The 57,671-nt window shown below is 47.0% G+C and carries 51 protein-coding genes and 2 pseudogenes (1 of these 53 running past the window's edge); 41 read left to right on the forward strand and 12 right to left on the reverse strand.

What is annotated here, in order from left to right:
- Nucleotides 1-122 precede the first annotated feature (122 nt).
- The 7 genes from B5G33_RS13975 to B5G33_RS14005 all read left to right on the forward strand — a co-directional run bounded on the left by B5G33_RS13975 (nt 123) and on the right by B5G33_RS14005 (nt 5,714).
- A complete protein-coding gene (locus tag B5G33_RS13975) occupies nt 123-362 on the forward strand; it encodes a hypothetical protein (RefSeq protein ID WP_087268689.1) in 240 nt (79 codons plus the stop codon).
- Between the two features lie 144 nt (nt 363-506).
- The gene (locus B5G33_RS13980) at nt 507-827 is read left to right on the forward strand and encodes a metal-sensing transcriptional repressor (RefSeq protein ID WP_087269136.1); all 321 of its coding nucleotides are present in this window, start codon (nt 507-509) and stop codon (nt 825-827) included.
- A gap of 29 nt (nt 828-856) precedes the next feature.
- Nucleotides 857-1,699, forward strand: a complete 843-nt coding sequence (locus B5G33_RS13985) for an Mrp/NBP35 family ATP-binding protein (protein WP_087268686.1) — start codon at nt 857-859, stop codon at nt 1,697-1,699.
- Between the two features lie 336 nt (nt 1,700-2,035).
- Entirely contained in the window at nt 2,036-2,266 is a 231-nt protein-coding gene (locus tag B5G33_RS13990; protein WP_087418090.1) for an HPr family phosphocarrier protein, read from the forward strand.
- A gap of 157 nt (nt 2,267-2,423) precedes the next feature.
- Nucleotides 2,424-4,790: an ATP-dependent DNA helicase gene (locus tag B5G33_RS13995; RefSeq protein ID WP_087418091.1), complete on the forward strand. Its 2,367-nt coding sequence runs from the start codon at nt 2,424-2,426 to the stop codon at nt 4,788-4,790.
- A gap of 98 nt (nt 4,791-4,888) precedes the next feature.
- Nucleotides 4,889-5,263 (forward strand): RidA family protein, encoded by a 375-nt coding sequence (locus B5G33_RS14000; RefSeq protein WP_087269134.1) that lies wholly within the window; start codon nt 4,889-4,891, stop codon nt 5,261-5,263.
- An 88-nt stretch (nt 5,264-5,351) separates the two neighbouring features.
- A complete protein-coding gene (locus B5G33_RS14005) occupies nt 5,352-5,714 on the forward strand; it encodes a VOC family protein (RefSeq protein ID WP_087418092.1) in 363 nt (120 codons plus the stop codon).
- 29 nt (nt 5,715-5,743) lie between these two features.
- On the opposite strand, the gene tenpIN is transcribed toward B5G33_RS14005, so the two are convergent.
- The 3 genes from tenpIN to B5G33_RS14025 all read right to left on the reverse strand — a co-directional run bounded on the left by tenpIN (nt 5,744) and on the right by B5G33_RS14025 (nt 8,787).
- Complete coding sequence (tenpIN, locus tag B5G33_RS14010; RefSeq protein WP_087418093.1) at nt 5,744-6,343, reverse strand: type III toxin-antitoxin system TenpIN family toxin; 600 nt, start codon at nt 6,341-6,343, stop codon at nt 5,744-5,746.
- A gap of 281 nt (nt 6,344-6,624) precedes the next feature.
- Entirely contained in the window at nt 6,625-7,800 is a 1,176-nt protein-coding gene (locus B5G33_RS14020; protein WP_087418094.1) for an MFS transporter, read from the reverse strand.
- Nucleotides 7,801-7,890: 90 nt separating this feature from the next.
- Nucleotides 7,891-8,787 carry a LysR family transcriptional regulator gene (locus B5G33_RS14025; RefSeq protein WP_087418147.1) on the reverse strand — a complete coding sequence of 299 codons (897 nt, stop codon included), beginning with the start codon at nt 8,785-8,787 and terminating at the stop codon, nt 7,891-7,893.
- A 287-nt stretch (nt 8,788-9,074) separates the two neighbouring features.
- Here B5G33_RS14025 and B5G33_RS14030 point away from each other — a divergent pair, with 287 nt between their 5' ends.
- The 3 genes from B5G33_RS14030 to B5G33_RS14040 all read left to right on the forward strand — a co-directional run bounded on the left by B5G33_RS14030 (nt 9,075) and on the right by B5G33_RS14040 (nt 14,141).
- Nucleotides 9,075-12,842, forward strand: coding sequence for a phosphoribosylformylglycinamidine synthase (locus B5G33_RS14030; protein ID WP_087418095.1), 3,768 nt, complete (start codon nt 9,075-9,077; stop codon nt 12,840-12,842).
- Between the two features lie 165 nt (nt 12,843-13,007).
- Nucleotides 13,008-13,463 (forward strand): hypothetical protein, encoded by a 456-nt coding sequence (locus B5G33_RS14035; protein WP_087418096.1) that lies wholly within the window; start codon nt 13,008-13,010, stop codon nt 13,461-13,463.
- Between the two features lie 174 nt (nt 13,464-13,637).
- Entirely contained in the window at nt 13,638-14,141 is a 504-nt protein-coding gene (locus tag B5G33_RS14040; RefSeq protein ID WP_087418097.1) for a hypothetical protein, read from the forward strand.
- Between the two features lie 83 nt (nt 14,142-14,224).
- Here B5G33_RS14040 and B5G33_RS14045 read toward each other — a convergent pair whose 3' ends face one another.
- Nucleotides 14,225-16,081 (reverse strand): ATP-dependent nuclease, encoded by a 1,857-nt coding sequence (locus B5G33_RS14045; RefSeq protein ID WP_087418098.1) that lies wholly within the window; start codon nt 16,079-16,081, stop codon nt 14,225-14,227.
- Between the two features lie 187 nt (nt 16,082-16,268).
- Between B5G33_RS14045 and B5G33_RS14050 the strand changes: the two genes are divergently transcribed.
- Together B5G33_RS14050 and B5G33_RS14055 are read left to right on the forward strand one after the other, a co-directional pair.
- Nucleotides 16,269-16,565 carry a hypothetical protein gene (locus B5G33_RS14050; protein ID WP_087268657.1) on the forward strand — a complete coding sequence of 99 codons (297 nt, stop codon included), beginning with the start codon at nt 16,269-16,271 and terminating at the stop codon, nt 16,563-16,565.
- Between the two features lies 1 nt (nt 16,566).
- Entirely contained in the window at nt 16,567-16,764 is a 198-nt protein-coding gene (locus B5G33_RS14055) for a helix-turn-helix transcriptional regulator (RefSeq protein WP_087418099.1), read from the forward strand.
- A gap of 75 nt (nt 16,765-16,839) precedes the next feature.
- Here B5G33_RS14055 and B5G33_RS14060 read toward each other — a convergent pair whose 3' ends face one another.
- Nucleotides 16,840-18,906 carry a TIM-barrel domain-containing protein gene (locus B5G33_RS14060; protein WP_087418100.1) on the reverse strand — a complete coding sequence of 689 codons (2,067 nt, stop codon included), beginning with the start codon at nt 18,904-18,906 and terminating at the stop codon, nt 16,840-16,842.
- A gap of 129 nt (nt 18,907-19,035) precedes the next feature.
- Here B5G33_RS14060 and B5G33_RS14065 point away from each other — a divergent pair, with 129 nt between their 5' ends.
- Nucleotides 19,036-19,914: an AraC family transcriptional regulator gene (locus B5G33_RS14065; protein ID WP_087268651.1), complete on the forward strand. Its 879-nt coding sequence runs from the start codon at nt 19,036-19,038 to the stop codon at nt 19,912-19,914.
- A gap of 281 nt (nt 19,915-20,195) precedes the next feature.
- On the forward strand, nt 20,196-20,966 hold the full coding sequence (locus B5G33_RS14070; protein WP_087418101.1) for a helix-turn-helix domain-containing protein: 771 nt from the start codon (nt 20,196-20,198) through the stop codon (nt 20,964-20,966).
- A 57-nt stretch (nt 20,967-21,023) separates the two neighbouring features.
- On the opposite strand, the gene B5G33_RS14075 is transcribed toward B5G33_RS14070, so the two are convergent.
- Together B5G33_RS14075 and B5G33_RS14080 are read right to left on the reverse strand one after the other, a co-directional pair.
- Nucleotides 21,024-23,435, reverse strand: coding sequence for a GH36-type glycosyl hydrolase domain-containing protein (locus B5G33_RS14075; RefSeq protein WP_087418102.1), 2,412 nt, complete (start codon nt 23,433-23,435; stop codon nt 21,024-21,026).
- Nucleotides 23,436-23,462: 27 nt separating this feature from the next.
- Nucleotides 23,463-26,162 (reverse strand): GH36-type glycosyl hydrolase domain-containing protein, encoded by a 2,700-nt coding sequence (locus B5G33_RS14080; protein WP_087418103.1) that lies wholly within the window; start codon nt 26,160-26,162, stop codon nt 23,463-23,465.
- Between the two features lie 250 nt (nt 26,163-26,412).
- Between B5G33_RS14080 and B5G33_RS14085 the strand changes: the two genes are divergently transcribed.
- The 5 genes from B5G33_RS14085 to B5G33_RS14105 all read left to right on the forward strand — a co-directional run bounded on the left by B5G33_RS14085 (nt 26,413) and on the right by B5G33_RS14105 (nt 34,260).
- Nucleotides 26,413-27,798 (forward strand): ABC transporter substrate-binding protein, encoded by a 1,386-nt coding sequence (locus B5G33_RS14085; protein WP_087268640.1) that lies wholly within the window; start codon nt 26,413-26,415, stop codon nt 27,796-27,798.
- A 61-nt stretch (nt 27,799-27,859) separates the two neighbouring features.
- Nucleotides 27,860-28,816, forward strand: coding sequence for a carbohydrate ABC transporter permease (locus tag B5G33_RS14090; protein ID WP_087268637.1), 957 nt, complete (start codon nt 27,860-27,862; stop codon nt 28,814-28,816).
- Between the two features lie 3 nt (nt 28,817-28,819).
- A complete protein-coding gene (locus B5G33_RS14095; protein ID WP_087268634.1) occupies nt 28,820-29,665 on the forward strand; it encodes a carbohydrate ABC transporter permease in 846 nt (281 codons plus the stop codon).
- A gap of 110 nt (nt 29,666-29,775) precedes the next feature.
- On the forward strand, nt 29,776-32,223 hold the full coding sequence (locus tag B5G33_RS14100; RefSeq protein ID WP_087418148.1) for a glycoside hydrolase family 3 protein: 2,448 nt from the start codon (nt 29,776-29,778) through the stop codon (nt 32,221-32,223).
- Between the two features lie 129 nt (nt 32,224-32,352).
- Entirely contained in the window at nt 32,353-34,260 is a 1,908-nt protein-coding gene (locus B5G33_RS14105) for a DUF5696 domain-containing protein (protein WP_087418104.1), read from the forward strand.
- Between the two features lie 99 nt (nt 34,261-34,359).
- Here B5G33_RS14105 and B5G33_RS14110 read toward each other — a convergent pair whose 3' ends face one another.
- Nucleotides 34,360-36,102, reverse strand: coding sequence for a proline--tRNA ligase (locus tag B5G33_RS14110; protein ID WP_087268626.1), 1,743 nt, complete (start codon nt 36,100-36,102; stop codon nt 34,360-34,362).
- Between the two features lie 242 nt (nt 36,103-36,344).
- On the opposite strand from B5G33_RS14110, the gene B5G33_RS14115 reads away from it, so the two are divergent.
- The 3 genes from B5G33_RS14115 to B5G33_RS14125 are packed head-to-tail and all read left to right on the forward strand — an operon-like array spanning nt 36,345 to nt 38,333.
- Nucleotides 36,345-37,058: an AzlC family ABC transporter permease gene (locus B5G33_RS14115; protein ID WP_087418105.1), complete on the forward strand. Its 714-nt coding sequence runs from the start codon at nt 36,345-36,347 to the stop codon at nt 37,056-37,058.
- On the forward strand, nt 37,055-37,381 hold the full coding sequence (locus tag B5G33_RS14120) for a branched-chain amino acid transporter permease (RefSeq protein WP_087418106.1): 327 nt from the start codon (nt 37,055-37,057) through the stop codon (nt 37,379-37,381). The genes B5G33_RS14115 and B5G33_RS14120 overlap by 4 nt, the downstream gene beginning before the upstream one ends.
- Before the next feature lie 40 nt (nt 37,382-37,421).
- Entirely contained in the window at nt 37,422-38,333 is a 912-nt protein-coding gene (locus B5G33_RS14125) for an alpha/beta hydrolase (RefSeq protein WP_087418107.1), read from the forward strand.
- A 166-nt stretch (nt 38,334-38,499) separates the two neighbouring features.
- Here the strand turns inward: B5G33_RS14125 and B5G33_RS14130 are convergent, their stop codons facing one another.
- From B5G33_RS14130 to B5G33_RS14140, 3 genes are read right to left on the reverse strand one after another with little or no spacing between them, the layout of a single operon-like run.
- Nucleotides 38,500-39,150 (reverse strand): ABC-2 transporter permease, encoded by a 651-nt coding sequence (locus tag B5G33_RS14130; protein WP_087418108.1) that lies wholly within the window; start codon nt 39,148-39,150, stop codon nt 38,500-38,502.
- On the reverse strand, nt 39,138-40,007 hold the full coding sequence (locus tag B5G33_RS14135) for an ABC transporter ATP-binding protein (protein ID WP_087418109.1): 870 nt from the start codon (nt 40,005-40,007) through the stop codon (nt 39,138-39,140). The genes B5G33_RS14130 and B5G33_RS14135 overlap by 13 nt, the downstream gene beginning before the upstream one ends.
- Nucleotide 40,008: 1 nt before the next feature.
- Nucleotides 40,009-40,383 carry a GntR family transcriptional regulator gene (locus B5G33_RS14140; RefSeq protein WP_087268612.1) on the reverse strand — a complete coding sequence of 125 codons (375 nt, stop codon included), beginning with the start codon at nt 40,381-40,383 and terminating at the stop codon, nt 40,009-40,011.
- Nucleotides 40,384-40,560: 177 nt separating this feature from the next.
- Here B5G33_RS14140 and B5G33_RS14145 point away from each other — a divergent pair, with 177 nt between their 5' ends.
- Both B5G33_RS14145 and rlmD read left to right on the forward strand, forming a co-directional pair.
- On the forward strand, nt 40,561-41,505 hold the full coding sequence (locus B5G33_RS14145; protein ID WP_087418110.1) for a ketopantoate reductase family protein: 945 nt from the start codon (nt 40,561-40,563) through the stop codon (nt 41,503-41,505).
- Complete coding sequence (gene rlmD, locus B5G33_RS14150) at nt 41,495-42,694, forward strand: 23S rRNA (uracil(1939)-C(5))-methyltransferase RlmD (RefSeq protein WP_242974708.1); 1,200 nt, start codon at nt 41,495-41,497, stop codon at nt 42,692-42,694. The genes B5G33_RS14145 and rlmD overlap by 11 nt, the downstream gene beginning before the upstream one ends.
- A 128-nt stretch (nt 42,695-42,822) precedes the next feature.
- Here rlmD and B5G33_RS22620 read toward each other — a convergent pair.
- Nucleotides 42,823-42,978 (reverse strand): annotated as a pseudogene (locus B5G33_RS22620) (tyrosine-type recombinase/integrase); the annotation flags it as partial.
- Nucleotides 42,979-43,247: 269 nt separating this feature from the next.
- Here B5G33_RS22620 and B5G33_RS14160 point away from each other — a divergent pair.
- The 17 genes and pseudogenes from B5G33_RS14160 to B5G33_RS14240 all read left to right on the forward strand — a co-directional run.
- Nucleotides 43,248-43,772: a DUF5720 family protein gene (locus B5G33_RS14160; protein ID WP_087418112.1), complete on the forward strand. Its 525-nt coding sequence runs from the start codon at nt 43,248-43,250 to the stop codon at nt 43,770-43,772.
- Between the two features lie 29 nt (nt 43,773-43,801).
- Nucleotides 43,802-44,674, forward strand: coding sequence for a DUF6017 domain-containing protein (locus tag B5G33_RS14165; RefSeq protein ID WP_087418113.1), 873 nt, complete (start codon nt 43,802-43,804; stop codon nt 44,672-44,674).
- Between the two features lie 72 nt (nt 44,675-44,746).
- On the forward strand, nt 44,747-45,730 hold the full coding sequence (locus tag B5G33_RS14170) for a DUF3991 domain-containing protein (protein WP_087418114.1): 984 nt from the start codon (nt 44,747-44,749) through the stop codon (nt 45,728-45,730).
- A 144-nt stretch (nt 45,731-45,874) separates the two neighbouring features.
- Nucleotides 45,875-46,027, forward strand: coding sequence for a hypothetical protein (locus B5G33_RS22765; RefSeq protein ID WP_330396701.1), 153 nt, complete (start codon nt 45,875-45,877; stop codon nt 46,025-46,027).
- Nucleotides 46,028-46,837 (forward strand): DUF6674 family protein, encoded by an 810-nt coding sequence (locus B5G33_RS14180; protein WP_087418115.1) that lies wholly within the window; start codon nt 46,028-46,030, stop codon nt 46,835-46,837.
- A gap of 23 nt (nt 46,838-46,860) precedes the next feature.
- Nucleotides 46,861-47,763, forward strand: coding sequence for a hypothetical protein (locus B5G33_RS14185; RefSeq protein ID WP_242974709.1), 903 nt, complete (start codon nt 46,861-46,863; stop codon nt 47,761-47,763).
- 30 nt (nt 47,764-47,793) lie between these two features.
- Nucleotides 47,794-49,818 carry an LPD1 domain-containing protein gene (locus B5G33_RS14190; RefSeq protein WP_087418117.1) on the forward strand — a complete coding sequence of 675 codons (2,025 nt, stop codon included), beginning with the start codon at nt 47,794-47,796 and terminating at the stop codon, nt 49,816-49,818.
- Nucleotides 49,819-49,822: 4 nt separating this feature from the next.
- Nucleotides 49,823-50,656 (forward strand): hypothetical protein, encoded by an 834-nt coding sequence (locus tag B5G33_RS14195; RefSeq protein WP_330396705.1) that lies wholly within the window; start codon nt 49,823-49,825, stop codon nt 50,654-50,656.
- A gap of 2 nt (nt 50,657-50,658) precedes the next feature.
- Nucleotides 50,659-51,756: a DUF3846 domain-containing protein gene (locus tag B5G33_RS14200; protein WP_242974712.1), complete on the forward strand. Its 1,098-nt coding sequence runs from the start codon at nt 50,659-50,661 to the stop codon at nt 51,754-51,756.
- Between the two features lie 6 nt (nt 51,757-51,762).
- Complete coding sequence (locus B5G33_RS14205; RefSeq protein ID WP_016220424.1) at nt 51,763-52,563, forward strand: hypothetical protein; 801 nt, start codon at nt 51,763-51,765, stop codon at nt 52,561-52,563.
- 53 nt (nt 52,564-52,616) lie between these two features.
- Nucleotides 52,617-53,087 carry a PcfB family protein gene (locus tag B5G33_RS14210; RefSeq protein ID WP_087418120.1) on the forward strand — a complete coding sequence of 157 codons (471 nt, stop codon included), beginning with the start codon at nt 52,617-52,619 and terminating at the stop codon, nt 53,085-53,087.
- Entirely contained in the window at nt 53,084-54,931 is a 1,848-nt protein-coding gene (locus tag B5G33_RS14215; RefSeq protein ID WP_087418121.1) for a VirD4-like conjugal transfer protein, CD1115 family, read from the forward strand. The genes B5G33_RS14210 and B5G33_RS14215 overlap by 4 nt, the downstream gene beginning before the upstream one ends.
- A 245-nt stretch (nt 54,932-55,176) precedes the next feature.
- Nucleotides 55,177-55,329: pseudogene (locus tag B5G33_RS14220) on the forward strand (Maff2 family mobile element protein); the annotation flags it as partial.
- 142 nt (nt 55,330-55,471) lie between these two features.
- Nucleotides 55,472-55,684, forward strand: coding sequence for a helix-turn-helix domain-containing protein (locus tag B5G33_RS14225; protein WP_087418123.1), 213 nt, complete (start codon nt 55,472-55,474; stop codon nt 55,682-55,684).
- A gap of 133 nt (nt 55,685-55,817) precedes the next feature.
- The gene (locus tag B5G33_RS14230; RefSeq protein WP_087418124.1) at nt 55,818-56,189 is read left to right on the forward strand and encodes a GntR family transcriptional regulator; all 372 of its coding nucleotides are present in this window, start codon (nt 55,818-55,820) and stop codon (nt 56,187-56,189) included.
- Nucleotides 56,190-56,203: 14 nt separating this feature from the next.
- Nucleotides 56,204-57,064, forward strand: a complete 861-nt coding sequence (locus tag B5G33_RS14235) for an ABC transporter ATP-binding protein (RefSeq protein WP_087418125.1) — start codon at nt 56,204-56,206, stop codon at nt 57,062-57,064.
- Nucleotides 57,061-57,671: the 5' portion of an ABC-2 transporter permease gene (locus B5G33_RS14240; protein WP_087418126.1), read on the forward strand. It continues 22 nt past the right edge of the window; only the first 611 of its 633 coding nucleotides appear in the window; it begins with the start codon at nt 57,061-57,063; its stop codon lies off the right edge, out of view. The genes B5G33_RS14235 and B5G33_RS14240 overlap by 4 nt, the downstream gene beginning before the upstream one ends.

The raw sequence follows: 57,671 nt of genomic DNA on the forward strand, positions 1-57,671 counted from the left end.
ACCAGCTATTTTCGTATCAGATACAGAGAAATGCCCATCTCCATGGCTCATTCATCTGAGATAGTAACTTGAAAAACCTTTATTTTAAAGGAAAATCACTTGACAATATAGGGAGGAAAACTATGGCAGAATATGAAGTGATCCGGGAGATGTTTAATCTCTGTCCCGGAAATCAGATGCGGGATATTTTTATAGAAGAAGTAGAACTTCCTGAGGGGGCAGATCTGGAGGCTTTTGTGAGAAACAAGTTTAAAGCAGAGGAAGAGCTGAAGATCGAGAGGACGGATAAAGAAGACGGATCCGTGGTCTTTGACGTGATGACGGCATCTATCCACCAGAGATATACTATTTCCAGGTTTTAGATAACGATTCTAAGCTGTGTGGATGAATAGTTTACGATCCGTAAAACTTTTGCCCTTTGCTTTTTGGAATGGGTTTGCTATAATAAGAAAAGTGCCAGATTGGAGGAAAGACTATTGGAGAAACAGGAAAAAACACATACCCATATGCTGGATGATGGGAGAGTGCTAGAACACAGCCATGAGCCGGGGCATAGCCATTCTCATACCCATACGCACACAAAGGCTGTGCTGAACCGCCTTTCCCGTGCCATCGGGCATCTGGAATCCATACGCCGTATGGTGGAAGAGGGCAGGGACTGCAGCGAAGTTTTGATCCAGCTTTCCGCTGTGAAAGCTGCCATTAACAATACGGGGAAAGTAATCCTTCAGGACCATATCGAGCACTGCATCGTTGATGCGGTAGAGAGCGGAGATCATGAAGCTCTGGAGGAACTGAATAAAGCCATTGACCGTTTCATGAAATAAAATACCGGCCAGGGCGGAAAGGAAGAAACATGAGCGAAGAAAAGAAACAATGTGACAGTACAAGCTGCGACAAGGAGAGCTGCGCAGGATGCAGCCACGCAAAGGGAGGCGGGATTCCCAAGGAAAAATTAAATGAGCACTCCCACATAAAAAAGGTGATCGGAGTCATCAGCGGAAAGGGAGGCGTGGGAAAATCCTTTGTCACCGCTTCTCTTGCTAATGAGATGGCTTTTCAGGGCTATAAGGTAGGAATCATGGATGCAGATATCACCGGTCCTTCTATTCCCAGAATGTATGGGCTGAAGGGCTCTGCTGTGGCAGATGAAAGAGGAATTTATCCTATGATCACGGGAAATGATATTGAGGTTATGTCTGTAAATCTGTTATTGCCTCAGGAGGATGCCCCTGTGATCTGGAGAGGACCGATCCTGGCAAATATGGTAAAACAGTTCTGGACCGATGTGGTCTGGGGAGATCTGGACTATCTCTTTGTAGATATGCCTCCGGGAACCGGCGATGTGCCTCTTACCGTATTCCAGTCTCTTCCTATTGACGGAATTGTTATCGTATCTTCTCCTCAGGACCTGGTACAGATGATCGTTAAGAAAGCTTACAACATGGCGAAGATGATGAATGTACCCGTATTGGGCCTGGTGGAAAATTACAGCTATGTGAAATGTCCGGACTGCGGCAAAGAAATCTATGTATTTGGCGAGAGCAAGGTCGAAGAGGCTGCCAAAGAGGTGGAAGTACCGGTGATCGGCAAGATGCCTCTGGATCCGGAAATGGCTAAAGCTGTGGATGCAGGAGCCTTTGCGGCAGTATTGAACACATACCTGGGAGGCGCCGGAGAGTACCTTCCCCAGGTATAAAAATGGGGAAATAGTTACCAAAATTATAAAATATGGACCAGACTACACTTAGACAGGAGTGAGGTCTGGTCTTTTTATGCAAAAGAAAATTATGTGAATATTTCTAAAAAATTCTCTGAAGTTTCACACAATCTGTGGGTAATCACTAAAAATCCCGGCACAGTGGAAGGATTTTGGCAGAGCCGGGATCCTGTTGGAATTTGTTGACAAATGGTCGGACCAGTGTCATAATACCTGTAATCCAGAGAACACCTGCAGATCAATACCCTGAGGGGTACACAGGCTGTCTGGAGAAGTAAATGTGGTTTCTGACTGCTTTAAGAAAGGAATGGTAGTATGGTAGAGCGCCAGATTAAGCTGACTGCAAAGGAAGATGTGAAAGAGTTTGTTAATGAGGCCAGCAAATGCGACTTCGATATTGACATTTTTTACAACAGAGTAGTTATTGACGCAAAATCAATATTGGGTGTATTAAGCATGGATCTGACTCGAGTCCTGACTGTAAGATGCAACGGACAGGATGAGAGATTTAATAACTTTTTGAATAAATATGCAGTAGCGCAGTAAGTTAAAAAAGTATAGGATTTATAAGACGGGAGGCTCCGGAAAAGAGGGCTTTTGCGGCTGGGAATACAGGACGCAGAAGGCATCTTTTCCGGAGTCTTTCGCTGTATCCGGCAGTTTGGCTCTTTGTACATGAAGAGTATTGTGGTAAAATAAGCATATGGACAAGAAAGAAAAAGAAATCATTAAAATATCTGTTCGGAGCCTGGTGGAGTTTATACTCCGGAAAGGGGATCTGGACAACCGAAGAAGCGCAGCCTTTGACCGGGAAGCCATGTTAAAGGGCGGAAAAATCCACAGAAAGATACAAAAGCAGATGAAAGCTTCTTACAGACCGGAGGTTTCTCTGAAATGGGAGCAGGAATACGAAGACTTTATCATCCTGGTGGAGGGAAGAGCCGACGGGATCATTGAGGAGGAAGACAGAACAGCCATTGATGAGATCAAAGGGGTATATATGGATCTGAACTATTTGGAGGAACCAGTAGAGGTCCATAAGGCCCAGGCCATGTGCTATGCCTATATCTATGGAACACAGACCGGCAGGGAAAAAATCCAGGTACAGATGACCTACTGCCAGATGGAAAGTGAGGAGATCAAGCGCTTTACGGAGGATTTTACCATAGAAAAACTGAAAAAATGGTTTGGGGATCTGATGGGAGAATATTATAAGTGGGCCAGATTCCAGTATGACCGGCGGATCCTGAGAAAAAATTCCATGGAGGGCCTGGAGTTTCCCTATCCTTACCGGGAGGGACAGCGAGAATTGGTATCAGGGGTATATCATACTATTACTTCCGGCAGACAGCTTTTTATCCAGGCGCCTACCGGTATCGGAAAGACCATGGCCGCAGTCTTCCCTGCTGTCCGGGCAGTGGGACAGGGCTATGGAGATAAGATCTTTTACCTGACAGCAAAAACCATTACCCGGACTGTAGCCCAGGAGGCTTTTGCCCTTTTGCAGGAACGGGGACTGTCTTACAAAACACTGACCATTACCGCAAAGGAAAAGCTGTGCTTCTTGGAGGAGCCGGACTGCAATCCTGAGAAGTGTCCTTATGCCAAAGGACATTTTGACCGGGTGAACCAGGCGGTGTTTGAACTGCTGACAGAAAGAGACACGTATTTTCGAGAGGAACTGCTGGCCCAGGCTGAGAAATACCAGGTCTGTCCTTATGAAATGTGTCTGGATACCGCCACCTGGGTGGATGGGATAATCTGCGATTACAATTATGCATTTGACCCCAAGGTCCATCTGAAAAGATTCTTCGGAGACGGAGTGAAAGGAGATTATATTTTCCTCATTGACGAAGCCCACAATCTGGTGGACCGGGGAAGAAAGATGTACAGCGCTACTCTGTGCAAGGAAGAACTCCTGGAAACTGCAAGGACAGTAAAAGGACACAGTGTGAAGCTGTACCGGATCCTGAACCGGTGCAATAAGCTGATGCTGGAGTATAAAAGAGAGTGTGACACTTATCAGGTTCTGGAAAATATCGGAGGACTTTCTCTTCAGCTTTTGAATCTTCTGAGCGAAATGGAAAATTTCCTGGAACAGGACCATGAGGAAAAGGTACAGAAGGCTGTCCTGGATTTTTCTTTTGTGATCCGGCATTTTCTGAATATGTATGACCTCACCGATGAAAACTATGTGATCTATACCCATTATGGCGAGAGCGGCGAATTTCTCCTTACCCTTTTCTGCGTCAATCCCAGGAAAAATCTCCAGGAATGTCTGAATAAAGGAAGGAGTACAGTCTTTTTCTCCGGTACATTTCTGCCCCTGCCTTATTATCGCTCTCTTTTCAGCACCCGGGATGACGACTATGCCATCTATGCCGCTTCTCCTTTTCCGCGGGAGAATCTGAAACTGATGGTGGCCAGAGACGTAAGCAGCAAGTATACCAGGCGGGACCAGGAAGAATACAGAAGGATTGCAGAATATATTTTTCAGATGATCAAGGGAAAAAAAGGAAATTACCTTGTATTTCTCCCTTCTTATCGGATGCTGGAAGATATTTACGAAGTTTTTCAGGAGAGGATCCGTCAGGAGAATTTTCAGGTAAACTGTCTTTTGCAGAGCAGCGGCATGTCCGAAGCTGACCGTGAGGAATTCCTGGAGGCTTTCGAGGAAGAAGGGGAGATTTCTCTTGCCGGCTTCTGCGTTATGGGCGGAATCTTTTCCGAAGGCATTGACCTGACGGGAAAACGTCTGATCGGAGCTGCAGTGGTAGGTACCGGACTTCCCCAGGTGGGAAGTGAGCGGGAAATCCTGAAAGACTATTATGATAAAAAGGAGAAAATGGGATTTGACTATGCCTACCGCTATCCTGGGATGAATAAGGTCCTCCAGGCAGCGGGAAGGGTAATCCGTACAAAAGAGGACCGGGGCGTGGTGCTTCTTTTAGATGAGCGTTTTCTTCAGAGAGCCTACCGGGATCTGTTTCCCTGGGAGTGGAGAGGATATGAGGTGTGTACAGTGGCTCAGGCAGGAGAGAGGATCTGGAGATTCTGGGAAGAGGGATGAGGGATTCGAACCCTCATCGCTTATAAAAAAACTTGCCTCTCTTCCAGGCAGGGCTTATAATATTGGAGAAAAGTTTCAGAAGAAAGGATGGAGCGGATATGGAAATCGTAAGTACAAAGAATGCACCGGGCGCTATCGGCCCTTATTCACAGGCAATCATTTTAAACGGAGTGGTGTATACTTCCGGACAGGTGCCTTTAAGCCCTGAAACAGGAGAAGTAGTTGGAACTACTATTGAAGAGCAGGCAGAACAGGTAATGAAGAATCTGGGAGCTGTTCTGGAGGCAGCAGGCAGCAGCTATGAGAAAACCGTGAAGACAACCTGTTTCCTGGCTGATATGAATGACTTTGCAGCCTTTAACGAGGTTTACGGAAAATATTTTACAGGAAAACCGGCCAGATCCTGTGTGGCTGTAAAAACTCTGCCGAAAAATGTGCTTTGTGAGGTGGAGGCTGTTGCGGCAGTTGAATAAATAGGAAACCAAAACGCTCTTAGCTGTGGATAAAAAACCATATCTAAGGGCGTTTTTTTCGCAGAAATGCTATAGGAGATAAGAATTCATGAGATTAAAAAATGTATTGATCGTTGTAAAAAATATTGAAAGATCGAAAAAGTTTTATCATGACTTGTTTGGCCTTGAAGTGGTACTGGACAATGAGGGGAATATGATCTTGACAGAAGGTCTTGTGCTTCAGGAGGAAAAAATCTGGAGGGAGTTTCTGAAAAAGGATGTTATTCCAGAAAGTCATTCCTGTGAATTATATTTTGAGGAACGTGATATAGAAGGATTTGTAGAAAAACTTGAAAAGCTGTATCCTTCCATTAAATATGTCAACAGGCTTATGACACACAGTTGGGGACAGAAAGTAGTCCGCATTTATGATCTGGACGGAAATCTGATTGAAGTAGGGACGCCGATGTAAGATGATGAGAAAAGGGGCTGTCGCATTAGTCATATGTCAGGAATATTTATACATTTTATGCGAATTTGTCGAGCATAGCTTTGAGACCATAGGCTCAAAGCGGCACAGACTGAGCAATAAAATGTATAAATATTCTCGATTTTGATTAATGCGACAGCTCCTTCCATAATATCGTGAAAATAAGGCAGGGTAGAGTATTGATATTTTCGTGAAAATTCCCGTGGATGTAGAGGTGTGGTTCCGTTGATATGATTGATGTATGTATCCACATAATCGTTTGCTTCCTGAACAATAGTTGGAAGGTTTTTCATCATTTCAGTATATTCGTCCTGCTCGACAATGGCTGCTGTAATTGAATCAAAGTAATCAATATTTTTAATGATTGCTATTTTTGAATAGTCAAGACCAGATTTCGTTTTCTTTGAACGTGCAGTTCCGGTAAACATGAATGCATTTTTGTGTCCGATAGACGAGCGAAACGGAACACAAATAAAGTAATCATCATGGAAATCAATTAACAAGCAGGTATAAGGACGTCCATGTTTGTGCATCAGTTCAGGATATGTAGCAGGAGGATAGGCCTGGGTAAATTTGGATGATAGGAGTGATAGTTCTGAATCAAATTCCATTTTTCAATACCTTTCAACATAAAAAGCGAGGTCAACTAGTTGAAGTCAACCTCGCCGGAATTCCACTTCGCTCGGTCAATTTTTATTTTACCGATGTGTCAGAACCGTCACACATCATCTTCACTCGGTCAGTTTTTATTTTACCGACGAGTCAGAACCGTCACTCGTCATCATTTAGCGAAGGAAAGAAGGAAGTTCTTCTTTCACTTATATTATATGTGAAAGAGATCTTTTTATCAAGAGGAATAAAGCAGAATTAAAAAAATTTTTGTGACAAGTTTTCAGGCTGGTTTCTGATGTTTTAAAAGAGACATCAGAACCAGCAGGCACACTGGAAAGAGAATGGCAGTGAAGATTCCCAGGTTCATTTTTCCTGTGAACTGGGAGATGATCCCTACCACTCCGGGACCTGCAGAACATCCTACGTCTCCGGCCAGAGCGAACATGGCGTACATAAAGGTGCCGCCGCCTTTCAGATAAGTGGCGCCCAGAGAGAAGGTTCCGGGCCACATCAGTCCCACGGAAAAACCGCAGATGGCACAGCCAGCCAGGGCCAGAAGGGGAATGGGGGACAGAGAGGTGATCAGATAGCCAAGAATACACAGAAGGCTGGCAGACTTCAGGGATCTGATCAGATTCAGTCCTTCTCCTTTCATGCCATAAAGGAAACGGCTGAGGCCCATAAAGAAAGCAAAGGAGCAGGGACCTAACAGGTCTCCCAGGGTTTTGGATACTTTCAGTCCGTCTTCTGCAAACATAGAAGACCACTGGCTGACGCCCTGCTCCGAGGCTCCGGCGCAGATCATGGCAAAAAACAGGACCCAGAATACCTTTATTCGGAAAATGCTTTTAGAAAGTCTGGTCTTCTCATCGTCTCCGGGAACGGCATAAATAGGCACTTTCGTAAATGCGAAGAAAGTAAACAGAGGGACCAGCGCCCACAGAGGGGGAAGGAACCGCCAGTTTTCAATTCCAGCCAGGGTAAAGTATAAGGTGGATAAAAGCACCACGGCCATATGACCCCAACAGTAGAAGGAGTGGAGCATGCTCATCCGGGCAGCCTTATTGGTTCCCGGACAGGCCTCTACCATGGGGCTTACGATCACTTCCAGGATTCCTCCGCCTATGGCGTTGAAGATCATACAGATCAGGATTCCAGGGTAGGGATCCATAATAAAAGGAAGATAATAAAAACCGGTAAGACCGATGATGGTTACCAGAAAAGAACAGAGAGCTGCTTTTCGGTATCCGGTGCGTTTGATCACTTCCGGGGATATAAAGTCCACCAGGATCTGAATACAGAAATTCACAGTGATCAGAAGACTGATCTTGTCCAGTGAAATGCCGAATTCTCTGTTAAAAGTAAGAAATAACAAAGGCGGCAGATTATTGACAATGGCCTGGGTCACATATCCCAGGTAACAGCTGTAGACGGTATGTTTTGCCTGTAGTTTCATATGAGGTAATCTCCTGTGTATGTAGTTTATGCAGTGCAGATGGGGCCCAAAGGGAAGGCTTTTCTGCACCTGAGGACAGATGGCGGAAAGTTATTCCGGCATGCCTGCTTCCGGAAATAAATAGTGAAGGAATTTTTCTGCTCCCGGAGAGGAGGAAAGCTGGGAATTGTGAGCCAGCACCAACTGCCTTTTGGGAATAGTCTCCTGAACCTCCAGTTTGTAAAAATCTTCTCTCTGATGAGCCAGAACAAAATCCGGTACTACTGTGATCCCCAGGCCTATCCGGGCCAGGTCCAAAAGAAGGTCGTTGCTGGACAGCTCTGCCTCAGGGGAGAGAGAAAGGCCGTGACGGACAAAAAGCTGATGAAAGAATTCGCTGGTAGTGCTGGATTTTTCCAGCATAAGAATGGGATACTCTGTCAACTGAGACAGGGAAAGCTTTTTTCCTTCCAAGGCAAAATAATTCTTTCCTGCTACAAAGATATCCTGAAATTCTCGAATCTCATACCAGGTTTCCCGGCTGGTAAGATGGGTATTGGGGGCATTGACCACAATAAAATCTACCTTATTGTTCTGGAGAAGAGAGACACAGTCTCCAGAGGTAGCATTGGTGACTTTTATGCGGATATTGGGGTGTTCCCGGTGGAACCGCTGAAAGTAGGGGACCAGGAAATAGCGGCAGATGGTGTCGCTGGCGCCAATCCGCAGGGGAGCCTCCACAGATGGGGAGTTGAGAAGCTGATTTTCCCCTTCATATAGTAGATTTACTGCTGGCTCCACGTGACGGAGCAGGGCCTCCCCTTCAGGAGTCAGGGCCACCTTTTTGGTGTTCCGCAGAAACAGAGGATGTCCCAGCTTCTGCTCAAGAGACTTGATGGACTGGCTCACTGCTGACTGGGAAATATAGAGCTGCCTGGAGGCCTGAGAAAAGCTCAGAGTAGTGGCAACATAATAAAATACCTTGTATAGTTCAAAGCTAATATCCATAAAGGGCCCTTTCCTTTCTTTAATCATCAATTCTCCTGCTGTGCAGTAAATTTCCGGCCTATGTCTGGGCAGGTCCGTAAATGCTAAGAGATACTATATAGGGAATGATTTCAGGTGTCAACTTGTTTTTTAATATATAAATGCAAAATTTTGACAATCTTTATTGATGAGTATGACTTATAAAAAATATTAGTCATATTAATTTTACTTATAATGTGAATTGTGATAAACTGAGTTCATAGAGTGCTATACAAATGTTATTGCCCCAGGGGCAGAAAGGAGCTTACATGAGCGAAGTAAGGCGTGTCTATGTAGAGAAAAAACCGGATTTTGCGGTAAAGGCCAAAGAGCTGAGACATGAGATTAAAAGTTATCTGGGAATCGGAGACGTTACCGGCGTCCGTGTGCTGATCCGGTATGATGTGGAAAATATTTCTGATGAGGTATTTGAGAAGGCATGCACCTGTGTATTTTCTGAGCCGCCTGTAGATGATTTATATAAGGAAACTTTTGAAGCAGCAGAGGGCTCCAGGATTTTTTCTGTGGAGTATCTGCCGGGACAGTTCGATCAGAGAGCAGATTCTGCAGTACAGTGTATCCAGTTCCTGAAAGAAGATGAACAACCCATTATCCGTTCCGCTACTACCTATGTAATTGAGGGAAATGTTTCCGATGAAGAACTGGAGGCTATTAAGAATCACTGCATTAACCCGGTGGATTCCAGGGAAGCAGAGGCAGTAAAGCCGGAGACTCTGGTGACCAAGTTTGACGAGCCGGAAGATGTAAAGATTTTTGAAGGATTTACAGAAATGGAAGAGGAGGCCTTAAAAGAGCTTTATGCTTCTCTGAATCTGGCTATGACCTTCAAGGATTTCCTCCATATTCAGAACTATTTTAAGACAGAAGAAAAGAGAGATCCTTCCATGACGGAAATCCGGGTGCTGGATACCTACTGGTCCGATCACTGCCGTCATACCACCTTCTCCACAGAGCTGAAAAATGTAGAGTTCGGAGAAGGAGATTATAAAGAGCCTATTGTAAAAACCTATGAGAAATATCTGGCAGACCGCCAGGTGATCTATAAAGACAGAGATGACAAATTTGTCTGCCTGATGGATCTGGCTTTGATGGCCATGAAGAAATTAAAGGCAGAGGGAAAGCTTCAGGATCAGGAAGAATCTGAAGAGATCAACGCCTGCTCTATTGTAGTTCCTGTAGACGTAGATGGAAAGGAAGAGGAGTGGCTCATCAACTTTAAAAACGAGACACACAACCATCCTACAGAGATTGAGCCTTTCGGAGGCGCAGCTACCTGTCTTGGCGGAGCTATCCGTGACCCGCTGTCCGGACGTACCTATGTATATCAGGCTATGCGTGTGACCGGCGCAGCAGATCCTACCGTATCTGTGAAAGATACCATGAAGGGAAAACTTCCTCAGAAAAAGCTGGTCAGAGGAGCTGCAGAAGGATATTCTTCCTATGGAAACCAGATTGGTCTGGCTACCGGTTATGTAAAAGAAATCTATCATCCGAATTATGTAGCAAAACGTATGGAGATCGGGGCTGTTATGGGAGCTGCTCCAAGAAGAGCCGTTATCCGTGAAACCTCAGATCCGGGAGATATCATCATCCTTCTGGGAGGACGTACAGGCCGTGACGGCTGCGGCGGAGCTACCGGTTCTTCCAAAGTCCATACAGAGGAATCTATTGAGACCTGCGGCGCAGAAGTACAGAAAGGAAATGCTCCTACTGAGAGAAAAATCCAGAGACTGTTCCGCAGAGAAGAAGTGAGCAAGATTATTAAGAAGTGCAACGATTTCGGTGCAGGGGGCGTGTCCGTAGCCATCGGCGAACTGGCAGCAGGTCTGAAGATCGATCTGGACAAGGTGCCGAAGAAATATGCCGGCCTGGATGGTACAGAAATTGCTATTTCTGAGTCTCAGGAACGTATGGCAGTAGTGATAGATCCCAAAGATGTAGATACCTTCCTTGGCTATGCCCAGGAGGAAAACCTTGAGGCTGTACCTGTGGCTGTTGTTACAGAGAGCCCCAGACTGGTGATGAACTGGAGAGGAAACACTATTGTAGATCTGTCCAGAGCATTCCTGGATACTAATGGCGCTCATCAGGAGACCGATGTATATGTAGAGGTTCCTAACAAAGAAGGAAATGTTTTAGACAGGGCTTCTGATATCGGAGATGTGAAAAAGAAATGGCTGGATACACTTTCAGACCTGAACACCTGCTCCCAGAAGGGACTGGTGGAGATGTTTGACGGCTCTATCGGTGCAGGAAGCGTATTTATGCCTTATGGCGGAAAATATCAGCTTACAGAAACCCAGACCATGGTTGCAAAAGTTCCGGTCCAGAACGGCAAGACCGAGACTGTTACTATGATGAGCTATGGCTTTGATCCTTATCTGTCAAGCTGGAGTCCTTATCACGGAGCTGTTTACGCTGTGACAGAATCTGTGGCAAGAATCGTAGCTTCCGGCGGAGATTACAGCAAGATCCGCTTTACCTTCCAGGAATATTTCAGGAGAATGACCGAAGATCCTCACCGCTGGAGTCAGCCTTTCGCTGCTCTTCTGGGAGCTTATGCGGCACAGCTTGGCTTTGGACTTCCTTCTATCGGCGGCAAGGACTCTATGTCCGGAACCTTTAATGATATCGATGTACCGCCTACGCTGGTATCCTTTGCTGTGGACGTGGCAAAAGAAAAAGATATTATCACACCGGAGCTGAAGAAAACAGGAAGTAAGCTGGTATGGCTGAGAATGCCCAAAGCTGCCTATGATCTTCCGGATTTTGAGGCCCTGAAGGAACAGTATGGTAAATTCAGAGAAGACGTTCAGGCAGGAAGAATCCTCTCTGCATATGCTCTGGACCGTCATGGCATTGCCGCCGCTGTTTCCAAAATGGCTTTTGGCAATCAGAAAGGCGTGAAGATTGAACATAATGTAGATGAGAGAGACCTGTTCTCACCTGGATTTGGAGATATTATCTGTGAAGTGGCAGATGGAAAGGTAGGAGAACTGGCCATTACCTATACTGTGATCGGTGAAGTGACAGATACTGCCTGCCTGGAATATAAAGATATGAAGATTACTATGGCAGAAGCTCTGGAAACCTGGAAAGCTCCTTTGGAGAAAGTCTTCAAGACACGTTCCGGTTCTGAAACAGATGATGCTACCAAAAGTATGGATAAGGGTCTCTATGACACCAAGGACGTACACATCTGTTCCCACAAAATTGCCCAGCCTACAGTGTTCATTCCTGTATTCCCGGGAACCAACTGCGAGTACGACAGCACAAAGGCATTTGAAAGAGCGGGAGCAAAGGTTATTACCAAGGTATTCAAGAATCTGGATGCGGAGCACATCCGTGATTCCGTGGAAGTCTTTGAAAAAGCCATTGACCAGGCACAGATGATCATGTTCCCAGGCGGATTCTCCGCCGGTGACGAGCCTGATGGATCTGCCAAGTTCTTTGCGACAGCTTTCCAGAATGCAAAGATCAAAGAAGCAGTTATGCGTCTGTTAAATGAGAGAGATGGACTGGCTCTTGGTATCTGCAACGGCTTCCAGGCCCTGATCAAGCTGGGACTGGTTCCCTACGGTGAGATCATGGGACAGACAGAAGAATCTCCTACACTGACCTTTAATACCATTGGACGTCATATTTCCAAGATGGTTTACACTAAAGTGGTGACAAACAAATCCCCATGGCTGTTAAAGGCAGAGCTTGGAAAAGTTTACACCAATCCGGCTTCCCACGGTGAAGGACGGTTCGTAGCTAACGAAGAATGGCTGAAGAAACTCTTTGAGAACGGCCAGGTGGCTACTCAGTACTGCGACCTGAATGGAAACATTACTATGGACGAAGAATGGAATGTAAACGGTTCCTACTGTGCTATCGAAGGAATCACCAGCCCTGACGGACGTGTTCTGGGTAAGATGGCTCATTCCGAAAGAAGAGGCGACGGCGTAGCCATTAATATCTACGGAGAGCAGGACATGAAGATCTTCGAGTCCGGAGTGGAGTATTTCAAATAAGATATTGCTGAAGAGAAAGTAACTTAATGACAGTTAGATAAGCGAGCAGCAGAAAACGGGTAAGAGGCTAAAAGATTCTTGCCCGTTTTTCTATATATTAATGAAGAGTTTTGCTGTCCGTTGTCTATATAGAATGGAATAAGGTAAAATTAATAGAGGCTTACTATGGAACATTTTGGTGTAACTGTACGTTCTGGAAAATATGGCCTAGAACTAACAAGGGAAAAGTATGCATTTATCAATAATAAATCTTCTTTTAACAAAAGCCCATATTTAGTTATAAGAGATGCTTATACTGATGAAACTGGGAAATATTATACAGATGAATGGTGTCTTGAATATAAAGAAAAATGTCTTCAAAATTTTGATTTAAATATGAAATTTTTTTCGTGTTTAAATCATGATGAATTTGAACATGAAATCACTAACTTTCTTCAAGACAATAAAGAGTTTAAATGTGTACATGATTTAAAAGAATGGAAAGGAATTAGAGGATATTATCTGATGATACTTGATAAGTATTGTCAAATTTATGTTGGAACGACAGATGATATAAAATCACGCATTCAACAACATTGGTCTTTCAGATGTAAAAAGGTTGAATGCAATAATTTTTCATGATATGCTTAAATTAGCAATTCTATTATTTTCTTTAGTTCTATTTTGATTCATTTATGAATGTTCAGTATTAAAAAGTTATTTTTTAGTGATTAACAGTGCTATTCCCCAAACAAAATTATCTGCCAACTAATGCTAAAAGACTGCGCAGCAGGAAATAAATAAAGGAGGTGTACTTTGGAGAATATAGAGATAAGAAATATTCCAGTAGTTGAAAATATTATATTTTCAGGTAAACAGAATATCCCATGGAAATGTGTCGAAAAGTATCTGAAGTCTTATGTGGGATTGGTAGTTAAGGTAGAAGAATATCAAGATAAAATAGTGATAGCCGGCAACTTCCCAGATGAATATACAGGCTCAAAATACACAAAATCTTTAAGAGGAGCAGTGGCAAAAGCTAAAGCAAATGCGGTGCAAGTTATTGAACCAATGATTCAGTATGCAACAAACAGAAGATGGACTGAAAACAAAAGTAAAAAACATAAGAAAGATGCGTCTGAGGGCTGGTACCGGTATGATACTAAATTTTATATACAAGTCCAAAGCAGCAATGAATTCAACAGGCGGCTTAATCTATATAGTGCTTCAATTATTGTCAGGATGACTTTAGATGGATTATTTTTATATGATATAATAAATATAAAAAAAGAAGCGAGTAAGCCGCTTGAGTCACCATGACTGTACGGTAGAAAACCGCTTCTTTTCTTTAAACTATCATAAATATAGAAATAATGCAAGTAGAAATTTTTGTTCCTGAATATTCACGTCCGCTTTCTGTTTTCAAAAAAGGGTATCTTTTCAATAGCTTCCAGTATATCCTGAAAATCTTTCCTGGGAGCCAGGTCTATGTATTTTCTTAAGAGGTCAGTCTCCTGTTTTTTGTATGGGCCGTAGAAGATATTGTAAAGATCGTGGCCTCGGATATAGATTTTAATCTCTTCCATATTCTCCTTAATATCTTCTTCCGTTTCCAGATTCTGTCCCAGAACCTGAGTGAGGTGGCGTCCGCTCCGGGTGCGATGGAGATATTCTGTCCATTTTTCCAGAAGGATTTTATAGAAATCTTCCGGCTTAGGAAGGATATCAAGCCTGGCCATAACCTCTGGATTCAAAAAATAATTTTCAAAAGAATAATATTTCAGGACCAGCACGTTTTTCGACGTCACTCTGGGCAGGCGGTCTACATCTTCCAGATTCCGTTCCTCATAATATCTGCATAGAGAACGGACCAGCTCCTGGTGATCTTTGCCGTCTCCGTCCCGGATCATGAGAAACTGATCTTTCAGGTAGACCTGATTCATATATTTCAGGTTTGCATAGGTCTTGATGTTGGTACAGCTATTAGTAGTTATAATAGAAATCCGTGAGAGACTGCCGTCTTCGTTGTAGATTTCGGAATAGTATTTTTCCAGAAGAAGAGGAAGGCGGCTTTTGTCCTGCTTTCCCTCTACGATAAAAACAAAATCCACACCCAGGAGATCTCCCGCAGAGTAGCCCAGATCTTCCAGGACCCGTGAGAGGCTGGTCTTTTCCCGAAGGCTGGGAAGACCTTTTTCATCGAGAACAATCTGCCGTATCTGCCGGCTGTTAAATGGGGACAGCAGATTGGGAGAGTGGGTGGAAAAAATTACCTGGCACTTTTTGGAAAGCCGGTAAAGGATTTCGCTGGAAGTCTTTTGAAGCTGAGGATGAAGAAAGATTTCCGGATCTTCCATAAGGAGAAGGGCAGGAAGCCGGTCCTCTTCTTCCATGTAGGCTTCCAGAAGAGACAAAAGGTAAATGCTCCGCATGCCTTCTCCCAGCTGAGATACGGGAAAAGGATCTTCATGGTTTCTCTGTCGGATATATCCATGAACCTGGAAAAGCTCTCCAGTATGGCTGGTGAGGTCATAGGTAATCTCCCCATGGTAACCGCTGTTTTTTCCGAAATACTGGTTTACCTTGTCTGAAAAATCTTTCAGATTCATATGATACAATTTATATTCCAGAAGCTTTTCTGTTTCGAAGGCGTTCAGCTCTTCCGGGGTTTTCCTGTTCAGAAGGCCAATACAGGAAAAACAGTGGGTACATTTTTTCATTGGGTCGAAAAGGCAGCAGTCCATACGCATCTGATTCAGCAGATCATCTTCGGTAAAGGACAGGAGATTGTGCTGGACCTTTTCCAGATTCCTTTCACTGTCCAGAAAATAGACAGAGGGAAGAAGCTGGGGAATGTAGCGGTTGTTTTTATGAAAACCGTCATGGTACCGGATACTGCCATTCTGATTGGCAATATAGGAAAAGGTCAGCACATCCTTTTGGAAAGAGGGAAGCTTCTGACAGAAATCCCGATACCAGGAGTCCCACCGTTTATAGGAGCTGACTTTTTTTGCCTGAAATAGAAGTTCCAGATCCCGGGAGGTCAGGGAGAGGGAAATAGAAATTTCAATGTTCTGCTTCTGAAGGTTAAAATCAGAAGCAGAAGGGCGATATTCTCCCATAGCAGCGGCAACAGCCTGAAGGACAGAAGACTTCCCTACACTGTTTTGTCCCACTAAAATCAAGGCAGATCCGATATCCCGGATGATCATGTTTTCTATGGATTTAAAATTCTGTATCTGAAGAAAAGAAATTTCCATGGAAGGCCTCCTCGTGCAAGACTTATAAGATATACTCATCATAGCATAGGGCAGGGAAAAATGATAGAAGAAGACAGGAGAAGCTTTGAAAATCTTTAGTGTAAAAAGAGTTTGACATTTTGTATCATAAGCACTATACTGAAAATGTAAAAAGGATTTGACATATTAGAAGTTAAGGGGGATTTTTATGGACAAAGCAGTTGTTGCAACGATTATTTTTGTGGCTGTATTATTGATTTTTGCCGTGCTGGATATTCTTATGATCATATCTCTGGTCCGGCCTGGAGACGAAAGAGGGCAGGTTATTGTATGGAAAGCCAGTGCTTTTACCCTTCTTGGCATGACAGGTGCTTTGATAATCGAGGTCATTGAAAGTATTGCCAGCGGACAGGAAATGGCGATCAATCCTTTTGTCCATTTAACAGCTACAGGGATTGTTTATTTCGGCGCACTGTTATTTTTCAAGAAAAGGCACGGTGGATAATATGGAAAACAGAATCAGAGAAATCCGGAAAGGGCTGGGGATTTCCCAGGAAGAGCTGGCAAAAAAATGCGGTGTGTCCAGACAGACGGTAAATGCCATAGAGAATAATAAATATGATCCAACTCTTTCGCTGGCCTTTCGTCTGGCAATGGAGCTTCAGATACGGGTAGATGAACTTTTTGTATTTCGCAGGGAATAGAGAAGGATGGTAATAAGGAACTGTTGCATTAAAACATATTCTCGATTTTGATTAATGCGACAGTTCCTTAAAGATTTAGCGGATACCGTTAAACTTTCCAAATGCTTTTTTCAGTTTTCCATTTTGAGAAATATTTCCGTTGCTGCAGACGATTACCTCTGTAAAGTGTTTCGGATTTTCATAGTCTTTGCTGTTTCCGTCGTCATCGTACAGCTCATAAGCTGCTTTGTCTGTAACATATCCTAGCAGATCCAGATGTTCAAAATCCATATCCGCTACGCTTCTTGCGCTTTTTGCCACAGGAATTACATGATTTTTCCGGATAAAGAAAATCAGTTCTTCCATGGCTGCGGGCACGTAGTGATGGCCTTTTTCCATGACCCGGACATCATAGTCTTCTGGAGTCCGCATAGTCACAAGCATCATATCTTCCGGCAGATATACATAGCGGCCAGCAGCATTCTGCTCATGGACCGGAGCCACCATGATACTGTCACCTACCATCAACTGATCTTCTACCTGATCTGCAAAAGAATCTTCAGGATAATCAAAGGCCAGGGGGCGGAACATCATCTCATCTCTCAGGGCGGCTTTCATGTATTCACTGTATAAATAAGGTAGGAGACTGTAGCGGATTTTTATCATATTTCCGCAGGCTTTACTGTTTGAGAACTGATACAGTTCCTGTTCACGGGTTCCCAGGGCGGAATGGTTCCTCATCAGAGGAGTAAAGAGGCCGAACTGCATCCAGCGCAGCACCAGGTCCTCTGTTGTGTCAGCACCGAAGCCGCCCAGGTCTGCGCCAGTGTACAAAAATCCACACATATTCAGAGAAGGCATCATTTTGATGTTCAGCAGCAGATGAGACCACCAGGACAGGTTGTCACCCTGCCAGATTCCGCCGTATCGATGCATTCCAATATAGGAAGAGCGGGAGAACATGAGGATTCTCTTGTCAGGCTCCAGTTCCTCAAAGGCTTCTCCGGCTGCACGGGTCATATTGTATCCATACAGATTATGGACTTTATCGTGACGCACAGGAGTTCTCTCTCCATTGAAATTATGGTAAAAGCTGCGGTAATCTTCCGGATTATTAGCAAGTCCCAGGACCAGATCTTTAAAGTGAAAATGAGTCATCAGGTCCTGATTTTTTCCCCGGAAAGTTTCCAGTTCATCGAATACTTTTTCCAGCCGCTTTTCTGAGTAGAAAATAGCAGGCTCGTTCATATCATTCCAGAATCCATCAATGCCCTGTTCCAGAAGAAATTTATACTTTAGACCAAACCAGCGGCGGGCTTCCGGATTCAGCATATCCGGGAAGTGTACCCGGCCTGGCCATACGGCAGCAACAAAGTCTTTTCCCTCTTCATCTTTGCAGAAATAGCCTTTTTCTACCCCTTCTTCATAAACAGGATAGCCTTCTTCAATTTTAACTCCGGCATCAATGATAGGAACCAGATGAATATGCTTTTCCTGCATTTCTTTTACAAATTCCGGGAAATTTGGGAAAGTTTCATCGTTCAAAGTAAAATCTTTAAATCGCTCCATATAGTCGATATCCAGGTAGATGCTGTCCAGGGGAATATCCAGTTCCCGATACCGGCGTTCTACTTCTCGGATGTCTTCTTCAGATTTATAACCCCAGCGGCTCTGACCAAAGCCAAAAGCCCACTTGGGCGGGATATAGCTCCGTCCGATCATACGGCGGAACTGATGCACAATGTCTTTGAGATCCTTTCCGTCTATATAATACAGGTCCATGTCCCAGTTATCCATGGTAATCTCCGCAGTATCTTGCTGAGTATACCCCAGGTCAAAGGTGACTTTTCCAGGATTATCCAGGAAGATTCCGAAGGGCTTTTTTTCGGCAAATATCAGAAAATTATGGGCCGCATAGAGAGAATGGGTGTCTTCTCGATGGTTAGGGTCATCGGTACAGTCACTGGTGTAGATCCAGCCCCTTTTATTAATGCCCCGTACCTGCTCGCCCAGGCCATATACCGGCCTCCCTTTAGTCATTTTAAAGGAAATTTTTTCTCCTTTTTTTACTTCTATACAAGGGATCTTACCTTCTTCAACGGGGTAGTTTTCTACTACCGCCTCTGTATTCAGCGGATTTCCGAAACGAAATTTATGGATCATCTTTATCTCCTTTCTGCTGCTTTGACACAGTTTAATGCCTTATGATATTATTATAGCGGCAGCAGAAGGGATTTTCTTGCATATTTCCAGCTTTTTCTAACACAATCCTGCTGTCAAAGGAGATTATTTATGAAACAAAACCCTAACCTGTTTGAGGCGGTGCAGCATGGTTCTGCCATGTTCCCCCTGGAATACTATCACTGTGTTTTTCCTCTTGGAATCAGTAACCTGCCGGTACACTGGCATGAGGAATTTGAGATTACTCTGGTGCAGAAAGGTACCTGCATCTATCAGATTAATCTTCATCCCTATAAAATCAGTCAGGGGGATATTCTGATCCTTCCTCCAGGAATGCTTCATGGAACTGGCGAACAGCCTGAGACAGAATTTATTACAGACAGCTTTGTTTTTTGCCTGGATATGCTGGAGAGTCAAAGAACAGACTCTTGTACTACAGAATTTTTTGCCCCTTTGATCAGTGGAATGCTTCGTTTTCCTGTATATCTTCCGGCAGAAGATTCCATGGCCAGGCTCCTTGGGGAATCCTTTGAGAAAATCCGGCAGACCTTTCTTCAAAAGCCCCTTGGCTATGAACTGGAGATTAAGTCGGAGCTTCTCCATTTGTTTTTCCTGCTGTACAGCCAGGTACCGTATCAGCGGAGCAGTCAGGAACACAGAGAGATTACAGAGAAGCTGAAGCTGGTGCTGCAGTTTATCCAGGATCATTATCAGCAGGGGATTACCGTAAAGGAGCTGGCAGAGCTCTGTCATTTCAGTGAGTACCATTTTATGCGTTTTTTTAAACGGCATATGAATATGACCAGTATTGAATATCTCAATCAGTATCGGCTGGAAATGGCTTCCCGCCAGCTTGCGGAAACAAATCTCTCTGTGACCAGCATTGCTCTGGAGTCAGGGTTTAATAATATTTCATATTTTAACAGGGTATTTAAGCGAAAATTTGGAGTTACGCCTATGGAATACCGCGCTTACAGTAAAAAGAGTTAACGCAAATGGATGTCTGCAACTTCACTGTTGGTCCAAATCCGGACAGGAAGCTGGAAGAATCCGGCACCGGAGGAAATAATGGTGTGAGTTCTGCCAAAAGTTTCATGACCTATGAGTTTCCACAATTTTCTGATTAAGAAAAGCTATATAGATATGGATTATTTATACGGAAAACTCAGCAAAGCCCAGGGACTTTTTGTTATTGTAAGAATTGAAAAAGATCTCATATTTCCTGTATAATGAACAGAAGGGAAAAATCTGTTTAGAGGAGGGCGTAATTTATGGCTTATAAGGATGAGTGGCTTCTGCTAGAGGCAGATGATGATATAGATGAGATGGAGCACCGGGAGCCCACAGAGGAATTTTTATTCTACCGGGCTGTGGCCAGCGGAGACGTAGAGCAGGTAAAGAAAAACTGTGAACAAGGTCGATTTGTGGAAGAGGAAGGTGTAGGCGTTTTATCGAAAGACCCCGTGATAAATCTGAAATATCACTTCGTGATCACAACGGCTATGATCACCCGTCTGTGCAGGCAAAATGGCATGGAGCTGGAACAGGCTTTCAGGCTTAGCGACTTTTATATTCAGAAACTGGACGATATTTCCACAAAAGAACAGGTCCAGAAGCTTCATGACGAGATGGTCATGGATTATACGGAAAAAATGCGGAAATATTTCCGCAGCGATACCAATTCCAGACATATTAATGTCTGCAAAGAGTATATATATTCCCATATTAAGGAGCGGATCACCATTGAAGATCTGGCTGATGAGCTGGGGGTTTCTGCCAGCTATCTTTCCAGGCTGTTTAAAAAAGAGACTGGAGAATCCGTCAGCACATATATACGAAAACAAAAAATTGAAATGGCAAAGAACATGCTGAGATACAGTGATTATTCCATGATAGAAATTGCAAACCGTCTGGCTTTTTCTTCCCAGAGCCATTTTATCCAGCAGTTCCGTGAGGTAGTTGGAATGACTCCGAAAAAGTATCGGGACGAATATTATATGGTACAGTGGGATATTACAAAAGAAACAGAGTCTGAACCATAAGAAGTGGAAACAGCACCGGATAAGGCTTTCTGTGCAGGCCTTATCCGGTGCTGTTTTTTAAAGGATCAGAGTGATTTCATTTTCATCCAGAAGCAATTTTTCCGGGATATAATTATCCTCCAGTTCTTTGCCGTTTAAGAGCAGCTTTACACATCCGGATTCATGACCGGAAGGATTCTCTACAGAAATATGCAGTTTCCTTCCACGGAAATCTTTGCGGATCTCAAAATGATCCCAGTCCTTCGGAACAGAAGGGGAGATCCGGATACCCTCCAGATCGGGACGGAGTCCTAAAATACCTTCTACACATCCGACCATAACCGTTGAGGCGGTACCTGTGAGCCAGTGGACATGAGACCGGCCAAAGTGGCTGCTGGCCCGGCCCTCTGTAAACTGACCGTAGCAGTAGGGCTCCAGACGGCGGATTTCTGCCTGGTCATTCTGGGCTGCCGGAGCATTTTCTAGGAAATATTCAAATGCCCGTTCTCCATGTCCCTTCAGAGCCTCTGCCAGGATCAGCCATCCCTGAGACTGAGAGAAGATACCGGCATTTTCTTTTACGCCCTGATTATAGATCACTGCCAGAGCGCCGTCGAAGGCATGAGCGTGATAAGGAGGATCCATAAGGATGGCTCCGTATTGGGTATTGAGACGTTTATGGACATTTTCCATGATAAGATCTCCCTGGTCTTCGGTAGCCAGGCCGCTGATCACTGCCCAGCTCTGAGGATTCAGCCAGAAGTTAGCCTCAGGATCTTCGGCAGCCCCGATCCGGTCTCCGGATTCGGTATATCCCCGGATAAAGCGGTCTTTGTCCCAGCACAGAGTCTGGATCTTTTCTCCCATGCTTTTCTGAGTCTCTTCCAGAAAACGGAGATACTGGTCGTCTTTTTTATGGAGAGCAAATTTCTTCATTAATGTTAGTGCATAGTAGAACTGCAGGGCAACAAAAGAAGACTCTCCCTGAGCGCCCAGACGGAGACAGTCATTCCAGTCTGCATACAATCCTGCCGGCATGCCATGAGGTCCCAGATGATCCAAGGAGAACTGGATCGCCCGTTTCAGATGTTCATAGACACTGCCCTCCTCTTTATTGGCAAAGGGGATGACTTCATCCAGAAAGCCGGTATTTCCTGTCTCGGAAATATATTTATAGACTGTAGGGAACAGCCAAAGGGCATCGTCTGCCCGGTATGCGGGATGTCCCGTAGCCTGTACATAGGAAGGATCGTCAGGAGTATCTTCATGTCCCGGGTTATGGGTGAACTTTACAAGAGGAAGTCCTCCCCCGTTGTTTACCTGGGCAGACAGCATGAAACGTATTTTTTCAGCCGCCATCTCCGGGGAAAGATGGATGATCCCCTGGATATCCTGCACTGTGTCACGGTAGCCGTATCCGTTGCGCAGACCGCAGTAGATGAAAGAGGCAGCCCGGGACCAGATGAAGGTTATGAAGCAGTTATAGGCATTCCAGGTATTGATCATAGTGTTAAAGGCAGGACTGGGTGTCTTTACCTGGAGATGATCCAGTCTGCCGTTCCAGTCTGCTTTCAGCGTTTCAATCTCCTGGAGGATCTGTTCCTGTGGATTTTTGTAGGAAGCCAGAATTTCTGCACATTTTTCAGAGGAATCCATTCCCAGGACAAAGAGGATGGTTTTAGATTCTCCCGGCTGTAATGTCACGATGCAGGAGAGAGCGCCGCAGGAGTTTTCGTTATAACTGGTAACATTTCCCAGATCTCCGGACACTATACCCTGGGGATTCCCATATCCGTGATATTTTCCAAGGAAAACATCCTTGTCTCCGCAGTAGGAAGAAACGTTTTCCCCTGCCAGACCGAAAAACCGTTCTGTGACATTTTTTTCATCTACAAGCCTGTCCTCCGGCTGGGCATCCAGGTTTCCGTGTATCTGCTGGATAATGGAATTATTCCGGAACAGGGTCCTGGTTATAAAAAGAGAGTACTGAAGATTGACCTGATCCTGCTCGTAATTGCTGTGATTGGTAAATTCTCCGTATCCGGTTAAAGTAAGTTCCCGGGTCTCAGAAGACTCATTGGCCACTGTAAGCCCCCATACTTCATAGGTTTTTCCAAGAGGAACATAATAGAGAGCTTCGGAACGGATCCCGGCATAGAAAGCAGTCATTTTTGTATAGCCCAGACCATGACGGCACTGGCTGTCATATCTGTCCAGATCTTTTCCTACCGGCTGCCAGGAAGCAGACCAGTAATCCTTTGACTGGTTATCCCGGATATAGAGGTATCGTCCCGGCTGATCGAAATTATTGAAGACATACCGGAGGATCCTTCCATTAGCTCCCGATTTGGCGAAACTGTATCCCCCTGCATTGTTGGAGATGATAGCTCCATATTCAGGAGAACCCAGATAATTCACCCAGGGAGCCGGGGTATCCGGCCGTTCAATTACATATTCTCGGTTTTTATCATCAAAATATCCGTATTTCATTATGAATACCTGCCTTTCAATTTCTATTTAAATAAGTTTTATAGTGACAGAATGCAACCCATCTCCCAGACTATCCAGTGTTTTTTGGGAGAGAACCCCATAAGAATTATCAACAACGGGAAGTTCCCTGCCTTCACAGACAGCGGAAGCAAGGGTATAGTTACCATAGTCTTTTCTGTCTGCATTCTCGAAGATGACATCTAAAGTTTTATTGGCAAAAGAGATCCGGATGGAAGCTTTTCCCTGGCTGTCAAATTGCTCTGCCAGAAGTTTGGGAGCGATGATAAGATCCCCGCCTTCTCCCCGGACGCCGAAGACCTGTGTGACCATGGTCAGCATATACCAGCTGGCGGCTCCTGTAAGATAGTGGTACATGCCCCGGCCATCTGAACGGAAATATTCGGGAATCCCAGGATAGATCCGGCTGGTGTTAAAATCCAGAGCTGTATCAGACAGAGATTTCAGGACTTTCCAGCCTTCCTTTGCATAGCCACGGCGATATAAGGCATTTCCATACATGACAGCCATATGAGAGAATACAGCTCCGTTTTCCTTTTCCCCATAGGCAAATCCAAACATCCGGCCAAGGTCAAATTTTAATTCATGGAAATCTGTATTCAGCCGGTATCCTCCGATTTCCTTTTCATATAAGTAATGATCGGCGCTTTTTATAATGCTTCTGATCTGAGGGTCCTCGGCTACTTTTCCCATAATGGCGAAAACCTGCCCTGTAAGCATCATTCGTACCTGGTCTTCCAGGATACCTTCTACAGCCTGGCCGTGATTGTCATAGTAACTGTTGAACCAGCCTTCTCCCTGGCCGGCCTGGATCCATTCCTGTTTCCGGATGTGCCCGGACAGCCATTGGGCTTTGTGCTCAAGATTTTCAGCAAGAGACAGGAGAGAAAATGTTTTTCGTCTGCCGCTGACATGATGGCGGCACAGGGAAGTAAAGCGGGCCAGGACCTGCTGCTTCTCGCTGATATTATCGTAAAGTTCTTTATCATCCTTAAGTAAAACTTCCAGCTCTTCCAACAGGTCTGTGGTTTTGACAGATCCGGTGTCTGCTAAAACACGGATCAGCTCAGCCAGTTCCCGGAGATTCCCAGCATAGGCACAGGTGAAAGCTACACTTTCTCCTCTTTCTGATGCCATGTCTAAGGCGTCATTCCAGTCTGCTCCCCGGAGCCGGCAGATATTGTGTTCTCCCACCTCATAAAAAGCGGTGAGCTGCTGGATCAGCAGATGCTCCAGGATACTTCCGGTGTAGATCTGTTCCTGGCCGGTCATTTGAAGGTTTCCCTGGCTTTCTGTCCAGAGGGTATCCAGCTCGGTCCCTCTCCGGGCCTGTCCGTCTTTAAAATAAGGAACCTGCCTTGTGAGAATCCGGATATCTCCCGTCTGATCAATATAAAGCTTGGTGGTCATCTGCGGCCAGAGACCATGGTCCATCCATACACGGGCGATTCCGTTTCGGTCTGCGATAAAGTTTCCGTCTCCGGCTCCTATGATGGTAGCGTTAGTGCCGTCAATGCGGACTCCGGAAAAATTTTTCTCAATCATCATTCCTACGTCTTTAGGATCCATTAACAGAAGAGAGAGGCAGTCCTGCCACAGATCCCGCCATCCCCGGCCCCCTCTTCCATAATCATGGTGAGGAAGGAAAGAACAGCCGAAGAGGCGGCGGAGAAATGGCTGAAAACATACCCATTTCATATAATTGTCAAAATCCCTGTCTCCTGTATGGAAGCCCACATTTACCTTTTTCTGCCAGTAAGCTTTTGTTTCTTCCAGGAGAGCTTCTGTTTTATCAGCAGTATTGTATTTTTCAAAGAGCTGATCTATTTCCTCTTCCTGATCTGCAATGCCAAGCATAAGAATATAGCTGGCCTTTTCTCCGGGATCCAGGATTAATGCGGGGAAACGGAAAGCGCCCATGGCCTCCCGTCCGTCGATCCTTGTAAATGGGGGACAGCCGGGGGCCCCTTCATAGACAGCCCGGGGATGGGTGAAACTGCCGCCTTCGCCCAGGAAAGCCTCTGTTGTGGGATAAAAACTTTCAGGTAATTCTCCCTTTCCACTGCAGCCTTTCACATAATAAATTTTGTGATTAGGCTGATGGCCCCGCTCATCAAAGGACATGGTGGGGCATACAAGAATACCGGATTCGTCGGTTCTGATACGGTGGAGAAGAGAGGTTACATGCCGGTGATCCCGTATATTATCAGCGCTGCGTCCGTAAACAGGAATTGCGGCATAGGGAAGCAGCGCTTGCTTTTCTTTGGAAAGATTTTTTACAGTGACATACATGATTTCCCCATTACAGTCCTTTGGAATAAAAGAAGTAACGGTGGACTCTAACTGCAATGATCTGGAAGTTCGTCTTACAGACTGCCACATAAAGCCGGCAGTCAGTTCACTGTTATCCTGGAGAGAAGAAAATTTCTGGTTCTCCTGTCCGCTGGAGACGCCTGCTGCAGAGTAAACGCCGGAATTCTTTACTGCAAACCAGAAATTGCGGCAGGAACGGTTATTATGAAGGTTTTCCGCACTTACCGGTTCCAGAAGAAAGGTATCCTGGTCTATTTTGGAGTCTCCGCCCAGATTGGGAGTAACGGCACTTTTTAATCCGGCTTCTGAGGCCAGGGGAAAATACAGATAACTGATGTTTTCCGGCTGCTGTACAGTAAAAGTGCCTTTGTCATCGATGAAATATAAAGGTTTCAATATTCGGTCTCCTTCCTTTTTCAGATTTGTTTAGGGGAATTATATAAGAATTTATTTTCTACAAAAATCAGATATCTGAGAAAAATATCAGAATCATGACATAGAATGTGTTTTTTTGCAAAACGGGTCATGAATCTGACATTTTGTTGAAATTTTTAATATATCCCAAAATGAAAAGCGTCTATAATCTGGTCATGTTCAATGAGAGGGCCATCTCACAGAAAGAATTATGAACAGGAGGTTATATATAATGAAAAAGAAAGTGGTTGCAATGCTTTTAGCAGGCATTATGGCGGCCGGCGCTCTGGCAGGCTGCGGCGGTTCTTCTGATTCAGGACAGGGAGGATCCGGAAGCACAGAAGAAGGAAAGGTTATCAACATCTATACCTGGAATGATGAGTTCCGTACCCGTGTAGAGGCAGTTTATCCTGAAGTAGAAGAGACTTCCGCAGACGGAACCGTTACAACATTAAAGGATGGAACGGAAATCCACTGGATCGTAAACCCAAACCAGGACGGTGTGTATCAGCAGAAGCTGGATGAGGCCCTGATGAATCAGGCGGACGCAGCAGCAGATGATAAAGTGGATATCTTCTTATCTGAAACAGACTATGTGTATAAGTACACAGACGCTGAGGCTGATGTGGCTATGCCTCTTACAGATCTGGGGATCGATCCGGAGAAAGATCTGGCAGATCAGTATGAATTTACGAAAGTAACAGCTTCTGACCAGGACGGGGTACAGAGAGGTTCCACCTGGCAGTGCTGTCCGGGACTTCTGGTATACCGCAGAGATATTGCCAAAGATGTATTTGGCACAGATGATCCTGCAGCAGTAGGAGAGAAAGTAAAGGACTGGGATACATTGAAGACTACGGCTGAAGAATTAAAGGCAAAAGGCTACTATACCTTTTCTTCTTATGCAGATACTTTCCGTCTTTATGGAAACAGTATTTCTCAGCCTTGGGTAGCAGAGGGTGAAACAACTCTTAAAGTAGATCCTCAGATCATGGAGTGGGTGGAAACCTCCAAGGAATGGCTGGATGCAGGATATTATGATAAGACGGTAAAAGGCCAGTTTAATGACGACTGGAATAAGGCGATGGGTTCCGCTTCTAAAGTTTTTGCATTCCTTCTTCCGCCTTGGGGAATTGATTTTACTTTAAGTCCTAACTGGGACGGCGAAGCAGGCGCCTGGGCAGTTACCAATCCTCCTCAGGAATATAACTGGGGCGGTTCTTATATCCATGCCTGCACAGGAACAGACAATCCGGAACATGTAAAAGATATTATCCTGGCGCTTTCAGCAGATAAAGATAATCTCCTGCAGATCTCCAAAGACTATCTGGATTTCACTAACACAAAGAGTGGTATGTCTGAAGCGGCAGAAGATGACGCCAACTTCTCCTCCGAATTCCTTGGAGGACAGAATGCTTATAAATATTATGTGCCGGTAGCAGAAAATATTGAGATTGCTCCTCTTTCTGCTTACGACCAGGGATGTGTGGAACTGATCCAGAATGCTTTCAGCGATTACTTCCAGGGAAATGTTGACTTCGAGAGAGCAAAAGAAAACTTTGAAACTGCAATTAAAGAACGTTACCCGGATATTACAGAAATACAGTGGCCGGAATAAAGGGTAAAGTGCTGCCGTACAGAAGGTACGGCAGCCTTCTGACAGAAAGGAACGATGTTTTATGAAAAAAAAGAGTAAAAGCATCAGCTATGCAAAATGGGGATATCTTTTTATTCTTCCGTTTTTCGTTTGCTTTTTGATTTTTTCTCTGATTCCGCTGGTAGATACCATCCGGTACAGTTTCTTTGAATACTATCGTTCAGGAATCAAAGAAGTGGGGCCGAATTTCATAGGCCTGGAGAATTATATCAGCCTTCTGAAATCTGATATGTTTAAATATGGAGGAAATACACTGATTCTGTGGGTGATCGGATTTATTCCCCAGATCGTTATTGCCCTTCTTCTTGCCAGCTGGTTTACAGATATCCGTCTGAAAATCCATGGAAAACAGGCCTTTAAGGTAATTATTTACCTTCCCAACCTGATCATGGCCTCAGCTTTTGCCATGCTGTTCTTTGCCATGTTTTCCACTAACGGACCCATCAATTCTATTTTAACTTCATTGGGATGGATCAAAGAACCTATTGATTTTATGGGATCGGTTTTCGGGACCAGATCTTTGATCGGATTGATGAACTTCCTTATGTGGTTCGGAAATACCACCATTATGCTTATGGCGGCTATCATGGGAATCAGTCCGGATATTTTTGAAGCCTCAGAACTGGATGGCTGTGGCGGTCTGAAAAGATTTTTCTATATCACTCTGCCTCTGATCAGGCCGATCCTGGCTTACACATTGATCACTTCCATTATCGGCGGTCTGCAGATGTTTGATGTACCTCAGATCCTGACTAACGGACAGGGTAATCCAGACAGAACATCTATGACATTGATCATGTTCCTGAACAGCCACTTAAAGAGCAAAAACTATGGTATGGCAGGTGCTCTGTCTGTATACCTGTTTATTATCAGCGGTATTTTGTGCTTTATTGTATATAGGATGACCAATGATTCAGACCCGGACGGATCGAAAGCTGCTGCAAAGAGAAAAGCAAAAGAAGCGAGAAGGAGGAGATAAGTTATGAAATCAAAAGCAGCACAGAGAGCATGGAGCATTTTTGTCCATGTGATTCTTATTGCACTTTCATTTTTGTGCCTGTTTTTCTTCTACATCCTGATCGTCAATGCTACCCGTTCTCATGCTGAGCTTCAGAGAGGATTTTCGGCACTGCCGGGAAAATATTTCCTGGAAAATTTAAAAAATGTTGCTAATGACGGTACCTTCCCTATGTTTCAGGGAATTATCAACAGCCTGGTAGTCTCCGCCTGCTCAGCGGCTTTATGTACATATTTTTCTTCATTGACGGCATATGGACTTTATGCCTATGACTTTAAGATGAAGAAAGCCGCTTTTACTTTTATTATGGCGATTCTGGTAATGCCTACCCAGGTAACAGCTATGGGATTTCTGCGGTTGATCACAAATATGGGAATGTATGACTCTCTTCTCCCGTTAATCATACCTTCCATTGCCTCACCGTCAGTATTCTATTTTATGTACAGCTATCTGGAATCTTCCCTGCCTCTTTCGCTGGTGGAAGCGGCAAGAATCGACGGTTCCGGAGAATTCAAAACTTTTAATAAGATCGTCCTTCCGATCATGAAACCGGCTATTGCCGTTCAGGCGATTTTTACTTTTGTGGGATCCTGGAATAATTACTTCGTTCCCGCATTGGTTATCCAGTCAAAGGACAAAATGACAGTTCCTATTTTGATCGCAACCCTTCGTGGAGCGGACTACATGAACTTTGATATGGGAAAAATATACATGATGATCACAGTGGCCATTGTTCCGATCATTCTTGTATACCTGATCTTATCCAAATACATTATCGAAGGTGTAACCTTAGGCGGTGTAAAAGGATAAGGAATCAAAAACATATGAAAAACGTCATAGGACATTCCCTTTATGCTGTGTCAGGAAAACTATGGCGTTTTTCTTCTATTATTACAATTACAAATAGAGAGAGGAAAACTATGACAGCAGGAAATTGGACATACAGTGGAACTATGGATCATAAGCCTTCCAAGAGAGAAAAGGAACACCGGATACTGGCGAGAAAGGCTGCGGAGAAAGGAATTGTTCTTCTGAAAAATCAGGGGATCCTTCCTTTATCCCTTTCTTTGCCGGTAGCTCTTCTTGGAAGAGGAGGAGAAAAGACGGTAAAAGGGGGAACCGGCTCCGGAGATGTGAACAACCGGGAAAATATTTCTATTCTCAGAGCCCTGGAAGAGGCCGGGGTGACTATCACCAGTACAGACTGGATCAGGGATTATCATAACCGCTATGAAAATGCCAGACTTACCTGGAAAGAAAAAGTCCTGGAAGACGCCAAAAAGGCAGAGAATCCTTTTGACGCTTATGCAGAAAATCCATTTGCAATGCCGGAAGGGCGCCTTATATCCGATAAGGACCTCCAGGGAGCCAAAGCAGTGATCTATGTGATCAGCCGTATATCCGGAGAAGGAAAGGACCGGCGCAGGGAAAAAGGGGACTATTACCTGAGCCAGAATGAGGAAGAGGACCTTCTTTATCTTCATGAAAAACAGGTTCCCGTAATTCTGATCCTGAATTCCGGAGGGCCTGTGGAGCTGACGGATATTCTGGAGAAAGCAGAAAATATCCAGGCTGTTTTGTATATTTCCCAGCTGGGACAGGAAGGGGGCTATGCAGTTGCAGATATCCTTTTGGGAAAGGCGGTGCCGGAAGGCAAGCTGACATCAACCTGGGCGAGAAGATATGAAGACTATCCCTCAGCCCGGACTTTCGGCTATCTGAATGGAGATCTGGAAAAAGATGAATACAAAGAAGGCATTTACGTAGGCTATCGGTATTTTGATACCTTTTCTGTACGGCCCTTGTTTCCTTTTGGATATGGACTGTCCTATACTTCTTTTTCCATAGGATTTCAAGGTCTGGAAATCGGAGAAAAAAACATAGAGCTGACCGTTTCTGTAAAGAATACCGGAGAATGCTACAGCGGAAGAGAAGTGGTGCAGGTTTATATCACAGCGCCTCAGAACGGGGAAGGGAAAGAATACAAAAGACTGGCAGGTTTTGCAAAGACCGGGCTTCTTCAACCGGGACAGGAGCAGGAGATCAAGATCCGGATAGAGCAGAAGGAGCTGGCCAGCTTTAGGGAAGAATCCCATCAGTGGGTCATTGACAAAGGAAGTTACGGACTTTGGATAGGAAACAGCGGGGCCTCCCTTACACTGGCGGCCAAGCTCACTGTGTCTGAGACAAAAGTCATTGAGAAAACCTACAGGGTCTGCCCGAAACGGAGAGACTTTTCCGATTTACAGCCTCCTGCAGCCGGTGGCGACGAAATGGGGCTATGGAAAGAAGAGAAAAGTAATCTTGTTCCTTCCTGCCGGTTTATGCCTATGGAGGAAGAGAAGAAAATTTATGTGGCACCGCTGGCCCAGGATCATCCTGCGGAAGACCTGATCTCTCTTTTGTATGGAAATATTACCTGGGGAGCCAGCAACCTGGGATCTGCGGGAACCAGAGTGCCGGGCTCTGCAGGAGAAACTACCCGGGCCCTGGAAGAAAAATATGGGATCCCTTCCATGATCATGGCAGACGGTCCGGCAGGGATCCGTCTGAGACAGAGCTACCAGGTGGAACGTAAGACCGGGGAAGTTTACGGAATCGGCGTGCTGGGGGCTTTGGAGAATGGCTTTTTAGAGCCGGAAAAGCATCATGAGAATGCAGATGTATATTATCAGTACTGTACGGCCTTTCCTGTAGGAACTGCCCTGGCCCAGACCTGGGATCTGGAATTGATGAAGGAATTTGGAGAGGCTATTGGGAAAGAAATGGAGGAATTCCATATCAATCTTTGGCTGGCTCCGGGGATGAATATCCAGAGAAATCCTCTGTGTGGACGAAACTTTGAATATTATTCAGAAGATCCCTTTCTGTCTGGAAAACTGGCGGCAGCAGTGACTTTGGGAGTTCAGAGCCGAAAAGGCTGCGGTGTGACCATTAAGCATTTTGCCTGCAATAATCAGGAAGACAACCGGATGGGAGTGGATGCCTGCGTTTCAGAACGGGCTCTCAGGGAAATATATTTCCGGGGATTTGAGATTGCCATAAAAGAAAGTAATCCGGTGGCCATCATGAGTTCCTACAACCTGATCAATGGGGTTCATGCAGCCAACAGCAGAGATTTATGCACGGTTCTGGCAAGAGAAGAATGGGGCTTTGACGGCGTGATCATGAGCGACTGGAATACTACAGTTCCTGAAGACGGAAGCATACCATGGGAATGTGCAGCCGCAGGAAATGACATTATCATGCCGGGAAATGCAGAAGATGACAAAAATATCCGGGAAGCTTATGCAAAAGGACTGCTGTCAGAACAGACCATTCGGGAATGTGCCGGCAGGATATTGTATATGATAAAAAGATTAAGCTGAGATCCCACAGACTCTTTCTTGACATCCATGCTTAGATATTGTATTTATAAATCATGCATACCCTCAGTGTACAAGGGGTTCTTGTACGCTGGGGGTATTTACGAGAAAGGGACCAGAGGAAAAACAGCCATGAACAGAATTACAAAAAGCGGGATGGAGATTGAATTTGATAAAGAGACCTTGAGATTTTCTTTTCAGAAAGATGACGGATGCCGGTGGAGATGGGCCAGGAGCTATGCGCCATATATGGAATGCGAAAATGGAAATGTATTTTTTCATGACGCAGGGGAGATCACCCATGAACTGCTCCATACCGGAGTGGGAGAAGGGATATTAAGTACATACGGTGGCTTTGAAAAAGATGGAAAGGCCGTGCCCTATACATTTCAGACCCTGGTCTGGGTGGAAGGGGCTACAGGAGATGTGTACTGCGAATGGATCCCCCTTCAAGAAGAAGGGCTGGAAGTGAAGAAAGTCTTTTGGCCAGGCCCTATGGAATTTGAAGAGAGAAAAGAAAGCTGGTATACCCTTCTGACTCATCAGCAGGGAATTTTAATCCCAAATACCTGGGAAGTGGAGTTTCAGACTCCGGCATTTGACGGGATGTTCGGAACAGCAGGGGCTTATATGCCCTGGTTTGCCCAGGCCCGGGATGGGGAAGGGTACCTGGCAGTGTGCGTGACTCCGTGGAACAGCGGATACCAGGCAGAACATCCGGCAGGAGGGTCTTATACTAGGGTTTCCATGCGTTTTGAGCCCAGCCTTGGGAAGATAGACTACCGCCGCATTGTTAAGTATACATTTCTGAAACAGTGCGATCATAATATTATCTGCAAGACATACAGAAATTATGCGGAGGAACAGGGAAAGCTCCGGACTCTGGCAGAAAAAGCCATAAGGAATCCATCAATAGACCGGCTTATCGGCTGCGCCTTTTTACATAAAGGAATCAAGACATTTGTACAGCCGGATTCTGATTTTTATGACCCTGAGAAACCGGAGAAGAATAACCGCCTGACAACCTTTGCCCGGAGGGAGCAGGAGATCAGGCAGCTCCACGAGATGGGAGTAGAGAAGCTGTATCTCCACTTAGACGGCTGGGCAGAGCCGGGATATGATAACCGCCACCCGGATTACAGCCCTGCATGTAAAGCGGCAGGGGGATGGGAAGGAATGAAATCTCTGGTGGACACTATGCACGAATACGGATATTTATTCGGTATTCACGACCAGTATAGAGATTACCATCTGTCAGCCTCCAGCTTTGATGAAAATTTTGCCTGCCGTCTGCCGGACGGAACAATTCCACGGCATAAGCGGTGGGCGGGAGGCCCCCAGTCCTATCTTTGCGCTACCCAGGCCCCATACTATGTAAAAAGAAATTTTAAAGATCTGGAAGATCACGGGATCCGGCTGGACTGCGCATATCTGGACGTATTTACCTGCAACGAAGGAGATGAATGCGATAATCCGCTGCACCGTATGACAAGAAAGGAATGCTACGATCATCGTGCCTTGTGCTTCCAGTATCTTTTGAAAAAGGGGATCCTTCCAAGTTCGGAAGAGGTCAATGACTGGGCGGTCCAAAGCCAGGTGTTCTGCCATTATGCGCCCTATGATTTTATGATGCGTGCCCCTGGTACGCCTAAGCAGGGGATACCGGTGCCTCTTTATAATCTGGTTTATCATGACTGCGTGATCCAGCCATGGATGATGGAGAAAGTAAGTGAAAAGGAAGATTATATGCTTTATGCCCTGCTAAACGGCGGAGCACCCTATCTGGTGAGAGAGGGGGCTTATCCCAATACAGACGGAGCTTTTGAGGACAGGGTGGAAATGACGTTAGAAGAATGTATCTCCAGAGCAAAGGTTGTTTCAGATCTTCATGAAAAGGTGGGAAAATGTGAGATGGTAAGACATGAATTTGTTGAAGGGAATCCCCAGATACAGAAGACAGTTTTCTCCAATGGAATTTCTGTCCAGGTGGACTTTCAAAAGCAGACCTATGAAATCAGGAATGAAGGAATGAATGGATAGGTTATCAGAAGAAACAAAAATGTTCAGGATCGGGATACCTGTAAAAGATCCCGATCCCGAACAGAAAATACAGATCCGGATGTCCAAGGGGAAGGAGTTTTACTTCCGTGGTTCTACCTGTGCATTGATCTCTTCAAAGAGTTCCCGGATAACTCCCTGGATTTCCGCCACTGCATTTCCTAAGTCTATGAGCTTGGAAATCCCTTTGTCTCTGGTTACTAATTCCAGCTGGCCGTTTTTCAGGTTTTTGGGCCCTACCACCACACGGACCGGAACACCCAAAAGGTCTGCGTCGGCAAACATGGCCCCTGCCCGGATGTCACGGTCATCATAGATCACTTCCACACCGGCTTTCTGCAAATCTTCATATAAGCTGTCTGCAGCAGTTTTGCAGGCTTCCTGGTCCACACGCATACAGCACAGATGTACCTGCCATGGAGCGATGGAAATAGGCCAGATAGGGCCGTTGTCATCGTGCCTTGCCTCGCATACAGAGGCTGCCAGACGGCCTACGCCGATGCCGTAGCAGCCCATGACCGGATATTTTACAGAGCCGTCGGCGTCTGTATAGGTCATATTCATGGACTTGGTATATTTAGTGCCAAGCTGGAAGATATTTCCCACCTCGATACCACGTTTTACCTGAATGGTCTTTTTGCCGCAGCAGGGGCAGATCCCTCCTGTTTTGATCTTGGACACATCTGCATAGTCTACATCTCCCAGGTCTCTTGGGATATTTAATCCTTTATAATGATAGTTTTCCTCATTTGCACCGCAGGTCAGATACTGGATCCCTTTCAGAGAAGAGTCATAGATCACCTGACAATCTGCCTTTAGCTGATAAGGTCCGGTAAATCCGGCGGCAATTCCGCTTTCCGCAGTGATCTCGGCAGGATGGACTTTCTCTCCCAGGTAATTGGTCAGCTTTGTCTCATTTACTTCATAATCCCCTCTCAGGAATACGATCACATATTCGTCATTTGAGTTTTTCTGATACATTACGGCTTTGCAGGAATATTCCACAGGAACGCCCAGGAAGTCTACCACTTCTTCAATAGTCTTGCAGTGAGGGGTGTAGACTTTCTCCAGTTCTCCCATTTCCAGGCCGCCTTCATTTACTACTTTATTTGGAGCTGCTTCCATATTGGAACGGTAGCCGCATTCCGGACAGATCACAATGGAATCCTCTCCGGCGTCTGCCAGGAGCATATATTCATGGGAAACACTGCCGCCCATCATGCCGGAATCAGACTGTACTGCGATAACTTCCGGAACTCCTGCCCGCTGGAAGATACGGTTATAGGTATGATAGAAAGTATCATAGCAGCGGTCCAGATCCTCCTGGGAGGTATGGAAGGAATAGGCGTCTTTCATGGTAAATTCCCGGACACGGATCAGGCCGGCTCTGGGACGGGCCTCGTCACGGAATTTGGTCTGGATCTGATAGATCATAAAGGGATATTTAGTGTATGTCTGGCCATACTCTCTTACCAGCTGGACAGAGGCTTCCTCATGGGTCATACCCAGGACCATCTGGCTGCCGTTCCGGTCTTTAAAACGGAGAAGTTCCTCGCCAACACTTTCAAAACGGCCGGATTCTTCCCAGAGGCTGCCGGGAAGGGCAACAGGGAAGAGTACTTCCTGACCGCCGATAGCATCCATTTCTTCCCGGATGATCTCCTCGATCTTTCTGGTGATCCTCTTCATAGGAGGATACAGGGAATAGATGCCATTTGCCACATATTTGATATAGCCGCCCCGGATGGTAAAAGCATGGCTGTCGATCACGCAGTCAGCAGGGCGCTCTTTAAAACGGTCGCCAACAAGATTTCTAAGTTTCATAATGCTCTCCTTTTCATTTGTCCTTTCTGCGGCTAGTATACCGCAAAGCAGAGAGACAGGCAAGCATTTCCGTTTATTCCCGCAAGCAACGAGCTAAACCGGCGTGTTTGCATGTCCATTTGGCGACGGCTTATGTTATAAAGGGAAGAGTCGGAAAAGGACTTATATATTGCAAATAATTCTTGAACAGAAACCGGCCTGGTGCTAAGCTTAATACATACGACTGCTGACAGGAGACAAACATGAGCGAGAATATAAAAACACTGAAAAAAGCCTTTCTTTGTGCCTTTCCCCATACCATACCTATCTTTGCAGGATTCTGGTTTCTGGGCATGACTTACGGCATTTACATGAATGTTTCGGGATTCAGTTTCTGGTATCCCATGGTCATGAGCCTGACTATCTTTGCAGGCTCTATAGAATTCGTAGCGGTAAATATGCTTCTGGGAGCTTTTAATCCCCTTCAGGCCCTGGCAATGACCCTGATGATCAACGCCAGACATTTATTTTACGGGATATCTATGCTGGACAGATTCCGGGGAATGGGATGGAAAAAGATATATCTGATCTTCGGTATGTGCGATGAGACATTCTCTATCAATTACACTGCTGAAGTCCCGCCGGATGTAGATCGGGGCTGGTTTATGTTTTTTGTTACTCTGCTGAATCATTTTTACTGGTTTTTCGGAGCCACCCTGGGAGGGATCTTCGGAGGCCTGATCCATTTCAGCACAGAGGGACTGGACTTTGTAGTAACTGCCATGTTTGTGGTGATCTTCCTGGAGCAATGGCTGAAAGAGAAAAATTATACCAGCGCCTTAGCCGGCCTGGGAATTTCCCTTCTCTGCCTGGCCACTTTTGGAGCAGAGAGTTTTATCCTTCCGGCTATGGCAGGAATCCTTCTGGCACTTTCCTTCCTTCGGAAACCCTTGGAGAAAGGAGGAATGCCCTTATGACTTTATCACAGGAGATTATTACTATAGGAATGGTAGTCCTGGGGACCGCCCTTACCAGATATCTGCCCTTTCTTCTCTTTCCGGCAGGAAAGCCAACCCCCAAATATATACAGTATCTGGGGAAAGTGCTCCCCGGGGCGGTGTTTGGCCTGCTGGTGATCTACAGTCTGCGCAATGTCAGTCCGCTTTCCGGGAGCCATGGCATACCGGAACTGCTGGCTGTTCTGGCAGTGGTCCTTCTCCATTTGTGGAAACGGCAGATGCTGCTGTCGATTGCGGGAGGAACGGCTCTTTATATGCTTTTGGTACAGATGGTCTTTTAAAACGGTGTAAAGAAAAATGTAACGGATAAGGAGGAAGAATATGGAGATTAAAGACTGGACTTATGAAGACTTTCCGGAATTTGACCAGCCTGTGGAAGGAGCGGAGGTTCTTTCCACTACAGGAGATGAAGTCGGATTTGCTTATTTTCATGATGTGGAATACGCCAACGTGGATGGAATCCCTCTTCATCTTCAGATCATAAAGCCCTTTACCAGAAACGAACCGGAGAAAATCTACCCCTGTATAGTGTTTGTCCAGGGGTCTGCCTGGATGAAACAGGATGTTTATGCCAAGATTCCTATGCTGGCCCGGTTGGCGGGAAAGGGTTATGTGATCGCTGTGGTGGAGTACCGGCATTCAGGACAGGCCTCTTTCCCGGCCCAGGCTCTGGATGCCAGGAATGCTGTGCGCTTTATGCGGAAAAACAGCAAAAATTATCAGATCGATCCGGAGAAGATTGTAATAGGAGGGGATTCCTCCGGAGGCCATACAGCTATGTTTGCAGGAATCCTTCAGGATGATGATCAGGCAACCAATTTGTATCCGGGAATATCAGCCTCAGCGAAGGGGATTTTAAACTATTATGGTTCTGTCAGCGTTATGCTGAAAGACAGTAATCCCACTACCATCAATCATCATATGCCGGACAGCCCTGAGGGCATGGAAATGGGGGGAGTGAATCTGAAGGAACGGCCGGATCTGTGCAGGAAACTGTCTGTGGAATGCAATATTACAGAAGACACAGACCTTCCTCCGGTGCTGATCTTCCATGGGACTAAGGACCGGATCGTGAATACCCGCCAGAGTGTAAATTTGTATAGAAGACTGAAAGAAACAGGAAAAGAAGCCTGCCTGTACCTGATCCGGGGAGCGGACCACGGAGGCGCAGAATTCTGGACAGAGGAGGTCTGCGGGATCGCAGATAGATTTATAAAGAAATGTCTGTCATAAAAATGCCGCTGCACCACAGCATGAAAAGGCGTGGTGCAGCGGTATTTTGTGCGATACGTCGGTAGGACGACCAACCTGTTTGCACGAGCGGGCATCCGACCGGCAACGGACAGCGAACAGCAATGCCGTGAGCTGGCCGAGATAATAGGCAGAGAAGAAGCCAATGCTAGCGGCAGCTTCTGATAAAAGCCTTCATAGAGACACTGTAGGAGATGATCCCTGTGACTGCCACGATCCCCACTGCGATCCCCCACAGAAGAGGAAGTGGAAGAATGAGCAGATCCAGTGGATCTATATCCAGAAAAAGATACAGGATATAGGCAGCTGCTGCCAGTAAAACAAAAACGGTATAGAAGATCGTAGAAATATTGATATTTCCAACAAAAGATACCATCACATTGATCAGCGTCATAAATAAAGCGATCAGAAGGCCGCCTGCAAAGATCCCCAGATAGACAGCAGGACTGTAGGTCCTGTATATAAGGAAATGCAGCACAAGGAAAAGAATCATAACCCCGATGCCGTAAAGCTGATACAGGCAGCAGGAAAGGTATCTGGAAAGGACCAGCTCTCTTTTGGAAAAGGGAAAGGTCATGGAAAGCATCCGGCCTTTATAGCTGGAGTCCGCCTCTATTAAAGTGATCGGAATGATAGAGGTCTGTGTAGGCAGATAGAGAAGAACGATGCTCAGCGGACTGAATTTATATTTTCCTAACAGTATGAGAAACATGAGAAAAAACAGTATATCCGGTATAATATTTCCAAGAAAAGAACGACGGATCTGGGTAATAATATCCCGATAAATTAATCCTGACATGGCAATACCCCCTTTGTGGAAAATAACATGAAATCTTCTAATGTGGCCCGATCCATGACCAGATCCTGAAACTGGTTCAGGAGAGCCTGCTTGTTTTTAACCAGCACTTTGCAGGAAAAATCCTCTGGTATATAGGCTTCATAGTCATATGGAGAAAGAATCTGGAGAAAATCCTTCCGGCAGCGGAGAATCCCATAGTTGTTTTCAATCTCTTCCATAGAGCGGAAAAACTGCAGCTTTCCCTGATGGAGAAAGAGGATATAGTCTGCAATCTTATCCAGGTCGCTGGTGATATGGGAAGAAATCAGCACAGAGTGATTTTCGTCCATGACAAATTCCTGCAGAAGTTCCAGAATCTCATCCCTCATGACGGGGTCCAGCCCTGAGGTGGCTTCGTCCAGGATCAGAAGCTCCGGATGATAGGAGAGAGCCAGGGCAAAATTCAGCTTTACCAGCATACCCTTTGAAAAACTTTTGATCTTTTTGTCCAGTGGAAGAGAAAAACGCTCCAGATACTGATGAAATAATCGGCTGTCCCAGTTTTTGTAGATTCTTTTATAAGTATTTTCCAGGTCCCTGCAGTAGAGGCGGGGATTCTGATTCAATCCGTCCATGACAAGGCCAACCTTCTGAAGATTTTCCTTCCGGCTTTCCTGCCAGTTTTTGCCGAAGAGGCGGATTTCTCCGCTGTCCGGAGAGATCATTTCAAATACAGACATCAGTGTGGTGGTCTTTCCTGCCCCATTTTCTCCTATCATTCCTACGATCATGCCCCGGGGAATCTGAAAGCTTATATGATCCAGGGTAAAATCCTTATACTTTTTTGTAAGCTTATCAACTGAAAGAATTGGTTCCATATTATTCCTCCTCATAAAACATCCGAAGAATCTGGATCATCTGGTCACAGGAAATATGATATTCTTTCCCGATATCAGCCACCTCCATCAGCTTTTTTTCTGCGATACGGAGATGTTCCTCCCGGATAAAATCCTGATTCTGGGCAGCTACAAAGGTTCCTTTGCCTGCCACGGTTTCAATAAACCCATCCCGCTGAAGTTCCTCATAAGCATGCTGTGCGGTGATCACACTTACATGAAGGCTTTTGGCCAGTCCCCGGATAGAGGGGAGAGGATCCTTAGGTTTTAGTTCGCCGCTCATGATCATGGCCTTGATCTGAGTGACAATCTGTTCATAGATGGGCTGACTGTTGCTGCTACTTAAAATAATATTCATCTTTTCACCTCGGTGTACTTACTGTATATATACTGTACTTGTTTGATAGGTACAGTATATATACAGTAAGTACATTTGTCAATAGGTTTTATGGAAAATTTTTAAGTCATGGAAAACCTGATGTAATTATGATAAAATGAGAAAGAATATTCAGCGCTTGACAGGAGGGAAAGAAAGATGGAGAAAAAATTAAAGTATCTGGTCATAGGAGCCGGGGGAACCGGAGGACCTATCGGAGGCTATCTTGCGAGAGCAGGAAAAGATGTAACCCTCATCGCCAGGGGCAGACATATGGAGGCAATGAAAGCCCATGGATTGGAAATTGAGCTGGCAGGGGAATCTTTTGTGGCTCCGGTAAAGGCCTGCTCTATGGAGGAATATAAGGAAACAGCAGATGTGATCTTTGTATGTGTAAAAGGGTATTCTCTGGAAGAGGCGGCAGAGTTTATTAAGAAAGCAGCGGATGCCCATACCGTTGTGATCCCTATTTTAAATATCTATGGAACCGGAGGAAAGCTTCAGGAAATGCTGCCGGATATTACCGTCACGGACGGATGTATCTATATTGCATCCCAGATTAAAGAACCTGGAAAAATCCTGATGTCGGGAAAAATCTTCCGGGTGGTTTATGGTCTTAGAAAAGATACTTCAAAGGAAATAGAAGAAAAAGTCATGCCTGTGCTGAAAAAAGTTGAGGCAGATCTGAAAGCTGCAGAAATCCTTCCTGTACTGTCTTCTAATATAGAAAGAGATGCCCTTCAGAAATTCTCTTTTGTTTCACCTATGGCTGCTGTGGGAGCATGCTATGAGGCTCCGGCTGCTGTAATGCAGGAAGGCGGAGAGAAGAGGGAAACCTTTATAGAGCTTATAAAGGAGATCCAGAAAATCGCATCTGCTATGGCTGTGGAGCTGCCGGAAAACATTGTGGAGATTAACCTGCAGATCATGGATGACCTGGCCCCTACGGCAAGCTCTTCTATGCAGAGAGACATTGCCGCAGGCAAACAGTCAGAAGTTGACGGTCTGATCTATCAGGTAGTGCGGCTGGGCAAACAGTACCAGGTAGATGTGCCGGTATACGAAGAAATCGGAGAAAAGCTGAGGGAAAGACTTGGAAATTAAAGAAAAGCACACAGAAAAAGCATATAAAGCATATAAGGAAAAGGAACAGCTTTCCTGTCCTCTTTTAAAGCAGGGATGCGGGGGCTGTCCCATGCTTGCGCTTCCTTATGAAGAGCAGCTTCGAAAAAAACAAAAAAAGATAAAAAAACTTCTGGGGAATTTCGGAAAACCACAGCCCATTATTGGAATGGAAAATCCCTGGCATTATCGGAATAAAGCAATTTCTACCTTTACCTATGCCCAGGGCAGACAGGTGAAGAGCGGAATCTATGTCCAGGGAACCCACCATGTAATTCCCGTAGAAAACTGCCTGCTGCATCATCCGGCACTGGACGAAGCTGTCAGAGCCGTGAGGAAGGCAGTGCGGGAATTTAAGTATCCGGTCTATGATGAGGACAGGAAAACAGGGCTAGTCCGTCATATTCTGGTCCGCCACAGTCTTGCAGAGGACCAGGTCCTGGCTGCGCTGGTCACTTCTTCTCCAGTGCTGCCGGGCGCCAAAGCTTTCGCAAAAAGGGTCCGCCAGCTCTGTCCAAGGATCACTACTCTTGTACAGAATATTAATGAGCGTTCTACCAGTGCTGTGTTGGGCTATAAAGAGAGAATCCTATATGGAAAAGGATATATCCAGGATACACTCTGCGGTATCCGGTTCAGAATCTCAGGCTCCAGTTTTTATCAGATCAATCCGGTACAGACAGAGATTCTTTACAGAACTGCTGTGGAAGCGGCAGGACTGGACAAAAGCCAGACTGTGCTGGACGCCTATTGCGGAGTGGGAACCATCGGTCTTTCCGCAGCTTCCAGAGCAAAAAAGGTTATAGGAGTGGAATTAAATAAAAGCGCTGTAAGATGTGCCTGGGAAAATGCCAGGGAAAACGGAATCCAGAACGCCCAGTTTCTCTGCGCAGACGCTACAGATTTTATCCGGAAAATGGCTGCAAAAGGGGAGCGGGCAGACGTAGTATTTATGGACCCGCCCCGGGCCGGAAGTACGCCGGAGTTTTTGCGGGCAGTGTCCTCCATGAGACCGGAGAAGATCGTATATGTATCCTGCAATCCGGAAACCCAGAAAAGAGACTTAGAGCTGCTGACAAAAGACGGGTGGCAGGTGAAGCTGATCCAGGGAGTGGATATGTTTCCGCATACGGAGGGGATAGAGACGGTGGTGTCTCTGGCCCGGAAATAGGCGGGACTACAGCATTTCTATGGCTGAGTTCAGTGTATTTGCCACCCATTTGCCACCCAGAGAATTAAACTTAGTAGTAAATAGTCAAGAACGGCTGAACACATTGAACAGTGAATAGGCCGTTCTTTTTATGCTTGTGTGGCCTTTTCAAATATGTCAACAGCATTTTGCTGCATTACATTAGTATTAAATGTATAAGTCTGTAATGTAGTCTTTATATCCTTGTGACCTAACCGCTCCATAACGGTTTTGGGATTTACACCATTCTCTGCCAGGATAGTTCCATGTGTGTGCCGTTACGGTATAATAACGACAAACGGAAAAAGCCTTGATTTTCAAGGGGTTTGAGCGTTTGCCGTCATTTATTCAATTCCTTTTCCAAGTTGAAATCTGACGAGAAAAATATCGAAAAAAGGAGGCTGTTTCATTAACGACAAAATTTAATAGCGCCAGCGGTCCGGTGTATTGCCTGGCCGCTGATTGCCGTGGGCGTTTCACTTTTATAGGTGGGCGTCCTTTTTTTGTACTCATTTTCAGGAGAAAGGAGATTCACATGGAACTGAACGAAATGGAAAAGCGCCTGATATTCCAGACGGAAGGCTATGGGAAATCAGATGTCACATATGAGCTGCGCATGTGCCTCCCCTATATACCGGACCCGGTAAGGAGGAAAACGGCGGCGGAGCTTGTGCGAAAGCTGGATGCCATGCCGGAAAAAGACTGCCTGGCTCTTATTCAGGATATTCGGAAAAACTACCGGATTCCGGCAGGGCCTAAGACGATGGGGGAACTACTGGCGGAGGCCAGGCAGAAATCCGGTGCGGAGAAATTGAAGGGGCATGACATCATGGCCCTGGAACGCTTCGACCCGGAAGTAAAGCACATGATCGTCTTTGACGTGCTTTCAGGTAATGCCCCTGTCGGGGATAAAGGAGATAAGATGCGCCTGTTCCTTACGAATGTCGGCTACCAAAAATTCATAGACAGCCAGGAACGGGGCGAAGTCAAATTGAAAAACCATGCGAAGGTTGCGCCGGGCGGCCATCTGCACTATGACCGCAGGGACCGCGCCTTGTAGCCCGGAGGGAAAGGAAGGAGGTTTTTGTTATGGCTGTATTCCGGGTAGAAAAAACAAAGGACTTCACGATCATGTGCAACCACCACCTGCGCAATACGGAACTGTCCTTAAAGGCAAAGGGGCTTCTCTCGCTCATGCTGTCGCTGCCGGAAGATTGGGACTATACCACAAAGGGGCTCGCCCATATCTGCAAGGACGGCGTGGATTCAATCACTACCGCCCTGAAAGAGCTGGAGCGGCACGGGTACCTCACCAGGCAGCGCCTCCGCTATGAGAACGGGCAGCTCGGAGACATCGAGTATACGATCCATGAAAAGCCTGTAAATGCTGAAAAACAGGAGGATTCACCTAAACGGGAAAATCCAAGACAGGTAAATCCAGGACAGGCAAAACCTGAACAGGGGGAACCTGGACAGGGAAATCCCGCACAATTAAATACTAATTCATTAAAAACTAAAAAATCAAAAACGGATATATCAAGGACCCATCCATCAATCTATCCGTCAGGGCCGGAGGCGGCAGGCCGTTCGGATGGGATGGATCGGATAGAGCTGGCAGACGCTTACCGTGAAATCCTGAAAGAAAATATTGAGTATGGCTGTATGGTTTCCCGGTATGGGAAAGAACGCTTAGACGAGACGGTGGAGCTTATGCTTGAAGTGGTTTTATCCAAACGTCCATATATCCGTATCGCCGGGGATGATTTTCCCAGGGAGGTGGTAAAGGGCCGCTTCCTGAAAATCAATTCCGGCCACCTGGAGTATGTCTTTGACTGCATTGACAGGAACACCACGAAAGTCGGGAACATCAAGGCATACCTGCTGGCGGCGCTCTATAATGCCCCGGCAACAATGGACAGCTATTACCGTGCAGAGGTCAACCATGACCTGTACGGCTGTTAGGCGCCTTCCGGCGTCTTTTTTCATCACAGAAAGGAGGCGGGGCACGATGAAAAGAATTTCTGTGCCGGTGTCATGCCCGGCGTAACAAAGGAGCAGATTCGGGCGGCGCGTGAGGCGGACCTGTTTGCCTACCTGCAGTTCCATGAGCCTGGAGTGCTGAAACGGGACGGCCCGAATTACCGCCACAAGGAGCATGACAGCCTGGTCTATGTGACCGGGAAAAGGTACTGGTACTGGAACAGCCGGGGCCGGAGTATCAACGCCCTGGATTACCTGATCCAGATACGGGGCTACGGGCTGGTGGATGCGGTCCATACGCTGGTCGGCGGGGAAATCCAGCAGACGCCGGCCTATCGGAGCACGGCAGCGGCAGGGCGTGTGTATAAGGAACCAGAGAAGAAAGCATTTTCCCTCCCCTGGGCCAGACGGTGCGCCACTTCTGCCGTTTCTTATTTGCAGCGGCGCGGGATCAGCCCGGATGTGATCAGCCGGTGTTTCCGGGACGGGCTGTTCTATGAGGCGCGGCATCATGGCGAGCCGGTCTGTGTGTTTGTGGGAAAGGATGAAGCCGGCAAAGCAAAGTTTGCCTGTATGCGGAGCATTGCCGGCAGCCTTAGGAAAGATGTCTACGGCAGCGACAAGGAATACAGCTTCTGCTATCCACCCAGGAATCCGGACAGCCGGCATGTGGCGGTATTTGAGGCGCCCATTGACGCCCTCTCCCATGCCACGCTGCAGGAATTAAAAGGCTGGAAATGGGACGGCTACCGTCTGTCTTTGGGCGGCACTTCCCATGTGGCGCTGACCGCATTTCTGAAACGACACCCGGAAATCCGGCGTGTCAGCCTCTACATGGACAATGACCTCGGCGGCCTTAAAAATGCCAGGAGGATCAAGGCAATGCTCCATGAAGATCAGCGGTTCCGGCATATCCGTGTGGGCGTCAACCCACCCCGTACAGGAAAGGACTACAACGAAATGCTGCTCCACGTTATAGGGCAGATGAAAGACCAACAACGGCAATGCCGCCAAAAACAGGCGGCTATTTCAATTTGACAGGAGGATTTCAGAAATGACGAACACAGAGAACACGGCTTTACAGATGATTGCCGAAGCTGCCCGGTGCCCGGACTACGGCCCCGATATGGTTAAGGCCCTGATGAAAAGCTGGATATGAACGAGAAAGGCTTTGCGCTTCTGATGAATGTCGCCCCTTCCACGGTCCGGCTCTGGACCAGCGGCGCCGCTCAGCCAAGCGGAACGGCCAGGCGGCTCATGCAGATTTACGAGACCGGTCCGGAGATTGTCGGCAAGATTGCCGGGGAGCCCTCCGCAGACAGGAGGGATTCATAGATGGCAGATATGGAACTTCTGGCAGCGGAACCAGTTGCGCTGCAGGCAGCCCAGGACGTGCTTGCAGACGAAAATGAGCAGGTGAAGGCGCTGATCGTCCTGCTGATGGGGAATGACCCCGCGGGCGGCAGGGAGCTTGAAGAACTGGCCGGCCAGGTGGCGTCCATGGAGCGGAGGCTTGATGCTGCACTGGAGGAACTGGGGGAGATGCGCCAGAAGATACAGGAGGTGCAGGACCGCTCCCTGAAAGCCTTGCTGCAGAAGAACTGTAAGGCTCTGGAGGGGAATGTGGATGCCATGCGCCAGCGCATCCTGGAGCTGAAAGGGCAGGTCGTGGAAGGATGCAAGAATATCCTTAAGGATTTCGCCGACCGCGGCGCCGTGGCCCTGAACGGCGTCTCCCGGTTCCTGCGCCTTGGGCCAGCGCTGGAGGCGGTGCAGGCAGCGGCGGAAAGGACCGTGCAGTCCAGTGACCGTGCGGTCTCCAGGATCGATGCGTTCAGCACGGAATTCCATGAGGCAGGCCGGCACCTGAAGAACATGGGGCGCTCCATCCAGGGGAAACCCGCACAGGCGGAGGCGAAGGAAAACGGCAGGGTCGCAGATGCCTTCAAGGGAGCTTTCAGGATAGAGCGCGCTTTTGCGTCTGCCATCGGCGAGAATGTAGGGCTTTCCCTGAATGCCCTTGCAAGGCTGGAACAGCGGGCACAGCGCCGGCCCTCCGTCCTGGAGGCCATGCGGGAGCAGGCGGCGAAGGCAGCGCCGGCAAAGCACCAGCCGGAGGCGTCCCATGACAGGGGCAGCCGGTGATAAAAACAGAACGAAGGGAGGAAATGAACTTGAAACAGGAACCACTTCCGCAGATTCACTTAGTCCGCGATACGGATTTAGGCGTATTTGCCTATGAGCTCCATATCCTGGCCGGGGATTTCCTGCGGGACAGCGAATATAACCTGCGCGCGCTTGCCACGAATACCGGGGCGGATTCCATTGCCGTCATGGGGAAGAATCACATGTGGCTTTCGGACGCGCTGCTTGCCTACTGCCCTTCGGCGGAGCTTTACCGGACGGCCGCCATGACGGAATACCCCGGTGCCAGGGCCTTCCTGTTCCACACGGAACGAAGGGAGGACGGGCGCCCGTATGGGGATGTCCTGATGATGGGCCTTGACACGCTGCGGCAGGACATAGAAAGAAATACCCTCTACCCTTACGGCGTCAGCATGGAATACCGGGACGGCACGAAGGCGGAGGCAGGCATTGAAAAATGGGAATCAATGGAGCTGTGCGAAAAGGACGCCCTGAAAACCTGGCGCTACCTCTATGCGCCGGAGCAGGTGACGGAATGGCAGTACCGCTATTCTAACCGTTTCAGCCAATGGAAGGAGCACACATTTTCCTATATGCCCCAGGATTTGGAGGAACGGCTGAATGTGGAGTATATGGAGGAGGCGCAGAACCCGGACACAGATATGTACCGCATACCCCTGGGGACAGCGAAGCAGATGCTCCTTGACGGCGGTCCGGTCTACCGCCTCTTTCCCGGAGGGCCGGAAAAGCTACTGCCGATTGCGGCGGTCACGGGGCTCTGGTATGAGAATTACCGGGAGTTTGCCGTTACCCCGGAGGATTTGGGTGCGCTTGACCGGCTGGTCCGCAGGGAGACGGACCGGATCATGGGAATACGCCCGCAGCATGATAAATTACAGGAACGCCGCCCTTCCCCGGAGCGGTGATTTTTTATGACAGACTGGAGGTGATAATGATTGGCGGATAACATGCAGCATGAAGATTTCGGGGAAAAGATCGGCGGCGCAAAAAAAGATTTATGGAAGGACCGGGGGCTCTATGTGAACGACCTGGACGCCATGAATGAGCGTGAGGCCGAGAAATTCGTAAAAAAGGATAATATCTGGAAGAAACCGGATTATGTAGCCATGCTTGATGACGGGATTTCCCTTGGCGTGGTCTATTTTATCAAAAAGGCGAGGGACGGGCTGAACGCCTCCCCGCAGTATTACCGCAGGGACGACACGCCGGAGAAGCGCCTTGCAAGACAGAAAGAATATATCCAGACGGTACGGGAGCTGCAGAGCGTGGTTTCGGAAGTCCGCACCGTGGAGGACGCCATGAAAGCCTATGACCGTTTCTTTGTGAAAAACGGGTATCTGGAACAGGTGCAGGGCTGGGGCGGCGGCATCCATTACCAGGCGACGGAGAAGGGCCGGGAGAACCCGGCCATTACAAACAAGCTGTCCAATGCCCTGATGGTTCACTCTGCCGCGCATTTTGAGCGGAACTTCACACAGAAAGCACAGAAGGAACAGTTTGGCGTTTCCAAAGACCAGAAGGTGCCGAAGGGCTATGCGATCCATTTCAACGACGGGAAGAATACTTATTCCAAAAATAATGACTGGAAACCTGACACCTATTATGTGACGAAGGGCTATTCCATCTTGCAGACAAACTTTGAATCGCAGGAGGCCGCCCTGAAATGGGTGCAGGCGTTGGCAAAAGGGCGCAGCAAAAGCGGAAAGACGCGGTTTGTGCCTCCCCAGCTCTCCCATGTGCGGCGCACCGGGCCGGATTACAGAAACGGCATGGAGATCACCGGGCAGCACTACCTTGATACCTTCGGGTTCCGCGGCGGTGAATTTGGGAACTGGATGAACCAGAATGACCGGCAGGCTTCCCTCAACATGGGATTTGAGGCGCTGAAGGATCTGGCGTCGGCCTTGCAGATCAGTGATAAAGATATTGCCTACCAGGGAACGCTTGCCATCGCTTTCGGCGCCAGGGGCAGCGGCAACGCGGCGGCCCATTATGAACCGCTGCGGAAGGTCATCAACCTTACGAAGATGCACGGGGCCGGCTCCCTGGCCCATGAATGGTGGCACGGGTTTGACGATTACCTGGGTACGAAGATGGGTGCGAATGGGATGCTCTCGGAACAGCCCCGCCTCTATGCGCCGTTCCAGAAGCTGATTGATACCATGAAATATAAGCCGGAGACACTGGAGCAGGCTGCGGCCCGCACCGAAGCGCAGACAGAACGAACCCGGAAAAATGCGGCAGGCTGGCTGGATTCGGCGGTGCTCGGTTCCCTGAAACGGCATGGCAATGAGGAACAGATGAAAACCTACGCGGTTCTTAAAGAGTCGTTTCTATCCGGCGAGGCCGGTTCCGTGGAGCAGATCAGCGCTTTCAAGAAGTCTGTCACCGGGCGGGTGATCCCCAAAAGTGAGCGGGAACGGCTGGAAATATTCGAGCACATGCTGTCCGGGATGCAGGCACAGGAGGCGCCGCAGATCGGGCGGGTGGAAACCGATTTTTACCGGAATTCCGTGCGCATGGGTAAGGAGTGCGAAAAGGACGGCGGCTATTGGGACAGCAATACGGAAATGACCGCCAGGGCCTTTGCCTGTTATATCAAGGATAAGCTGCCCTGCCAATCGGATTATCTGGCGGGCCACGCAGACTGTGCCATTACCTTTGCGGCAGACAAAGGCGGGGAAATGGCAGTCCTGAAAGCCTTCCCGGAGGGTGCGGAACGGAAAGCCATCAATGCGGTATTTGACGAGATCGTGGCAGACCTGAAACGGGAGCAGATACTGACCCATTCGGACGAAACGCTGCCCCTTCCGGCGCAGCCGCTGGCGGAGAATGAACAGATTTCCATATTTACGTCGGACCGGCCTTCGGTCATGGCGCAGCTTGCAGCGGTGAAACCGGCAGAAAAAACTACCCCGGCACAGGCGGCACCGAAAAAGAGCCATGCGCCGGAGATTTAAGGAGGTGGAAGGATTGGAGGAAAACAAAGATTACCGGGTGCACCGCTCCGGGGACCTGTCGGAAGGCTACAAGCTGCAGGTGGAACACACGGTATCATGCGAGAACACAGATATTTCAGCGTTGATTGCGCAGGGGGCAGAAACGATACAGGCCATGCGCCAGGACAGCATTGAGGGAGAAAAGAAAGCCTATGACATCGTGGTGGCGGCAGCGAAGCAATGGGAACAGCAGGCGGCGGCCACGCAGCGGCTTGACCGGGCGCTGGCATACTTACGCACCCCGGAGGTAAAGCATACCGGGAACTGTTGGCAGCCCTTTTCCAACAACAAGGACTGGATGGAGATCAGCAACCGGGTTTATAAGATGTTCTGCCAGATCAGGGAACAGACAACATATAACAGGGAGGCAAAACAGGATGTTCCGACTGCCTGGTATGTAACATGGGACCTGTATATCAATTCACCCAGGAAAGGCTACAACATCCACCTTGCAGGGCAGGATAAGAAACGCTACACGGACAAGGCCGCCGCCGAGAGGTACCTGGACGGGAGAAAGAAAGCCTATTCCCATCTGTTCGCGGAGATTTCACCGCCTATTCCGAAAGAGCATGAAAACTGTTTTACGGTCAATGGTGTGCTTCTCCCTGGATATACCGTGGAGGGCCGGGAACCAATAAAACCAAGCCATGCCGCCGATGTTTCGGAGGGCGCTATTTCCGCGCCCGGAAAAGAGGAAAAGCCCTCCGTGCTGGGAAAGCTGTCTGCGGCGAGGGAACGGGAAAAGGCTGCGGCAGAACCGAAGGCGCCAATTAAAAAGAAGGAGGATATGCAGATTTGAAAGTGTTGATGATAGAGCCGGGGAAAGCGCCTTATGAGGCCGAGCTGGACGGGAGCCTTGAATCCATGCAGGAGGCAGTCGGGGGAGGCATAGAGGGCTACTACCCTTATGCGGAACCCGTCGCGATTGTCTGCAATGATGAAGGGAAAATAAACGGGCTGCCCCTGAACCGGGCAATCTACAACCAGGACGGCGAGATGATCGAGATCATGGCCGGCACCTTTTTCATAGCCGGTCTCGGTGAGGAAAGTTTTACCGACCTTCCCGATTATTTCATGGAGCAGTATAAGGAACAGTTCAGATACCCGGAAAAATTTGTCCGGCTGGCGGGTGAGATCGTTGCGGTGAAGCAGCCCCTCCCGCCAGAGGAAAAACAGCAGCCGGCACCTGCCATGGAGGAACCGGGCGGGGATGATATAAGGCTTGACGAATCCACGGACCTGGCTTTCGACCTGGATGAATTTTTCAGGCAGAACAGCGGGGCCTATGCAGACCTGTACCCGGATTTCCATGCAGAAAAGGAGCGCATGGCGGACGAGCTGCTTTCAGGAGATACCGGGAAAATCCGCATGAGGCTGGCGGCATTTGAACATGAGGAACACATGGAGGGAGAAACGGCGCCGCTTCTGGAGCGTATTTCTTCCTATGAAAAAGAGTATGGGATCAGCGCTTATTCCATTTACCAGCTTGACTTATCGGACAATACAGACAACCTGCGTTTTATGTCCCTGGACTGGCTGGAAAGCAGTGGGCTCTCCGTGGACCGGGACAATTACCGGATGGTCTATGCCATGCAGCGGGAACCGGGCGAAACGCTGGAGGATATTTACCGGCGGTTCAATATCGACCACCCGGAAGATTTCAAGGGCCATTCCCTTTCCGTTTCTGATGTGGTAGTCCTGCATGGAAATGGCGCGGATGCCGCCTGGTACGTGGACAGTATCGGCTTTAAGGAGCTGCCGGATTTTTTCGGCGCAGGAACACCAGAGACAAAGCGGGATGTTTCCGTGCGGGAACAGCTTGACAGTGCGAGGAAACAGGCGGCGCAGGCAGGGCCGAAAGCGCCGGATAAAAAGCCCAGGGAACCGGAAAGGAGTTGATGGCTTATGCTGATGGCAGTAGAAGGCCCGTATGCGCTGATGGTGCAGCCGGACGACATTTTAATCTCTCCCCGTGAGGTAGACGAACATTTTGGGACAATGGCCTGCTTCCATTCCCGCTATGCGCTGGGTGACAGCCACAATTACATGGATAAAGACGATTTCCTGCGGGAGATGTATTTAGACACCGTGGGGCATGATGAAGCGGGGCTGAAACGCTATGAACACATGGTAAACATTGTGAGCAGCCGGTTCCGGCACGGGCCAAAGACGGAGGAACGGGCGGTTGATGACGCCATGCTGAAGGTGATCTCCGAAAAATACATTACGCTGCCCCTCTATCTGATGGACCACAGCGGCCTTGCCATGCAGACCACAAGTTTCAATGACCCCTGGGACAGCGGGCAGGTCGGATGGATTTATGTTGCCAAAGAGGATGCGCTGAAGGAATTTGGCGGCGAAAAAATGACCGGCGCCATTCGGAAAAAGGCGGAGGACCTGATGCGCAGCGAAGTGGCCGCTTATGATTCCTACCTGCGGGGCGAGTGCTACGGCTTTGAGCTTTACAAAAACGGCGAGCTGTCGGATAGCTGCTGGGGCTTCATGGGCGGCCTGGAGGATGCCTGTAAGGATATGGCTGCATATCTCCCGGAGGGCTGCAGGGGTATGGTGGCGCATTTAGAGGAACAGGACCACCCGGCCACCATCATTAAGACGCTTCTGAAACATGCGAAAATCCAGGCAGACCAGGCGGCAAAAGCCTTTGAGCACGCACCCCGCCAGCAGGTGATCGGGGACGCCCGGTAAGGCAGTTGTTTCCCAATTTATAATTACAGATTTTATCAGGAAGGAGGATGCTTATGCAGGAAGATTTGGAACAGCGGACCGTATCGGTCTCCATCCAGGCGGCGAAGCTGTCCGGGCGGGTGCTGCGCTCTGCCATTGCCGCCGTGCTCCAGAAGATGGAGCAGGAACGCACGACCCCGAAAGTCGGCAGGAACAGCATGAAACGGCTGACCTGTAAGGACCCAGGAGCCAACACTATTGAAGTGTCCGGCAGAATCCGCTCCTTTGAGCGGTACGCCAGGAAACACCAGGTCCGCTACCATATTGAAAAAGAGCTGGGGACCGACCCGCCGAAGTGGACGGTCTATTTCAAAGCGAACCAGGCGGACGCACTGACGGCGGCTTTTAAGGAATATACCCAGAAAGACCTTGCCCGGAGCGCCAGGCCGTCGCTGCTTACCCAGCTCCATAAATTCAGAGAGCTGGCACAGGCGCTTGGCCGTGACCGGGTGAAGAACAAGGAACACGGAGGGCCGGAACGTTGAAGATAGATACCGATACCTTGAAAAAGCAGGTGATCCTCCACCTGCCCTATCTCCTGTTCCTTCTGGTATTTGCGAAGCTGGGCGAGGCGGTGCGCCTTGCCCCTGGAGCGGACGCCTCACAGAAACTGTTAGGATTGTCCGAGGGCTTCTCGCTGGCATTTCAAAGCATGTGGCCGGGTGCGACGCTGGACTGGCTTGCTGGCCTCTGCGGTGCCGCCGTAGTGAGGCTGGCGGTATATGTGAAAGGGAAAAATGCAAAAAAGTACCGCAAGGATGTGGAGTACGGCTCTGCACGGTGGGGGAATAAAACAGACATTGCCCCTTTCATGGACCCGAAACCGGAAAACAACATGATCCTGACGCAGACCGAGGGGCTTATGATGTCCGGCAGGCCGAAGAACCCGGCCCATGCCCGCAATAAAAATGTGCTGGTAGTCGGCGGTTCCGGCTCCGGCAAGACGAGATTTTTTATAAAACCCAACCTTATGCAGCTCCATAGTTCGTATGTCGTCACCGATCCGAAAGGTACGGTCCTGATCGAAGTGGGAAAGCTGCTAAGCCGCGGCACGCCGAAACTGGATAAGGATGGGAAACCGGTCAGGGGAAAGAATGGAAAAACCGTATATGAGCCTTATAAGATCAAGGTATTCAATACGATCAATTTTTCAAAAAGTATGCACTATAACCCTTTTGCTTACATCCACAATGAGAAGGACATTCTGAAACTGGTAACGGTGCTGATTGCAAACACCAAAGGGGAAGGAAAATCCGGCGACGATTTTTGGGTCAAAGCCGAGACCCTGCTGTATACGGCGCTGATCGGCTATATCTATTATGAGGCCCCGACAAACGAGCAGAATTTTTCCACCCTGGTAGAAATGATAAACGCTATGGAGGTCCGGGAGGACGACGAAAGTTTCAAAAATGCCGTTGACCTTCTCTTTGATGCGCTGGAACAGAAAGACCCGGACCACTTCGCCCTCCGTCAGTATAAGAAATATAAATTAGCGGCGGGCAAGACGGCTAAGTCGATCTTAATTAGCTGCGGCGCCAGACTTGCCCCGTTTGACATTAAGGAAGTCCGGGAGATTACCATGTATGACGAGCTGGAGCTTGATTTGGTGGGCGACAGAAAAACGGCACTGTTCTTTATCATCAGTGATACGGATGCGACCTTTAATTTCCTTGTCAGTATGGCTTATACCCAGCTATTCAACCTGCTCTGTGAGCGGGCGGATGATAAATTTGGGGGCAGGCTCCCGGTCCATGTGCGGTGCCTGATCGACGAGGCGGCCAATATCGGCCAAATCCCGAACCTGGAAAAGCTGATGGCAACGATCCGTTCAAGAGAAATATCCGCCTGCCTGGTATTGCAGGCACAGAGCCAGCTCAAAGCGCTTTATAAGGACAACATGGACACGATTATAGGCAACTGTGATTCTTCTCTTTTCCTGGGCGGTAAGGAGGAAACCACCTTGAAAAGCTGGAATTCCCTGCTGGGGAAAGAAACCATTGATATGTATAACACCAGCGTCACGAAGGGCACCCAGGAATCCCACGGACAGAATTTCCAAAAGCTGGGCAAAGATTTAATGTCCGTTGACGAGCTTGCGGTGATGGACGGCGGCAAATGCCTCCTGCAGATCAGAGGCGTACGTCCCTTCCTGTCCCGGAAGTACGATATTACCAAACACCCGAATTACAAATACCTTTCGGATTTTGACGAAAAGAATGCCTTTGACATAGAGAAATACCTGTCTACAAGGCTGCCTGTACGTCCCGGAGAGCTGTACCCCAACTATGAGATCACGCCGGAAGAACTGGCAGCACAGACAACCGCGTAAAATCCCGCTGTATTATTTTCTTATTATATGGCGGGCTTTTATATACCCTTTGGAAAGGAGGCGCCCATTGCGGATTCGTGATTCTCCCTGACAACTGAATATTCCCCGCAGGTCTTGTCCTGCCCCTTATGCTGCCGCCATGTTTTTGTAGGTTTTCTATTTGAGCATGGCGGCGGCTTTTTTTCGTTTCAGGCCCAATGCGGCCACAACAATAAATTTTATGAATTTTAAGGAGGACTAACTTTATGGCATTTTTCGCAAGCGCGATTGACACTTTGAAAATTCTCGTGATCGCCCTGGGCGCGGGTCTCGGCGCATGGGGTGTTATCAACCTCTTGGAAGGCTATGGCAATGACAATCCCGGTGCCAAGTCTCAGGGTATGAAACAGCTTATGGCTAAGTAGATGTAATCAAGAGAAGAAAGGAAAAGCACAATCCAGACGGAACCGGCGGTTGTGTCAAGAAATGTTTGTGGGATAGCAAGAATTTTGATATAATGGGAACAGGAACCCCGGAACCGGGAGAAAGGCAGGAGGATAAATGCACATAAGCTATAAACCCCTCTGGCATACGCTGGTTGAGCGCAATATGAGGAAAGAGGACTTGCGGATTGCTGCCGGTCTTACCACAAATATGATTGCCAACATGGGTAAAGGTAAGAACATCAGTATGGAAACGCTGGTTCGTATCTGCGAAGCCCTGAATTGTGGTATTTTGGATGTGATTGAATTGGAAGATGATAAAAAGGAATAATATTGGAATACCAGATAGCAAAAGCATATTTACCGCTTTTGCTATTTTTTTGTTGACAGCTTCTGTATAATCATATATACTGTACTTAGCGAATAAGTACGCTAAATACGCACAGAACGCAGAAGGGGAAATTATGGAGATTATCATAAGCAATAGTAGCGATAAGCCAATCTATGAACAGGTCAGTTCGCAGATAAAAAATAAAATTATGAATGGAACATTGGAAGCCGGGGAAATGCTTCCCTCTATGCGGGCATTGGCGAAAGATTTACATATCAGTGTGATAACTGTCCAACGGGCTTATGAGGATTTAACTCGTGATGGATTTATTGAAACTGTTTCAGGAAAAGGCAGTTTCGTTGCTTCTCAAAATAAGGAGTTTATCCAAGAGGAACAGTTACGGAAAGCAGAAGAATTATTACAGCAGGTTGTGGATATTGGACGTTCACATGGTATTTCTTATGAGCAGATGGCAAATATCCTAAAAGTGCTGTATGAGGAATAATAGGAGGTCACAAAATGGGTGAAAACAATATCTCTGTAAAAAATTTGTGTAAATCTTTCGAGGGCTTTACACTGAACAATGTATCATTACAAGTACCAAAAGGAAGGATTGTCGGATTTATTGGAGAAAACGGGGCTGGAAAAAGCACTACAATCAACCTCATCCTGAATGAGTTGAAAAGGGATAGTGGAACGATTGAAATATTAGGGACAAATACTTTTGACAGTTCCATTAAACAGGAAATTGGCGTTGTATTTGATGAGTGTAATTTCCATGAATTTTTCACGGCGCAGAATGTGGCAAAGATTTTTTCCGGCATCTATCATACATGGGATAATTCGTTGTTTGACTTATACATGAAGAAGTTCAATGTCCCCTTCTCCAAGCCGATTGGTTCTTTTTCTAAAGGCATGAAGATGAAACTATCCATTATATGTGCGATGGCGCACAGGCCAAAACTTCTGATTTTAGACGAAGCTACGACCGGTCTTGACCCAGTAGTGCGTGATGAAATACTGGATATGTTTTTAGATTTCATACAGGATGAAGAACACTCCATCTTCTTTTCTTCTCATATCATATCTGACATAGAAAAGATAGCGGATTATGTCATTTTAATACATCAGGGAAAGATTGTATTTGAGGAAGAAAAGGATACTTTAATTTATCAGTATGGAATTATCCGTTGTGAGAAAAAACAGTTTGCAGAGATACAGCCGGAGGATTATATCATCTCACGGAAAACAAATGTAAGTATGGAATGTCTTGTACGGGACAAAGAAGCTGCCCGGAGAAAATACAAGAATATAGTTGTTGACAGTGCTTCTTTGGAAGAAATCATGCTGTTCTATATCAAAGGAGGTTCGGAAGAATGAAAGGACTGGTTTATAAGGATTTTTCTTTATTCTATAAAAGTATCGACAAAAAGCTGATTATCATAGCAGCCGCAGCTATTATTTTACTTTTAGTGAACGCCGGCGATTTTTCTGGACTTTTAGCGACAATCATGTTTGCTATGACTGTCGGTATGCAGAATGTAATGAGCTTTGCCAGTGATGAACAAGTACGATGGAAAAAATATCAGCTTACTATGCCTGTAAATTCATTCCTTGCAGTAGGAAGTAAATACGTTTCCGTTCTGCTGACAATAGGATTGAGCATTGTAGCCAGTATTTTTCTTTACTTTGTCGCAGGTATCATATACCAAAGTTTTGATGGAACATTGCTTTTTGTGTCTATATCGGCAGCTATCATTATTCCTCTGATATGGACAGCTATTTGTTTGCCCCTTACCTATTGGTTTGGTTTCCGTTCGGCACAGACAATGGGGCTTCTCGTGATTATACCTATTTTCTATCTTATTAAATACTTCGAGGATGGGCCGGGACTTGTTTCGTTAACTGATACAATATCGACATACATTTTGGCAGGCTTTCTTATCGCAATCATTCTGTTTATCTTCTCTTATATTGTAAGCGTATT

The organism is Blautia sp. An81 (assembly GCF_002161285.1).
Lineage (GTDB): Bacteria > Bacillota > Clostridia > Lachnospirales > Lachnospiraceae > Blautia > Blautia ornithocaccae.

Excerpts from the sequence above, each read along its gene's own strand:
- B5G33_RS13990 (WP_087418090.1), top strand. The coding sequence starts at position 2,036 with ATGGTAGAGCGCCAGATTAAGCTGACTGCAAAGGAAGATGTGAAAGAG.
- B5G33_RS14045 (WP_087418098.1), bottom strand. The coding sequence starts at position 16,081 with ATGGAAATTTCTTTTCTTCAGATACAGAATTTTAAATCCATAGAAAAC.
- B5G33_RS14140 (WP_087268612.1), bottom strand. The coding sequence starts at position 40,383 with ATGAATATTATTTTAAGTAGCAGCAACAGTCAGCCCATCTATGAACAG.
- B5G33_RS14095 (WP_087268634.1), top strand. The coding sequence starts at position 28,820 with ATGAAATCAAAAGCAGCACAGAGAGCATGGAGCATTTTTGTCCATGTG.
- B5G33_RS14120 (WP_087418106.1), top strand. The coding sequence starts at position 37,055 with ATGACTTTATCACAGGAGATTATTACTATAGGAATGGTAGTCCTGGGG.
- B5G33_RS14125 (WP_087418107.1), top strand. The coding sequence starts at position 37,422 with ATGGAGATTAAAGACTGGACTTATGAAGACTTTCCGGAATTTGACCAG.
- B5G33_RS14030 (WP_087418095.1), top strand. The coding sequence starts at position 9,075 with ATGAGCGAAGTAAGGCGTGTCTATGTAGAGAAAAAACCGGATTTTGCG.
- B5G33_RS14075 (WP_087418102.1), bottom strand. The coding sequence starts at position 23,435 with ATGAAATACGGATATTTTGATGATAAAAACCGAGAATATGTAATTGAA.
- B5G33_RS14205 (WP_016220424.1), top strand. The coding sequence starts at position 51,763 with ATGCTGATGGCAGTAGAAGGCCCGTATGCGCTGATGGTGCAGCCGGAC.
- B5G33_RS14090 (WP_087268637.1), top strand. The coding sequence starts at position 27,860 with ATGAAAAAAAAGAGTAAAAGCATCAGCTATGCAAAATGGGGATATCTT.
- B5G33_RS14180 (WP_087418115.1), top strand. The coding sequence starts at position 46,028 with ATGGCAGATATGGAACTTCTGGCAGCGGAACCAGTTGCGCTGCAGGCA.
- B5G33_RS14020 (WP_087418094.1), bottom strand. The coding sequence starts at position 7,800 with ATGAAACTACAGGCAAAACATACCGTCTACAGCTGTTACCTGGGATAT.
- B5G33_RS14110 (WP_087268626.1), bottom strand. The coding sequence starts at position 36,102 with ATGAAACTTAGAAATCTTGTTGGCGACCGTTTTAAAGAGCGCCCTGCT.
- B5G33_RS14130 (WP_087418108.1), bottom strand. The coding sequence starts at position 39,150 with ATGTCAGGATTAATTTATCGGGATATTATTACCCAGATCCGTCGTTCT.
- tenpIN (WP_087418093.1), bottom strand. The coding sequence starts at position 6,343 with ATGGAATTTGATTCAGAACTATCACTCCTATCATCCAAATTTACCCAG.
- B5G33_RS14060 (WP_087418100.1), bottom strand. The coding sequence starts at position 18,906 with ATGATCCATAAATTTCGTTTCGGAAATCCGCTGAATACAGAGGCGGTA.
- B5G33_RS14210 (WP_087418120.1), top strand. The coding sequence starts at position 52,617 with ATGCAGGAAGATTTGGAACAGCGGACCGTATCGGTCTCCATCCAGGCG.
- B5G33_RS14000 (WP_087269134.1), top strand. The coding sequence starts at position 4,889 with ATGGAAATCGTAAGTACAAAGAATGCACCGGGCGCTATCGGCCCTTAT.
- B5G33_RS14135 (WP_087418109.1), bottom strand. The coding sequence starts at position 40,007 with ATGGAACCAATTCTTTCAGTTGATAAGCTTACAAAAAAGTATAAGGAT.
- B5G33_RS14185 (WP_242974709.1), top strand. The coding sequence starts at position 46,861 with ATGAACTTGAAACAGGAACCACTTCCGCAGATTCACTTAGTCCGCGAT.
- B5G33_RS14225 (WP_087418123.1), top strand. The coding sequence starts at position 55,472 with ATGCACATAAGCTATAAACCCCTCTGGCATACGCTGGTTGAGCGCAAT.
- B5G33_RS13985 (WP_087268686.1), top strand. The coding sequence starts at position 857 with ATGAGCGAAGAAAAGAAACAATGTGACAGTACAAGCTGCGACAAGGAG.
- B5G33_RS13980 (WP_087269136.1), top strand. The coding sequence starts at position 507 with ATGCTGGATGATGGGAGAGTGCTAGAACACAGCCATGAGCCGGGGCAT.
- B5G33_RS14145 (WP_087418110.1), top strand. The coding sequence starts at position 40,561 with ATGGAGAAAAAATTAAAGTATCTGGTCATAGGAGCCGGGGGAACCGGA.
- B5G33_RS14055 (WP_087418099.1), top strand. The coding sequence starts at position 16,567 with ATGGAAAACAGAATCAGAGAAATCCGGAAAGGGCTGGGGATTTCCCAG.
- B5G33_RS14160 (WP_087418112.1), top strand. The coding sequence starts at position 43,248 with ATGGAACTGAACGAAATGGAAAAGCGCCTGATATTCCAGACGGAAGGC.
- B5G33_RS14070 (WP_087418101.1), top strand. The coding sequence starts at position 20,196 with ATGGCTTATAAGGATGAGTGGCTTCTGCTAGAGGCAGATGATGATATA.
- B5G33_RS14235 (WP_087418125.1), top strand. The coding sequence starts at position 56,204 with ATGGGTGAAAACAATATCTCTGTAAAAAATTTGTGTAAATCTTTCGAG.
- B5G33_RS14025 (WP_087418147.1), bottom strand. The coding sequence starts at position 8,787 with ATGGATATTAGCTTTGAACTATACAAGGTATTTTATTATGTTGCCACT.
- B5G33_RS14050 (WP_087268657.1), top strand. The coding sequence starts at position 16,269 with ATGGACAAAGCAGTTGTTGCAACGATTATTTTTGTGGCTGTATTATTG.
- B5G33_RS14105 (WP_087418104.1), top strand. The coding sequence starts at position 32,353 with ATGAACAGAATTACAAAAAGCGGGATGGAGATTGAATTTGATAAAGAG.
- B5G33_RS14230 (WP_087418124.1), top strand. The coding sequence starts at position 55,818 with ATGGAGATTATCATAAGCAATAGTAGCGATAAGCCAATCTATGAACAG.
- B5G33_RS14165 (WP_087418113.1), top strand. The coding sequence starts at position 43,802 with ATGGCTGTATTCCGGGTAGAAAAAACAAAGGACTTCACGATCATGTGC.
- B5G33_RS14100 (WP_087418148.1), top strand. The coding sequence starts at position 29,776 with ATGACAGCAGGAAATTGGACATACAGTGGAACTATGGATCATAAGCCT.
- B5G33_RS14035 (WP_087418096.1), top strand. The coding sequence starts at position 13,008 with ATGGAACATTTTGGTGTAACTGTACGTTCTGGAAAATATGGCCTAGAA.
- B5G33_RS14170 (WP_087418114.1), top strand. The coding sequence starts at position 44,747 with ATGCCCGGCGTAACAAAGGAGCAGATTCGGGCGGCGCGTGAGGCGGAC.
- B5G33_RS13975 (WP_087268689.1), top strand. The coding sequence starts at position 123 with ATGGCAGAATATGAAGTGATCCGGGAGATGTTTAATCTCTGTCCCGGA.
- B5G33_RS14115 (WP_087418105.1), top strand. The coding sequence starts at position 36,345 with ATGAGCGAGAATATAAAAACACTGAAAAAAGCCTTTCTTTGTGCCTTT.
- B5G33_RS22765 (WP_330396701.1), top strand. The coding sequence starts at position 45,875 with ATGAATGTCGCCCCTTCCACGGTCCGGCTCTGGACCAGCGGCGCCGCT.
- B5G33_RS14065 (WP_087268651.1), top strand. The coding sequence starts at position 19,036 with ATGAAACAAAACCCTAACCTGTTTGAGGCGGTGCAGCATGGTTCTGCC.
- B5G33_RS14085 (WP_087268640.1), top strand. The coding sequence starts at position 26,413 with ATGAAAAAGAAAGTGGTTGCAATGCTTTTAGCAGGCATTATGGCGGCC.
- B5G33_RS14005 (WP_087418092.1), top strand. The coding sequence starts at position 5,352 with ATGAGATTAAAAAATGTATTGATCGTTGTAAAAAATATTGAAAGATCG.
- B5G33_RS13995 (WP_087418091.1), top strand. The coding sequence starts at position 2,424 with ATGGACAAGAAAGAAAAAGAAATCATTAAAATATCTGTTCGGAGCCTG.